Consider the following 56,779-nt stretch of genomic DNA (forward strand, 5'->3'; position numbering starts at 1 on the left):
GACACCCTCACCGTCGTGTACGGCACCTCGGCGGAGAACCAGACCCTGATCCCGCTCAAGGCCGATGCCAAGGCCGACAGCGTCGCGCCCAAGACGCTGAACGTCTCCGGCAAGCTGGTGCAGGACCAGACCACCGTCGAAATCACCGGCGGCACACTGACACCCAGCTACACCAAGGGTGAGCGCAACAAGATGGATCTGGCGCTGCACATCAAGCTGGTCGGCGGGTCCGGCATCTCGGAGGGCGGCCTGAACGTCTTCTACGACTACTTCAGCCTGAAGACCCCCGACGGGCAGAGCGTCGTCGCCGACATCCGCGGCCCGATCAACGAACTGCTCAACCGCAACGAAACCATCGACAACGCAGACAATTTCGTGGTGTTCGTGGTTCCCGCCCCGGCCACCGGCTCTTACGTGCTGAGCTACGACGCGTCGAAGGGCGAGAAGACCGCGCCCACCTATTCGTTCACTGTCAGCTGAGAATCACCGCGTCAGCCGAGAACCACTGCGCGCCCGGGTCTTTCATGACCCGGCCGTCACCCGGGCGCGCAGTCCGGCGGCGAACTCGCGCGCCGTTTCCAGGTCCGCGGCATCGGGTTTGCCCTTGTTGATTCCGCCGACCAGCAGCAGCGGCGCCCAGGTATCGAACGCCCGCACCGAGAAGCGGTCGACGACCTCGAACCCGCTGCGCCGGACCAGCCGTTCCAGCGGCCACAGCTGCGGCGGAAACCCACTGGTGGCGAAGACGAATGCCTTGCCGCGCCGCTGTTTCGGCAGCGCGCGCACGAATCCTCGCAGCCGCGGATGGAACCGCTGATGGAAGATCCCCGACCCGAATCCCACCAGGTCGTAGGAACCCAGCTCATCGACGTCGACCTGCTCGGGCTCCACCACCGTGGCCTCCAAAACCTCCCCCATGGCCTCGGCGACGCGCCGCGTATTGCCATGTGACACCGAAACACACACGATCAGGGCCTTCATCACAGCTCTCCTTCGCTTCAGAACGATGCGGACAAGCTCGGAGACACCGCCCGCGGCCCAACCGTGACACCTCCGCATGTGTCGGTGGTCACGCCGGTCGTCGGTAGCGCGGGCGGTGACCGCGCCGGTGTACTACGCGGTCGTGGCGGTCTGATCCGGATCTCGAGGTCGGGGTGGGCATCGGCTCCGATGATCGCGGCCGGAAAGACCATCACCGCACGGGCGGCAACCTGCGGACTGCGGCGGCGCGCGGGGCCGGCGCGGGAAATCCCGCTGGTCCAGGGGTTTCGGTTGCAGAATGTGCGGCATGCGGACATTTGCCCGGGTGTTGCACGCTGTCGTAGCAGGTGCGTTGGTCGTGGTGGTCGGCCATGGGGTGACCGCCGCCCCGGCGCAGAGCGCGCCCATCGGGCAATCGCCCGCGCCCCTTCACCGTTCGCCCGAGCCTATCGGCCAGTTGCCCGGGCCCTTCGGGCAGTTGCTGTGGGGGAATTCGGAGCCGCAGGGGGTGCGGGCTCCCGGGGCGGCGCTGGCGGACGGGGTTACCGGCACGATGCTGTGGTCTCGGGAGGCGAACACGCCGGTGCCGATCGCCAGCATCGCGAAGGTGATGACGGCATTGGTCGTGATCGCCGCCGGTGACCTCGACCGGCCGGTCACCGTACCGGCGGAGAGCATCGCCTATTGCGTTCGCAATGACGGCAGCACCGCGGGCCTGGCCGCCGGGGAGGTGCTCTCCACGCACGATCTCCTGTACGCGCTGCTGCTGCCGTCGGGCTGCGACGCCGCCTACACCCTCGCCGAAGCTTACGGTCCCGGTCAGGACGGCTTCCTGGCCAGGATGAACGACACCGCGCGTCAGATGGGGCTGGGGGCAACGTATTTCGCCGACCCCAGCGGCCTGCCGATCCCCGAGGACGGTTCCACCTACTCCACCCCGGCGGACCTGGTGACGCTCGGGCTGCGCGCGATGATGCTGCCGGTTTTCCGCGAAGTCGCCGGGTCCCGCAGCTATCACCTGCCCGCGGGCCCCGCCAACCGCGATCACGTCTGGCAGACCACCAACCTGCTGTTGAAGAACTACCCCGGCGCCATCGGCATCAAGACCGGATCCACCGATGCCGCCGGCGCCTGCCTGCTGTTCGAATCCGTCAGGGCGGGAATCCCGTTGATCGGCGTGGTCCTGCACAGCGGGCCCGGCAGCGGCGCTGCCGCCAAGGATGACGCGGAGCGCATGCTGAATTGGGCCTACGACCCGATCCTCGCGGCACTCCCGATCCGCTGACGCCGGGGACACTTGGGGCATGGAGATCACATCGGCCGTCGGCGCGGTACTCGGCGCCTTCGGCCTCTCGGGGGCGGCGGGGCTCAATGCCTGGTTGCCGTTGCTGGCGGTGGGGATTGCGGACCGGGTCGGCTGGATCGATCTGGGTAGTTCGTACGGGTGGCTGTCTTCGGTGCCCGCGCTGGCCGTGATCGGGGTGCTGTTCGTCCTCGACCTCATCGGGGACAAGATTCCGGCCCTGGATTCGGTTCTGCACGGCATCGGCACCCTGGTGGCCCCCGTCTCCGGCGCGATCCTGTTCACCGCCGAGTCCAGCCTGTCCTCGCACCTGCCACCCGCGGCCACCGCCGTGCTCGGCGCGATCACCGCGGGCAGCGTCCATGCCGGTCGTACGGTGGCCAGACCATTTGTCACCGGAACCACGGCGGGCGTGGGGAATCCGGTGGTCTCGACCGCCGAGGACGCTACTTCGCTGGTCCTCACGATTCTGGCGCTGGTCATACCAATTGTGGCCTTCATCGCGATCGTGATCTTGCTGATCATGCTGGGCTGGTTGGCATTCCGGGCCGCTCGCTGGTTGCGCGCCAGGCGAAGGCCGCAGCCGCAAGCACAGTGAGGCCCGTGGCGAGCGCGGTGGTGGCCAGGGCATGGGCGGCGGTCGGGGCGGTGGATCCGGTCAGGGTCAGGAAGGCCGTGCCGAAGGTGGCCACGCCGATGACGACGCCCAATTGGACGCAGGTGACCAGGATCCCGCTGGCGTCGGCGGCCAGAGCGAGGGGGATCCGGCCGGTGGCACGGGCCATCAGGGGGCTGAAGGCCAGGCCGTAGCCGACACCCATCAGCGCGAACACGATCAGTTCGACCGGGCCGACATCGCGGCCGTCGCGCAACAGCAGCCCCAGCCCGACCATGGTCGCGGCCGCGATCACCAGCCCCGCGGGAATCATCATGCGGTGCAGGCGCGCCGGAATGCGGCTCCAGTACAGGCTCACCAGCCCGAAGGTCAGGCCGTTGGGGAGGAACACCAGACCGGCGTGCAGGGCGCTGTAGCCGAGCGTGGACTGCAAGTGGATGGTGAGGACGAAGATCCAGCCGCCGAAGGTGCACATGATCAGGAACAGGGTGACGGCGCTGAGGATCACGCCCGGGGCCCGCAGCACGCGATCGGCGAACAGCGGTTCCCCGCCGAGACGATGCGCCCGCCGTTCCACCAGTGCGAAGCCCGCGAAGCCGAAGACGGCCGCACCCAGGGCGATTCGGGTCCACAGCGGCCAATCCTGCTCGTGGCCCAGCACCAGCGGCACGACCAGCGCCAGTACCGAGGCGGTGAGCACGGCCAGGCCGGGCAGGTCCAGTTTGCGATCCACGCGGGTGGTGACCGCCGGCAGCACGCGCGGCGCGACGGCCATCAGCGCCAGGCCGATGGGCACGTTCACGAGAAACACTCCTCGCCAGCCGGTTCCGGCGATATCGGCATTGAGGATCAGGCCGCCCGCGAGCTGCCCGGCGACGAAGCCGCTGGAGATGACGGCCGCATAGGCCGATAGCGCGCGGGCCCGGGTGGCACCCGCGAACTGACGTTGGATCAGGGTCATCACCTGCGGCACCATGGCCGCCGAACCGGCGCCCTGCAGGAACCGGAAAGCGATGAGCGAGCCGGAGTTCCAGGCCAGCCCGCAGGCCAGCGAGGCGAGGGTGAACACGGCCAATCCGGTCACGAACAGACCGCGCTGCCCGAACCGATCACCCAGCCGCGCACCGGTGACCAGCAGCACCGCGTAGGCGATGACGTATCCGGAGACGATGAGCTGCAGCCCGGATCCGCTGGCGTGCAACGAGGTTCGGATCGAGGGGATGGCGACATTGACGATGGACGCGTCCAGCACGGCCATGAACTGGCCGATCAGGATGACCGACAGGATGGCGAGCGGCCGTCGGGTGGATACCGGGGCGGGAGCCGCCACGGGTGGTGATTGGGTCAAGCTCTGTGTCATGAAATGAGCCTGCGGCCCGCCGGAAGCCCGTAACAGGAGCCTGCTTATACGGGTACTGGCAGCACCTGGATACCGGTGGCGATTACCGCCACGATGGAGTCATGGTGGCGGGAACCGGAAAAGCCAAGGTGCGTCGGGAGGAACTGTCGACGTTTCTGAAGTCGAGGCGGGCGCGGATCAGTCCCGAGGACGTCGGCCTGCCCGTGGGCACCCGCCGCCGCACGCCCGGACTGCGGCGCGAGGAGGTCGCGCAGCTGGCCGGGGTGGGTATCACCTGGTACACGTGGCTCGAGCAGGGGCGCGACATCAATTGCAGCGTCCAGGTATTGGACGCGATCGCCCGGGCGCTGCGTCTGGACGGCGCGGAACACGCGCACCTGTACCGCCTGGCCGATGTCCCCACCTTGCCCAACCCGGTCCTCGAGGAGCCGGTGCCCGAAGAGGTACAGATCATTCTCGATCACATGCACCCGCTCCCCGCCGCGCTGCTCGGCGGCAAATACGACCTGATCGCCTACAACGCCGCCTACATGGCGATGTACCCCATGTTCCTGACCGGCTCCCGCAACATCCTGCGCAAGGTTTTCCTCGCCGACGGATGCTGCACCCCCTACCCCGATCATTCCGAGCCGGAACACCTGGCCCGCATGGTCGGCTACCTGCGCGCCGCCTACGCCCGCAACCTCGGTGACCCCGAATGGGTGGCGTTCATCGACGAAATGGTCAGTCTGAGTCCGCGTTTCGCCGAACTCTGGGCCCGCAACGACGTCGCCGTCCCGGTCGGCCGCACCCGCGTCATCCGCAACCTCGCCATAGGCGACCTGGTCATGTACATGACCAGCATGTCCCTCCCCTCCATCGCCGGCGCCTGGATGCAGGTCTGGACTCCCGCCGATGCCGACGCCTGGAACAAACTCCACGCCCTCCTCGCCATGACCGACGAAGAACGCCGCATCCCCTGGGCCGATCACGTCGAACAAGCTCACGGCCGCCCCCTGCGCGAATGGGTTCCGGTGGCCACCATGTCGAGCTGAGCGCCTGGTCGAAGGTTCTCCTCGTCATTCCGGCGTGCTTGTGGCCGGAATCCACCTCGGGCAGCGAGATCCCGGCCACAAGCACGCCGGGATGACTGGTTGGACCTCCGTCGCCGCGCTCAGCGACGCCACGCCCACCGCGCGGTGTGGGCGGATGGCGAGCGGAGCAGGGGTCAGGTCGCCTAGTCTGCGCTGCATGACCGAGGGATCGGGGGCTGCATGACCGAGGGATCGGGAGATGTCGGCGCGGGGCGGGCGGCCGTCGGGCAGGCCACCGGGCGGGCGTCGGTGTGGGCGTGGGGGTTTTGGGATTGGGCGGCCGCGTCGTTCAATGCGGTGATTTTGACGTTCGTGTTCTCGGTGTATCTCACCGACAAGGTGGGGGAGCATCTGCCGGGTGGGATTTCGGCCAGTGCCTGGTTGGGGTGGGCGTTGGGGGCCGCCGGGTTGGTGGTGGCGGTGACCGCGCCGGTGGCGGGGCAGTGGTTCGATGCGACGGCGAAACGGAAGCTGTCGCTGGGGTTTTTGACGGCGTTCACGGTGCTGGTGATGGCCGCGATGTTCTTCGTGCACAAGGACTATCACTATCTGTGGCTGGGCCTGGTGCTGCTGGGGGTGGGGTCGGCGGCGTTCGAGCTTTCGCATGTGCCGTATTTCGCGATGTTGCGGCAGGTGTCGACGCCCGCGACAGTGGGGCGGATCTCCGGATTTGGATGGTCCATGGGGTATTTCGGCGGCATTGTGCTGCTGTTGATCTGCTACTTCGGGTTCATCGTCGGCAAGGGTGACAATCGCGGGCTGCTCGGGGTGCCGATCGAGGACGGGCTGAATATCCGGCTGGTCGCGGTGCTGGCGGCGGTGTGGTTCGCGGGCTTCGCGGTGCCGCTGTTCCTGTATGTGCCGGAAGTGCCTCGCACGCAGGCGGATCCGGGTGCGGCCGTGCCTGCCCGGGCATTTCTGAGTTCGTACCGGGTGCTCTGGCGCGATGTGCGTGAGCTGTGGCACGTGGACCGGCGCACCGTGGGATTCCTGTTAGCCAGCGCCATCTTCCGGGACGGTCTGGCCGGGGTGTTCACCTTCGGTGCGATCCTGGCCGTGCGCGTTTACGGCATCGCCGACTCCGACGTTCTGTTGTTCGGCATCGCCGCGAATGTGGTTGCGGCACTGGGCGCTCTGGTCGGCGGCCGGTTCGACGACCGCACCGGACCGAAGGCGGTGATCGTCACCGCGCTGACCGGGATGATCATCTGCGGCGCATTTCTCCTGGTGCTCTCAGGCCCGCTCATGTTCTGGATCTTCGGCCTGATGCTGACCGTATTCGTCGGTCCCGCACAGGCTTCGGCGCGTTCGTTCCTGGCGCGCGTGGCCCCGCCCGGCCGCGAGGGCCAGATGTTCGGCCTCTACGCCACCACGGGACGAGCCGTATCCTTCCTCGCTCCAACCCTTTTCGGCTTCTTCGTCTGGGCCTTCGACGCCGAGCGCGCCGGAATCGTCGGCCTGCTACTGGTTCTGGTCACCGGCCTGATGCTTCTGCTCCCGGTCCGCGGGGATGACCTGCGCGGCCGCTGAATTCGGCCTCGCCGAACTCAGGGCCGCCAAGCTCCCATGCCGAGGGCGATCAGCCGCACCTGCAGTACGGCCCGCTCGATGATCCGCGTACCCTCGCGCGGCTCGGACATCAGATAGTCGGCGATCCGGTCGGCCACCGTCGAGACGATGAGGTCCGCCGCCAGCTCCAGATCATCGGGCGACCACGCGTCCAGCGTCCGCACCCGCGACAGATCCACCACCAATTCCCGCTCGATCAACTGCATTTCGACGAAAATCGCGCCCCGCAGCGGCGCCGAGCCGCCGTGCCGTTCCCGGATCAGGAATCCCCACAGATCCCGTTTGCCGTCCACCTGCTCGAACACGAACCGCACAGTCTGGGCCAGCGTCGCGTTCGGTGTGCGCCGCATTTCCCGTAGCGCCAAGCGCAATTGACGCACGCCCTCCTCGACCAGGGTGGTGCCGAGCTCGTCGAGGGAGGCGAAATGCCGGTAGAACGCGGTGGGGACGATGCCGGCCGAACGCGCGATCTCCCGCAGTGACAGGGCCGCGAAGCCGCGGTCTGCGGCCAGGGCGAGGGTGCCGTCGAGCAGGGCCGCGCGGGTGCGTTCCTTGCGCTCGACTCGGGTAGCTGCCTGCTCGCTCATTTCGATGAGCATACATGCGTTCACATTCGTTCCATTCGAAAGATGTCGCGTGGGTCACACGAACCGCCGGTTGAACTGGAGGGGTCTTACCCGGCAGACTAGTTCAGTGTACAGATGTGCACCGAAATCCAGGAGGCTCGCATGGTCGGATTGATCGACCTGGTGCAAAGGACCATGACCACCCCGCATCCGCTGGACCGCTACCTGGAGCTGGTCCGCCCGACGCTGGCGCTGCGCGCCATGCGCGCGGAGATCACCCACGTCCGGCGGAGCGCGGTCGGCTCGGTCACCCTCACCCTCAAGCCCTCCCGGCAGTGGACCGGCCACGTCGCCGGGCAGTACGTGCAGATCGGTGTGGTGATCGACGGCGTCCGCCACAACCGCTGCTATTCGCCGGTCAATGCCGAAGGCCGCCGGGACCGGCACATCGAGCTCACCATCAAGGCCCACCCCGAGGGGCTGGTCTCGAACTACCTGCACGACAACGCGATTCCCGGCATGGTCGTGGACCTCGAGCCGGCCGGGGGCGTGTTCCACCTGCCCGAGCCGCGGCCCGAGCAGATCGTGCTGATCAGCGGCGGCAGCGGGATCACCCCGGTGCTGTCCATGCTGCGCACCCTGGCCAACGAGGGCTACCAGGGCCGCATCCTGTTCTTGCATTACAACCGTTCTCCGGAATGGGTCCCGCATCGCGAGGAACTCGAGGCGATCGCCATGCAGCACAACAATGTGCGCATCGAGTTCCGCTACCCGGAGACCCAGCGCGACGCGCATTTCAGCTACGACGAACTGGAGGCACTGGCGCCCTGGTTCGCCACGGCCCGCACCTACCTGTGCGGCCCGCCCGGACTGATGGCCGCGGTCCGGACCGTCTACGAGGCCGAGCAGCTGGCCGACCGGCTGCACAGCGAGGAGTTCACCCTCGCGACCACCGTCCTCGATCCCGCCGAGGCCGAGGGCAAGACCACCTTCTCCGACAGCGGCGTGGTCTCGGAGAACACCGGTGAATCCCTGCTCGAGCAGGCCGAATCCGCGGGCCTGAGCCCGGATTACGGCTGCCGCATGGGCATCTGCTTCACCTGCACGGCCGTCAAGCGCAGCGGCTGCACCCGCAATCTGCGCACCGGGGAGCTCGACAGCGACCCGGATCAGCCCATCCAGCTCTGCATCAGCGCCCCCGTCGGGGACGTCGACATCGCGATCTGACCGCCGACACAGCTGTCCGACGGTCGACACAGCTAACTGCACTAACTCTGATCACAGGAGCCAATCATGGCGATTCTCACCGAAACCCCCGAGGGCCCCGTGGTCCTCAGCGTCGAGCAGGTCGAGGAGATCGGCCGCGAACTCGATGCCCTGCGCGCCCGCATCACCGCGGATCTGGGCGACCGCGACCGCGATTACATCTACAGCGTCATCAAGGCCCAGCGCGGCTTCGAGATCGCCGGGCGCGGCATGCTCTACCTGGGCTTCCTGCCGCCGTTCTGGCTGGCCGGCGTGGCCGCGCTGAGCATCTCCAAGATCCTCGACAATATGGAGATCGGCCACAACGTCATGCACGGCCAGTGGGACTGGATGCGGGAGCCGACGCTGAATTCCCGTGTCTTCGAATGGGATACGGTCTGCCCGGGCGACCAGTGGCGGCACTCGCACAACTACATGCACCACACCTACACCAACATCCTCGACATGGACCGCGACATCGGTTACGGCATCCTGCGCGTGGACGAGGCGCAGAACTGGAACGTGCTGCGGCTGGGCAACCCGGTCTACGCCTTCATCCTCATGCTGGCCTTCGAATGGGGCGTGATGGGCCACGACCTCGAGGTCGAGAACATCCTCAAGGGCAAGAAGTCCTGGTCGGAGATCAAGACCCTGCTCAAGGGCCAGTGGCGCAAGGCCAGCCGCCAGGTGCTCAAGGACTACGTGGTGTTCCCGGCGCTGACCGGCCCGCTGTTCCTGTCCACCCTGGCCGCCAACTTCAGCGCCAATATCGTGCGCAACCTGTGGACCTTCTCCATCATCTTCTGCGGCCACTTCCCGACCGGCGTACAGACGTTCACCGAGGAGGAGTGCGCCGAGGAGACGCAGGGTGAGTGGTACGTGCGCCAGATGCTCGGCTCGGCGAACATCGACGGCAGCAAGCTGTTCCACATCATGTCCGGGAACCTCTCGCACCAGATCGAGCACCACCTGTTCCCGGACCTGCCCGCCAACCGCTACCCGGAGATCGCGCCCGAGGTGAAGGCGCTGTGCGAGAAGCACGGGCTGCCCTACAACACCGGTGGCTTCACGCGGCAGATCGGCTCGGTCTGGGCGAAGCTGTTCAAGCTCGCGCTGCCGCCGTTCCTGGTCAAGAATGGTCAGCAAGCCGGTGTTATCGTGATGCGCCGGGGGCAGCAGCCAAGTGAAGCGGGCGTGTGAATGATTTCTAAATTCGAGAGCAACAAGGATCTGATCCAGGAATTGACGGCGTCGGGAGCGCGACACGTCGGCAATATCGCATCGATCATCACCGGCACCGTCGCCGAGGTGACTCGGGAAATCGGTGATTGGATCACCGACGCCATCGAGATGCGTGAGGCCGCCGTCGCCGCCGAGCAGGACGCGGCTGCCCAGCGCGCCGCCGCCGAGAGCCTGGCCGACGATCTCGACGATGTCGACGAGGACCCGGAACCCGCACCCGCACAGCCTGATTCGGCGACGAAGCCGGTCGTCAGCGAGCGGGTCACGGGCGACGACTTCATCGACGCCGAGGTCATCGACCCGCGCTGATCACCAGGTCGGGAGTCGCCTGCGATGCTGCGCGACTTCCGTGATCAGATCCTTGTAGCCGTCGGCGAGTTCGGCGAGCCGGTACCACTGCAGGTGGGCCTCGGTGTCCACCCCGCGGCGGGGCCGGTCCTCGCTGATGCGGTGCGCGACCGCGCGTCGCCGCCCGCGCCCGTCGGCAGCTTTCGAAGGCCGCACCGCCCCATCGTCGTTCGAAACCGAATCGTCGCTGGAACTCAGAGCACGTTGCGCCGCAACCCATTTCGCGGCCATCCGGTCGATGACCGCGCCGAGGGTCTCGGTATGCAGCGAGGCCCCGGCGCGGTGCGGAATGTTCACCGCCACCCATTCGTCGATGCGCGCCACCAGCTCGGCCCGGCGATCATCGATGCGATCTAGGCGGTGGCTGCAGTCGGCGACATCGTCCGGGGTCGCCTCGGCGGCATGCGCGGCTTCCAGCGCCCGCTGCCGGTCTTCATGGCATCGCACCAGTTCGTGGGCGGATTCGAGGATGTCGCGATCGCGCCGATCGGAGCCGACCGGCTCCCGGAACGCCCGTAACAGGGTCGATGGCGAGGGGAGCTCTGCGCCGAATCCCGCTCCGCTGTAGTCGAATGCCATTTTTCCCACCCTCGGCCGGCGCATGTGTGGATGCGCCAGGGCCGAGGGGGTTTCGGGGAGGGGCTCCCCTCGGCTCCGGCGCAGCCCCGCACCCGGAACGCAACAGCCCACCACCAAAGACACGGTGAAGTAACCGGGAAAACCGCGACGATGCGATGAGAAGACTGTCCGATAATGCGGGACATATTCAGGAAAGCGCGATAGTCGAAGGGGCGCAACCATCCGGCGCGTGATCGGCGAAGCTGCCTGAAAATCGTTATACAGCATTACAAGACGGTCACATGGCCGCTGCGGTTGAACGCGGATCGACACCTGCGTGGGCGGTGTGCGAGACGGGTTCGAGGGCTGACCTCGACCGGGACGAGGCTTCCGACCCCGATGATCGGTTACCGAGGCTTATGAATAGCTATCCGTGCGGCGCGCCGAGGGCGCGACGCGCCATAGTCCGTTAGCCTCGGTATTCGTGCCCGCCTACGCGTCCTCGCCGGAACTGCGATTCGGTTTCATGTTCGCGCTGGAAGACCCCGAGCGAATTGCCGAAGTCGTCCGAAATCTCATAGTTCGCCGGACGGTGTCGGTATTCCGTCTCGCGCATCTGTCCGACGACAACGGACCGCCCGATCGGTTCGTCGTGAACTGGGCGGCGGTGCCGCAGATCTCCATCACGACCGCCGCGCCGGACGCCGACGAATTGCGTTCCAGCGGAACGATGCTGGTCAACGCGTTTCTGGGGGAGGACGGCGAAGTGAGTCTCTACTCCGCGGGCGCGACGCCGCCGCAGTAGGAACTGGACGGTCCTCTCTGCTGTGACAGGTAACACACCCCGTCTCAGTTACCCTTAAGCTACCGACAAGGTTCGCCTAAGTCTCTCTGGGCAGTGTGGGTCCGGTCGCCGAACGGAAATCCCGGGCGGTGGCGTCCAACAGAGAGAGGTTGAAACATGATCCCGGTTATCATCGACACTGGTTCCGCTGCGCTGAACGGCGTGCTCAACACCGGTAGCGCGGCCCTGGGTGGTCTCCTCAACACCCTGTGGACCGGTTCTTTCGGCCGCTAATTCGCATTAACGCGAAGGGTTTTCGGGCAATCGCCCCGAGTGCGTACGCACTCGGGGCGATTTTTGGCGGTAAGCCCGGACCGCCGGCACGGTTCGTTCGGACCGCCAGTGCAGGGTTATCAGACTGCTGGAGCAGGGGCTATCAGACTGCTAGAGCAGGGGTACGGCGGGCTTGCAGAATCTGCTCGAGCAGCGCCACCAGGACCAGTTTCACCGATTCCCGGTCGCGGGCATCGCAATCCATGAGATGGATGCCGGGGGAGAGGTCCAGCGCCTCGCGGACCTCGTCGAGCGCGAAGCGCGGCCCGCTCTCGAATCGATTGACCGCCACCACGAATGGCGTGCCGCGCTGTTCGAAGAAGTCCAGGACCGGATAGCAGTCCTCGACCCGGCCGGTGTCGACCAGGATGACCCCGCCCAGCGCGCCGTCGAGCAGGTCGTCCCAGAGGAATTCGAAGCGTGCCTGTCCCGGGGTGCCGAAGAGGTAGAGGACCAGGCTGCGGTCGAGGGTGATGCGGCCGAAGTCCAGGGCCACGGTGGTGGTGGTCTTGCCGGTGGCCAGGCCCGGATCATCCACTCCCATGGACACTTCGGTCATGGCCGCCTCGGTGGCCAGGGGCTCGATCTCGGAAATGGCGCCGATGAAGGTGGTCTTGCCGACCCCGAATCCGCCGCTGGTCACGATTTTCACCGAAGATGCCAGCGGCATCGGATCGTTGGAGAACGGCGCGGGATCACCGGGTGTATCAGAGGTTCCGAACAAGGTCCCGGATCCTTTCCAGAGCGGCGGTGGAGAGTTCGTCGGTGGTGCCGACCGAGGCGTGCCCGGCCGACACCAGATCGCTGACCAGGACCCGGGCCACTCCGACCGGTACCCGCAGGGCCGCACCGATTTCGGCGATGGAATGCGGGCGCTGGCAGAGCCGGACCACCCGTTCGAGTTCGAAGCGCAGCGGTGCGGTCAGGGCCGCGGGGGTGGCGCGCACCAGGGTCTCGATGCGCAGGCCGTCGACCACGGGGGTGGTGCGGCCGGAGGTCATCATGAAGGGCCGTACGACCTGCTCTTCGGCCTCGTCGAATCCTTGGTTCCGGGAAGCGTTTTCGGCGGCGGAGGCACCGGACCAGCCGCTGGGGCGGGTCAGCGCGATCATGCGCTCGTCCGGCAACCGGTGCGAATCGTTCATCGGCTCAAGGACTCTCGCAACTCGGTGATCAGTGCCGGGGTGAGCAGCGTGCCGGCGCGATCGGCCAGCACCGCCATCTGATAGCCGACCAGGCCGACATCGGCCTGGTTGTCGGCGATCACGCCGATGCAGCTGCCGTTGGTCATGGACGAGACCAGCAGGAAGCCGCGCCCCATCTCGATCATGATCAGCCGCAGGCCGTCGAAATCGTAACTGCGCGAGGCGCTTCGGCCCAGGCTGGTAAGCCCGGACACGATGGCGGCGAGCCGGTCGGCGGCGGTCCGGTCCAGGCCCGCCGACATGGCCATGAGCAGTCCGTCGGAGGACACCGCCACGGCGTCGCGCACGCCGTCGGTGGTGCGCACGAAGTCGGCCAGCAGCCAGTTGAAGGTGTGCGGATCGGTGTCGGTGTAGTGGGTCGTCACGCGGTGTTCTCCTATGCTCTCGGTCCGGGTCGTCGCGCTCCACCCTCGTGCTCCGAGTGGTGGCCGCCCGGCCCGCTCTGTTCGTCCTGTCCGCGTTGGTGCCCGGATCGGAATCCGGAAAGCATGCTGCGCACCTGGTCGGGTGAGCGGTCCGCGAGCGGCGGGGCGGCGGGGCGCTGGTTCGCCGGTGCCGCGCCGTCCGGGGCCGTGCCCGTTTGCTCGCGAGTCTTCCTGGTGCGCTTGACGAGACCGTTTCGCGTACGTTGCACCTCCGGGACGGCTGCCGAAACGTGGCTGCCGTTGACCGGTGAGGTCGCCGGAATCGGCGCGGGTTCGTCGGCGCGTTCCGGAATGGGCTGGATGGCAAAGGATCCGGTGGCGGGTCCGCCGAACAGGCGTTCGGCCGCGGTGGCGTGCGGTGCGGTGGCGGGCGGATCCGTCGCGTCGACCGGGCCGGGCAGCGGCACGAGCTTGATCGTGTTGGACTGCGCCGAGAATCCGTTGGTGTCCCCGTTGGTCCGGGGTGTGGTCGCCGGGGCGGAGTCCGCGTGGAAGGCCTCGGTCAGTGCCACGAAAGCCGCCGTGCCGGTGTCGAATACGGGATCCGGGGTGTGCAGTGAGCTGTGCCGTCCCGGCCGGGACTCCGGCATGGTTTCCACGACCGTCGGAAGCTGTGCTCCCGCAGCGTGTTTGGCATCCGTCGGCGCGGCGGGCCGCTCGGCCGCGGCATCGCCGAGCAGTTCGGCGGGCAGCAGCATGCGCGCCACCACGCCGCTGGTCGGCGACACCGTGAGCTCGACCTCGATATCGAGCCGCCGGGCCAGGCGGCCCACCACGTAGTGGCCGAGGAACCGGGTGGGCGCGACCAGGAAGTCGGCCTCGCCGCGCAGCCGGGCATTGGCGATGGCGAGCTGATCGGGCGGCATGCCGACCCCGTGGTCGACGACCGCGATCATGTACCGCGCGCCCAGACGGCGGCCGTAGATCTCGACCTCCAGATCGGGCGGGGAGAAGGACAGCCCGTTCTCGATGAGTTCGGCCAGCATGTGCGCGACCTCGCTGACATGCGCACCCGCGATGAGGATCTCGTCCACCCGCCGCAGCACCACTCGCCGGTAGTCGTCGACCTCGGAGAGTCCGGCCCGGATGACGTCGGTCAGCGGAATCGGCTTGGACCAGCGCCGCGGACTGGACTCGCCGACCAACACCAGCAGGCTCTCGGCATTGCGGCGCATGCGGGTGGCCAGGTGGTCGAGCTCGAAGAGTTTCGACAGCGCGTTGGGATCGAGTTCCTCGCGCTCGAAGTCGCTGATCAACCCGAGCTGGCGGCGCACCAGGTTCTGATTGCGCCGGGCCAGGTTGGCCATGGATTCGGTGCTGTTGCGGCGCAGCCGGGCCTGGGCGGAGGCGAGCTGGTAGGCGGTGGTCTGCACCCGGTCCAGCGCCCGGGCCACGGAAACGATTTCCGCGCCGGTGCTTTCGTCGGCGCGCACCGGCTCCGGCGGGTCGGGGTCCGCGCCGTCGGAGGTCTCCCAGGCCGCGATGAGCTGCGGCAGCCGCTCCTCGGCGACCTGGTCGGCCTCCTCGGCCAGTTCCGCGAGCGGGCGCACGATGGCCCGCATCGAGGCCACCACCAGCGCGATCTCGGCGGCGATGGCGAGCGCGGCGGCCAGCGCGTAGGCGGCCAGGATCAGGGCGGCCCGGTGGCGCAGCTCCGAAGCGCGCGAGGTGATCTCGCTACCGACGCTGCCCTGCACGCCGCGTTCGCCGTCGATGATGGAGGTCATCTGCCGCCACCAGTCGGGCGGGTTCACCGGTTCGGTGAGCGGTCCCTGCACCGAGGCGATGGCGACGGCCTCGGACTCGGCCGCGCGCACCGATTCGTCGGTGCGCATGGCGGTGTAGAGCAGTGAGCGCTGGGCGGGTGTGGCATCGCGTTCGAAGGCGGTGACGGCGGCCTGCTTGGCGGCGCGGATGTCGAGGAAGCGCACGTACTCGCCGGGCCCGAAGCCGCCGGCGGCGAAGACGCCGTTGAGGAATCCGCGTTCCTGCGCGGTGAACTCCTTGACATCGCCGAGCGCGTAGAGCGTCTGCAGGCCGCGCCACAGCTGACCGTCGTGGGTGCTGTCGAGGCCCGGCCGCGCCTGGTTGAGCGCGGCGATGGCGTTGGTGTAGAAGGTGAACGTGGCCGACCGGTCGGCGCGTCCGGCGTCCACCTCGGACCGCGTCGCGGTCACCCCCGAGAACTGTGTCAGCGCCGTGCGCGCCGTATCGGACCCCGGCCGCTGCTCGCCGAGTGCCTGATTCAGCGCCTGCAGCGCGCTGTCGGTGGCCAGCCGCTGATTGCCGACCGCCGATCGGGCCGCGTGGTCACCGCCGAGGAAGCCGTTGGTGAGGCCGCGCTCGCGCTGCATCTCGTGCACCAGATCCTGGACCGCCAGCGCCAGCCGCACCGATCGCGCGGTATCGCCGGTGGCCCGGTAGGAGTTCACCTCGCCGATCACGATGACGGTCAGCAGGGCCAGCACCAGTGCGATCGAGACCACCAGGATGCGGCGCAAGCGCGCCCGAATGGTGCGCGGCCGAAGCAATTCCCTTGGCGGCGTGAGCTTCACGTTACCTGGTGGCAACATTTTCGCCGGACGCACCTTCACTCCGTCTCCCGATGATCAGCTCTCGTGCCGACCCGGGCCGAGCACATGGAGAATAGTCAGCAACGTGTCACACCCGGCCGCGGCCCGCAATTCGAAACGTGTCTATGTGGTGTGCGGAACTCGCTGTCGCGCGCGCTATTACGAATCTGGTCACAATCTGTGAGAAGCAGATGTGGTACTCGCGTCCGCGGGGAAACAATGGGGTGAACATCGGCTCACCGCTGTTCCGGTGGCGGTCGCGAGGTGGCAGATACCTGTTCCGGCACCGTGGCCGCCCGGCACTCGAGAGGAGTGACGGCAATGATGCCAAATCCCGCTTATCCGGTGCGTGTGCGCGGCGACCTCGACCCGGGGCTGTCGCGCTGGATGTGGCTAGTGAAGTGGATACTAGCCATTCCACATTATTTCGTCCTGCTTTTCCTGAGCATCGCTTATCTGATCGTCTCGATCATCGCGTTCTTCGCCATCCTCTTTACCGAGGTGTATCCGCGCGCCCTGTTCGACTTCAATGTCGGTGTGCTGCGCTGGAGTTGGCGGGTTCGCTTCTACGCGCTCTCCCAACTGGGAACCGACCGCTACCCGCCGTTCAGCCTGGCGGCGGATCCGAATTATCCCGCCGATCTGGAAGTCGATTATCCCGAGCGGCTCAACCGCTGGCTGGTCCTGGTCAAATGGTGGCTGCTGGCGATTCCGCAGTTCCTGATTCTCGCGGCGTTCCTGGGCTGCGGCCGGAACATGGTGGGGCTCTTGCCGATTCTGGTGCTGATCGCCGCCATCGGCCTGCTCTTCACCGCCGCGTACCCGCCCGGCCTCTACGACCTCGCCATGGGCATCAACCGCTGGTCGCTGCGCGTGCGCGCCTACGTCTCGCTGATGACCGACGTCTACCCGCCGTTCCGACTCGATCAGGGCGCGAGGGAGCCCGAGGCCGCGGCCTCGTAGAGCCGCCGCACCACGTCCTCGATATCGGGTTCCTCGATGGACAGGTCGCGGACCTCCGCGCGCGCGGAGACAGCCGTGAGCAACTGTGCGGCAGTGGTGATCTCGGTATCGAAGGCCAGCCGCTGCCTCATTCCCGCGCCCTCGCTGTCGAGCAGCTTGGCGCCTGGCAGATCGGCCAGGTCCGCGGTGGGCTCGGCGAGGTCGACGGTCAGCACCCGCTGTGCGCCGACGGTCGCGCCGAGCCCGGTCAGCGAGCCGTCGTAGACCAGTCTGCCGTGGTCCACCACCAGGACTCGCTCGCACAGCCGCTCGATATCGCCCATATCGTGGGTGGTGAGCAGCAGGGTGGTGCCGCGCTGGGTGCGCTCGTAGCGCAGGAACTCGCGTAATCGCTGCTTGGACAGCACATCCAGGCCGATGGTCGGCTCGTCGAGGATCACCAGTTCCGGCGAATGCAGCAGGGCCGCCGCGACTTCCGCGCGCATGCGCTGCCCCAGCGAGAGCTGCCGCACCGGGGTGTCGAGGGTGCCCGCCATCTCCAGCTGGCCGATCAGCTCGTCGGTGCGGGCGCGCGCCGCGGCCGGTGCCAGCCGGTGGATGGCGGCCAGGATCGAGAACGATTCCCGCAGTGGCAGATCCCACCACAGCTGCGAGCGCTGCCCGAACACCACCCCGATCCGCCCGGCCAGTTCGCGCCGCTGCCGGACCGGGTCGAGCCCGCAGGTCCGCAATCGTCCGGCGGTGGGCACCAGGATGCCGGTGATCATCTTGATGGTGGTGGACTTGCCCGCCCCGTTCGCGCCGATGTATCCGACGGCCGCGCCGGGTTCGATGCGGAAGCTCATCCCGTCCACCGCGGTCAGCAGTTCGCGTCGCCGCCGCCAGCGGCCCTCCTTGCGGCTGAGCACGAAAGTTCTTGTCAGGCCTTCGATATCGATGATCGCTGCACTCACCCGCCGCCTCCTTGATAGTGCTTGGTGCCCAGCCGCCACAGGAACAATGCCGCCGCCCACACCCACAGTGCCGCGATCGGCGCGGCCCAGGCCAGCCAACTCGGCAGCAACGCCGGGCCGGGCTGCCCGAGCAGGGCGATGGCCGGGACATACGAGGTGAAGGCGACCGGAATCAGAAATCCGAAAACGAGTTTCATCGGTGTCGGGAACACCGAGGTCGGTTGCATGGACGCATAGGACCCGCCGTAGGTGAAGGCATTGGTGAGCTCCGCGCCGTCGATGAGGAAGAACTGCACCCCGGCCGCGCACACGAAAAGCCCGGAGAAGATGGCGATTCCGGAGGCCAGCGTCATGCCGAACAACAGCACGTGCCCGGGCGTCCACTCGATATTGTTGCGCGACAACCCGAATGCCAGCACGGTGGCCGCCACCGCGATGCGCGCGACCCGGCGTAACTGGATATCGCTGGTCATCAGCTGCAGCAGCAAGGGCTGCGGCCGCAGATAGAAGGCGTCGAGTCGGCCCATGCGGATATAGGTGGGCAGGGTGTCGGCGTGCCCGACGATCATGTCGGCAATCGCGAAACTTGTGTTGCTGAGCCCGAACAGCACCATCATGCCGTTCAGATCCAGTCCGCCCAGTCGCGGCACATTGTGGAAGATCACCCACATCTCGGCGAATTCCACCAGCCCGATCAGGAAGGCGCTCAGCAGATCCGTGGCGAAGGACACCGGATAGGCGCGTTGAGCACGCAGCCGCGACCCGAGGACGGCGCGGTAGGGCGTGAACCGTGAGGGGCGTGCCTCACCCACCCTGCACCTCCAGCTTGCGGCGTCCGGCCCGCAGCAGCAGCTGGCCGACACCGATCAGAACCAGTAACCAGAAGCATTGCACGACAACGATTTCCATGGCGGCGAACCCGGCGGTACGACCGGAGAGCACATCGATGGGCCATTGCAGCATGGAGGGGAACGGGGTGGCGTAGGCAATGGCGCGCAACCACCCCGGGAACAGCGACAGCGGTGCGAAGAGCCCGGCCAGGAAGGTGCCGCAGATCATGTGCAGCGCACGCAGCCCGCGGGTTTCGATGAGCCAGAAACCGGCCAGGCTCACCGCGAACATGGACAGGAACGACAGCGCCATGGCCAGCAGCAGACTGATGCCGCCGAGCACATAGGGTCCGGCCGTGGTCGGGAACGCCAGCCCGAAGGTGAGCACGCCGACCAGGATGCTGGGTACCCCGCGCGGGATCAGCGAGTAGACGGCACGGCCCAGATATTCGGCCAGATGGGCGAATTGGATGTCGATGGGCCGCAGGAAGTCGATGGCCACATCGCCGGTGCGGATGCGCTCCACGATATCGGGCAGGGTCCAGAAGGCGATCGCGCCGAGCAGTCCCTGCGACAGCCAGATGTAGGCGCCGATGGTGCCCTGGGTGTAGCCGCCGAACCCGCTGTTGGCCCGCACGGCCGCCATCAGCACCGCGGCCCGCACGAAGCCGAAGACCAGGTTGGTGATGAGACCGGCCAGCATGGCGAGCCGGTAGTGCGATTGTCTGCGAAACCCTGCCTTGACCAGCTGCCAGTAGACCCCCACGTCGCTGCGCACAAGAGGTTCACGTTACGGGAACGCCGGTGTCGGGGGCCGGGTTTGGGCAAAACGCAGCGGTGCGGAGGCAAATTTGTCGAAAATGGTCATGTTTCAGACTGGGTACTGGTAGAAACATCAGCGTTTCACTCTGTTGCGATGCGAGGACCCAGATGACCATGGCCGAGACGACCGTTTTCGAGGCGCTCGAATCGAATGTGCGTGGTTACTGCCGTTCCTGGCCGACCGTCTTCGACACCGCCCGCGGCGCCTGGCTCACCGATCAGAACGGCAAGGACTACCTGGACTTCTTCGCCGGCGCGGGCGCGCTCAACTACGGGCACAACAATCCGGTCCTCAAGCAGGCACTGCTCGACTACCTGATCGGCGACGGCATCACCCACGGCCTGGACATGTCCACGGTCGCCAAGGCCCGGCTGCTCGAGACCATCCGCGATCTGGTGCTGGCCCCGCGCGGACTCGACTACAAGGTCCAGTTCCCCGGCCCCACCGGAGCCAATGCCGTCGAGGCCGCGCTCAAGCTGGCGCGCAAGGTCACCGGCCGCACCACCGTCCTGAACTTCACCAATGCCTTCCACGGCATGAGCCTGGGCGCGCTGTCGGTCACCGGCAATGCCGCCAAGCGCGCGGGCGCGGGCGTGCCGCTGACGCACGCCGTCCCGATGCCCTACGACGGCTATCTCGAGGAGTCCGAGGATCTTTCGTGGATGCGCCGGGCCCTCGACGACAGCTCGTCCGGGCTGGACAAGCCCGCCGCCGTGATCGTGGAGACCGTGCAGGGCGAGGGCGGGGTCAATGTGGCCCGCCCCGAATGGTTGCGCCACCTCGCCGAGCTGTGCTCGGACCGCGGCATCCTGCTCATCGTCGACGACGTCCAGATGGGCTGCGGGCGCACCGGTCCGTTCTTCTCCTTCGAGATCGCGGGCATCACCCCCGATATCGTGACGCTCTCGAAATCCATTGGCGGCTACGGCCTCCCGATGGCGCTGGTGCTCATGCGCCGGGAGCTGGACCAGTGGGCGCCCGGCGAGCACAACGGCACCTTCCGCGGCAACAACGCCGCCTTCATCACCGCCGAGGTGGCGCTGCGCCACTACTGGTCCGATGATCGCCTGGCGACCGCGACCCTGGCCAAGGGCGCCCGCATCCACGACCACTTCGTCTCGCTCACCGAGGAGTACAGCGGAATCTCCACGCGCGGACGCGGATTGGTGCAGGGTCTGGTGTTCGCCGACGCCTCCCAGGCCACCAAGGTCTGCCGGGTCGCCTTCGAGCACGGGCTGCTCGTCGAAACCTCCGGCAGCTACGACGAAGTCGTGAAGCTGCTGCCGCCCCTGACCGTCACCGATGACGAGATCACCCACGGCCTGGGCATTCTCACCCGCGCCGTGGAGATCGTCCGCGACGGTCACTGAAAGCCGGCGCCTACAGGGCGCGCAAATCGTCGGTCTCCGCCCACACCGGGGCCGACCGGGTGCCGGGTTCCCAGCTGCGGAGGGAACCCGGCACCACCCTTTTCGCCGAAGTGCGCCCCTACTTGCCGAAGTGCGCCAGGAACCAGGTGTTCAGTTCCGCCGCGGTTTTCGGTGCGGTCCCGGGGTTTTCGTCCGGTAGCCCGTCGAGTTCGACCTGCATGTTCAGGTCGTCGTAGATCGCGACCAGAATCTGGTGCGGATGCTCGCCGGTGGAGTCGAGATAGCAGAAGTAGCGGCCGACCGGCTTGTCACCCTGTCGCCAGACGTCGTCGGCTCCGGCACCGCCGCCACAGGAACGACCCGAGAGCTGGCTCACTTCGCTCTGATAGATGAGTCTCACCATGTCCTTGGTGCGATAGGCGGCGAATGAGACCCCGGGCGCGCCGAGCGCCTCATCGCAGGAGACGACCGCCAGCGCTCCGGCCACGGGCGGATCGACGTGGCGGCAGTTGCGGGTGATGTAGGGGTCGCTCGTGTGTTTCAGCAGAGCGCGGTCCTCGGCGGTGAAATCGTCGGGGTCCCGGCCGCTTTCCTGCGACCGGAGGCGGCGGGCGTTGTACTTCGCGTCGTAGTCGCGTGTGGCCGTCAGGTCGGTGTTGTCCCAGATGTAGGCGGAAATGACCAGCCGCGCCTCATCGGTCACGACCAGGCCGGGCGCGGGCGTGCCCCGGCTGCGATCGAGGTAGCAGGCCTTGCGACCGACCTCCTTGCCCTTGTCGAGCAGCGGGCCGTCCTTGCCCGCCGGATCCGACGGGCAACTGGTCGCGCCGAAGACGCCCAGGTAGGTGGAGGCGTAGTAATCGTGCATGGCGTCGGCGGTGCGGAATCGGAAGAAGCGGGCCGCCGGCGCGGCGGCGGCCACGTTCGGATCGCAGAGAATGAAGGACGTCCCCTGCGAATCCATATCGGCGTGGATGCAATTGGCTCGGTGATATCCGGTCCCGGGGACCAGCGCGAGCACCTCTATATCGGCGGCCTGCAGCGTCAGGGCGTCCGGGATCGGAGTGCCCGGCGTGGTTCGTTGCCAGTATGCCCAGCCCGCGAAGGCCAGCGAGCCCGCGACCAGGACGAGCACGCCCAGCACCGCCGCGATCCGGCGCAGGCGGGAGCGTCGCCCGGGGTGGCCGGCGGTGCCGTTCGGGAGGCTCGCACCGGTGCCGCCGGTGCCCGGATCGGATCGGTCCGTCACCGTCTCCGTCGTATCCGCCGGTGCCCCGGTGGGATTCGTGACCGGCCGGGCGACGCCGGTGAGTCCGGTCGTCGAGCCGGTGAGCGCGGCCCGCGCGGCGGCGGCGAGTTCGCCCGCGCTGGCGTAGCGGTCGCTCGGTTCCTTGGCCATGCCGCGGGCCACGACGGCGTCGAAGGCGGCCGGGACAGTGGGGCGGACCAGGCTGGGGCGGGGGATCGGGTCGAACAGGTGGGCGCGCATGATCTGCGCGTCATTGCCCCCGGAGAACGGCTTTGTGCCGGTGAGGCATTCGAAGAGGACGCAGGCCAGGCCGTAGACATCGGCGGTGGGGCCGAGTTCCACGGCGGAGAAGCGTTCGGGGGCCATATAGCGGTAGGAGCCGACGGCCCCGCCGTCGCGGGTGAGGGATTCGTCGGTGGCGGACTGGGCGATACCGAAATCCACCAGGTAGACGAAGCCCTCGTGGGTGAGCAGGATGTTGTCCGGCTTCACATCCCGGTGCAGCAGGCCGTCGTGGTGGGCCGCGTCGAGCGCGGCGGCCACCTGTTCCACCACCGAGACCGCGTGCTCGGGTGAGCCGGGCCCGTGCCGGTGCAGCAGTGAGCGCAGGCTGTCGCCGTCCACCAGCCGCATATCGATGTACAGCCGGCCCTCGATCTCGCCGTAGTCGTGGATCGGGATGACGTGCGCCTCCCGAAGCCGAGCCGCCGCATGTGATTCGCGTTGGAAGCGCTGCCGGTACACGCTGTCCTCGGCGAGCCGTTCGGGCAGCACCTTGATGGCCACCGTGCGGTCCTTGACCGTGTCGTAGGCCTGATACACCTCGCCCATGCCCCCGCGTCCGATCAATCGGTCCAGGCGGTACGGCCCGAACCGGGATCCGACGGTGAGCGGGTGATTCGGACTGCTCATTACCCGTCCTCGGCTGCTCGCTGCGGCTCCATTGTGGCAGTCGAGGGATGAGGCAAGCCCAGAATCACGCGGATTACAACCGGTGACCAGGGCGATCTGGAAAGGCATGGTTCGAGATGGCGGGCGAAGGCCCTCGGCCGCCGATGTCCCCGTCCCCATTCGCCCCGAGGTGCTGTCGTGTCCTCAATTGCCGTGCAGGCCAGGCCCGTTGCGGCCCGCCTGCGCCTGCCGAGCGTAGCCGTGCTGGCGCGGTTCGTCGCGCCGGTATTGGTGGTCGTGATCTGGCAGATCGCGAGTTCGACCGGAGTGCTGCCGGAGCGGCTGCTCGCCTCCCCGCTGACCGTCGTGCAGACGGCGATCGATCTGATCAAGGACGGCACCCTGACCAAGGCGGTGTCGGTGTCATTGCAGCGCGCCGCACTGGGTTTCGTCATCGGCGCGGTGTTCGGGATCGGGCTGGCGCTGCTGGCCGGGCTGAGCCGGGCGGGGGAGTATCTGGTCGATCCGCTGCTGCAGATGCTGCGCACGCTGCCGTTCTACGGGCTGATCCCGCTGTTCATCCTGTGGTTCGGTATCGGGGAGCTGCCCAAGATCGTGCTGGTCGCCTTCGGCGTGGCGGTTCCGTTGTACCTCAACACCTTCGCGGGCATCCGCAGCGTGGACGGCAAGCTGGCCGAGCTGGCGCAGGTGCAGCGGCTGAGCCGCTTTCAGCTGATCCGCCACATCGTGCTGCCGGGCGCGCTGCCGCAGACGCTGGTCGGATTGCGCCAGTCGCTGGGTGTGGCCTGGCTGGCGCTCATTGTCGCCGAGCAGGTCAATGCCGATGCGGGCCTGGGCTTCATGATCAACGACGCCCGCGAGTTCCTGCGCACCGACGTGATCGTGGTGGGTCTGCTGGTCTACAGCCTGCTCGGCCTGCTCACCGACGCCCTGGTTCGTTCGATCGAGAGGAGAGCGCTGTCATGGCGACGCGGCTTCCTGGCACACTGACCGATTCGGTGATCGCGGCGACGCTGGCCGAGCTGACGGAGACCGCCGAGGTCACCGAGACCACCGAGGCTGTCGAGGTCACCGAGACCTCCCGGGCCGCCGAGGTCGCCGGAGCGCCCGGTGAAGCCCCGGTGGCGCGAATTCGCGGCCTGGTCAAGGACTTCAGCGAGCGCCGGGTCCTGCACGGCATCGATCTGGACATCAAGCCCGGCGAGTTCGTGGCCCTGCTCGGCCGCAGCGGCTCCGGTAAATCGACCCTGCTGCGCGCGCTGGCGGGCCTGGACAACCAGACCGACGGGGAGCTGACCGTCTCCGGTGAGGTGGCGGTCGCCTTCCAGGAGCCGCGCCTGGTGCCGTGGAAGCGGGTGCGCGACAACGTCACCCTGGGCCTGCGCCACCAGAATCCCAAGGCCGCAGCGGAAGCCGCGCTCGCCGAGGTCGGGCTGGCCGAGCGTGGCGGGGCCTGGCCGCTCACCCTCTCCGGCGGTGAGGCGCAGCGTGCCTCGCTGGCCCGCGCCCTGGTCCGCGAGCCGGACCTGCTGCTGCTCGACGAACCCTTCAGCGCGCTGGATGCCTTGACCCGCATCACGATTCACGGCCTGGTGCTGGACCTGTGGGCCAAGCACCGCCCCGGCGTGCTGCTGGTCACCCACGATGTGGACGAGGCGGTGCTGCTCGCCGACCGTGCCCTGGTCCTGGTGGACGGCCGCATCGGGCGCGAGATCGCCATCGACCTGCCGCGTCCGCGTCGCCGCGACCACCCCGAATTCCTGGCCCTGCGTACGGCTTTGCTGGCCGAACTGGGCGTCTCCCCGGAAGGAACCACCGAATGAAATCCAGACGTCTGTTCGCCGCCCTGGCGCTCACCACGGCCCTCGTCACCGCGGCGTGCTCGTCCGGCGGCGACGACAGCAAGGGTGTGAACGCGGACGGTTCGGTGGACCTGTCGCAGGTGACCCTGCACCTGGGCGACCAGAAGGGACAGGCGCTGCAGGCCCTGCTCGAGGTGTCCGGCGTGGCGAAAGACCTGCCGTACAAGGTGGATTGGGCCAGCTTCACGGCCGGGCCGCCCATGCTGGAGGCCATCAATGCCGGGTCGGTCGACTTCGGTGGCGTCGGCAATGCCCCGCCGGTGTTCGCGGCCGCGGCCAAGTCGCAGATCAAGATCGCGGCGGTCTATGACGCGGGCGCCAAGGGCCAGGCCATCATCGTGCCCAAGGATTCGGCCCTGAAGGATCCGAAGGACCTGCGCGGCAAGAAGATCGCGGTCACCAAGGGCAGCTCGGCGCACTATCACCTGCTGTCGGTGCTGACCAAGAACGGGCTGTCGTTCTCCGATATCGAGCCGCAGTACCTGCAGCCCGCCGACGCGCTGGCCGCGCTGTCCACCGGCCGGGTCGACGCGTGGGTGGTGTGGGATCCCTATTCGGCCCAGGCCGAATTGGCCGGCAACCGGGTCCTGGTCGACGGCACCGACTATGTGAAGCCCGACGCCTTCTACGTCGTCGGCACCAAGACCCTGCAGAACAAGGCCACCGCCGCCGCGGTGCGCGATCTGCTCACCCGCATTCAGCGGGCGCACGTCTGGATCACCGGCCACCACGAGGAATGGGCCAAGCGGTCCTCGGAGATCACCGGCGTGCCCTACGACGTCACCCTGCGGGCGGTCGAACGCGGCAATGTCGCGGACCATCCGCTCGATGACGCCACCATCGCCGCCGAACAGCAGGTGGCCGACGCCTTCTCCGACGCCAAGCTGATCCCCGGCAAGGTGAAGATCACCGACTTCGTCGACACCCGCTACAACGACCGCTTCACCTCCTAGGAGTCCCCCGAATGAGCTTGTCGTTCCATTGGTTCCTGCCCACGTCCGGTGACTCGCGCGGCCTGGTGGTCGGTGGCCACGGCACCCCCATGTCGGGTGACCGTCCGGCCTCGCTGCACTACCTGAACCAGATCTCGGCGGCCGCCGAGACCAATGGCTTCGAGGCCGTGCTCACCCCCACCGGTTCCTGGTGCGAGGACGCCTGGCTGACCACGGCCATGCTGGTGGAGACCACCGAGACGCTGAAATTCCTGGTGGCGCTGCGGCCGGGCCTGATGAGCCCGACCCTGGCCGCGCAGATGGCGGGCACCTTCCAGCGGCACTCCGCGGGACGGCTGCTCATCAATGTGGTGACCGGTGGCGAGCCGCGGGAGCAGGCCGCCTACGGCGACTTCGCCGACAAGGAGTCGCGCTACACCCGGACCGGTGAGTTCCTGCACGTGGTGCGGTCGCTGTGGGAGTCGCACGAGCCGATCACGTTCCAGGGCGAGCACATTCACGTCGAGAACGCGCTGCTGAGCAACCGGCCCGATCCCATCCCGCCGGTCTTCTTCGGTGGCTCCTCCGCTCCTGCGGGTCCGGTCGCGGCGAAGTACGCCGATACCTACCTCACCTGGGGTGAGCCGGTGCTGGCGGTCAGCCGCAAGCTCGACTGGATCCGCGGCCTGGCGGTCGACCACGGTCGCAAGCTCGACTACGGCCTGCGCATCCACGTCATCACCCGCGACACCTCCGAGGAGGCGTGGGCAGTCGCCGACAAGCTGCTGGCGGGCATCGACCCGGCCGATATCGAACGCGTCCAGGCGGCTCTCGCCCAGAGCGAATCCGAGGGCCAGCGCCGCATGTCCGAACTCCACAACGGCAATACCGACCGCCTCGAAATCGCCCCCAACCTGTGGGCAGGCGTCGGCCTGGTCCGCGGCGGCGCGGGCACCGCCCTGGTCGGCTCCCACGAGGAAGTGGCCGAACGCCTCATCGAATACTCGAAGGCCGGCATCTCCCACTTCGTCCTCTCCGGCTACCCCCACCTGGAGGAGGCGTACTGGTTCGGCGAGGGCGTCCTCCCCATCCTGGAGCGAAAGGGCCTGTGGCAGCACCCCACCCGCCGCTCCTCCCACCCCGCCACCACCCCCTTCGCCAGCGCCTCGAGCAGCTAACCCATCCACCCGCCGCCGTCATCCTGGCGCGTGCCCGCCGTCATCCCGGCGCGCTTCTTGGCCGGGATCCACTGTCCGCGGTGGATCCCGGCCAAAAACATGCCGGGATGACGGCGGGCGGGGGATAACGGCGGGCGGGATGAGTACCGCGGGTGAGTATTTCGGCGGAAGTCGGAGCGGCCCTGGTCTTCCTACGCTTTCGGAGTCATCCACCACGGGTGACTCCGGGAGGAGGAGACCATGTCCTACATCCACATCACTCGCACACCCGGTGTCGGGTTGAAGGAGTACCGCGTCGTTCACGAGGCGCTGGGGCCGGAGCCGATCGCCGGGAACCTGCTGCACATCGTCGGTGAACTCGACGGCGCCCTGCACATCGTCGACGTCTGGGAGTCGGCCGCGCTCGCCGACAAGTTCGCCGCCGAACGCCTGTTCCCGGTCTTCGAGCAGACCGGCCTGATGCCCGGCCCCGATGCCCGCGTCGAGGCCTTCGAGGGCGAGGTCACCGACCTGCGCGGTTAACGGTCGCGATCCCGGGCGGAGAGCCCGACGTGCGAGTAACGTGCGGCCCGGAGGTACCCGTGTCGACCGAGTTCATCGGCCGCGAGCGCGAGCTCGCCAACCTGCGCCGACACTGGGAGGAGTCGGTGCAGGGCCGACCACGGCTGATCATCTGCCGCGGTGAGGCAGGCATCGGCAAAACCCGCCTGGCCACCGAACTCACGACCTGGGTCCGAACGAGGGGTGGCCGCACCCTCTGGGCACGCGCCCTCGAAGCCCGAGACGCCCCGCCCTTCTGGCTCTGGCGCCAAGCCTTCGACGACCTGCCCCAGGCCGCGGAAGCCGAAGACCGCACCCAACTCTTCGACACTTTCGCCGCACGCCTCGGAGGCGACTCGACCGGAACACTTCTCGTCATCGACGACATCCACTGGGCCGATGAACCATCGCTGCTGGCGCTACGCCATATCGTGCGCGGGTGGCGAGAGCAGCGAATCATGGTGTGCGCCACCGCTCGGGACGAGGTTGCCGACAGCTCGGACGGATGGCGGGCAGTTGCGCCGGAACTATTGCGTGAACCTGTGACCCATGTCCTGGATCTGACCGGGCTCTCGCCGCGCGGATCGGCTGCCTGCCTGAGTGGTGCGGCCGAACGCGAAGTGCCCGAGCGTATTGCCGCCGAGGCCTATGCGATGAGCGGTGGAAACCCGTTCTATCTGAGGGAACTCGGTCGCGGGCTACGTGACCGTCGGGGCGGGTCCGGCGGGCTGGAAGAACTGCGCCTGCCCGCCACGCTGCGCGAGGTGGTGCGCGGTCGCTTGGCCACGCTGCCGCCGCGCGCTCAGGAACTGTTGCGGGCCGCGGCAATTCTGGATGACGAATTCTCCGTGGCGGTTGCCGCCCGGCTCATCGGCCGTCCGGTGCTGGACTGCCTCTCCGCCCTGGACGCGGCCGCCGCCTCCGGCCTGCTGGTCCTCGAATCACCGGGCGGCACAGTCCGATTCACGCACGCCCTGGTCCGCGCCGCCTTGCACGAGGGACTGCCCCTGCAGCAGCGCGTCCTGCTGCACGCCCGCGCCGCCCGCGCGATCGAAGACCTGTATCCCGACACCCTCGACCACCATGCCGCCGCCTTGGCCCGCCATTACGCCGAATCCGCCGTGGTCGGAGACCGCGCGCCCGCCGTCGACTGGGCGCGCCGCGCGGGCGACAATGCCTTGCGCGAGTTGGCCTTCGAGGAGGCCGCCCGCCTCTACGGCACCGCCCTCGAACACGCCACCGGCCTCTCGTCCGCTGACCGCGGCCGCCTCCTCGTCGCCCGCGCTACCGCCCACCTCCGCGCAGGCCACCTGGACCCCGCTCGCTCCGACTGCGTCGCCGCGCGCGCCCAAGCTCACCGCACCGGCGATACGACACTGCTCGCCGAGAGCGCGCTGGTCCTGGAGCCCATGGGAAATCTGCTGTGGGACCGCGATATTCACCAGTGGTGCAGCGAGGCCCTGGCGAACCGCGATGGTCAGGGACTGTCGGATGCTCTGCGGACGCGGCTGTTGGCGCGGGTGACCGAGGCGGGGGTGTACCTGGGGTATTGGGCGGAGGCCGACGAAACCTCGTCGGCGGCGGTGGAATTGGCGGATCGGTGTGGGGATTATGAGGCGCTGGTGGCGGCGTTGCGGGCGCGGCAGTTGGCTTGTACCGGGCCGGAGTATTTGGCGGAGCGGGCCGGGCTGGCGGGGCGGATGATCGAGATCGGGGTGCGGACGGGGCGGCCCGGTACCGAGTTGTGGGGGCGGTTGTGGGCGATCGATAGCTATTGGGAGAGAGGGGATATCGGGGGAGTCGAGACCGAGTTGGCGCGGTTGCGGTGGTGTGCGCGGCACACCGGGGGACCCATGGCGAACTGGCATGTGTTGATCACCGAGGCTGCGGTCGCGCAGGCGAGGGGTGAGTTGGACACGGCGCTGCGGGTCGCGGAGCAGGCCCGGGAGCTGGCCGAAACCCTGGGGCATCCGGCCGGTTTCGGTGCCTTCCGTTCGCTGCTCGGGAATGTGGGCCACCATCGCGGTCATGCGGACGAAGCTCTCGAGGTGCCGCCGGACGCGCATCGCGGCGAGGTGCGCAATCGCCTCTTCATGGCGCTGGGCCCGGCGCAGCCGCTGTCCGAATGTGGTCGATTGGACGAAGCCGGTGTCCTGTACCGCAGTCTGGGACCGCCGCGGCAGTGGGAGATTCCGCCCTTCTTCCGGCTCGTCGTCCTGGCCGTCGGCGGCTCGATCGCGATGGCCCTCGGGATCACCGCCGATCTCGAATGGTTCGTCGAACAGTTCCGGCCCTACCGTGACCGGCACGTCGTCAGTGGCGCGGGCAACGCGCACTACTTCGGTCCGGTGGCACTGTGGCTGGGCAAGTTCGCCGCCGTGCTCGACGATCCGGAGACCGCCGAACGTGAGTTGCGGGCCGCGCGGGAGGTCTGCCGCGCCAATGGCGCGAAGGGGTACGTCGTCGAGGCGGAGTGCGAGCTCGCCGAGCTGCTGCTCAACCACGGGGCGACCGAGGAGGCGCTGGCGCTCGCGAAAGGCGCTCTGCCGCACAGTGAATCGATCGGCATGCCGCCCTGGACCGAGCGGCTGCGCCGGGTTATTGCCGAGGCGTCGGCGCGGGCGGTGCTGTCCCCGCGCGAGCGCGAAGTGGCCGAGCTCGTCGCCAAGGGCCTGAGCAACCGCGAGATCGCCGCGGCGCTGGTGCTGTCCGAGCGCACCGCGCAGAACCATGTGCAGCACATCCTCACCAAGCTCGGCTTCACCAATCGCGCTCAGATCGTGGCCTGGGTGAGCCGGGGACACTGAATTCACCTGCCCGTCGAGCGAGCGTCGACCGCGTCTGCCACAGTCGAGGGCTATGAAGGGTCGTGTTCTGGGTCTGTGCGCGGCGGTGCTGAGCATCGGCCTCGTAGCGGGGTGCGGTGGCGGCGGGGAAACGAGCAAGCCTGCCGGTCCGACTGCGGTGCCGCTGGTTTCGACCGGTGATCTGCCCGCCGCGCAGACCGGCGAGGTGCACCTGTTCGGCATCAATGACCTGCACGGCAACCTGCAGCCGCCGGACGGGTCCAATGGCAAGGTGGGCACGTTCACCGCCGGGGGAGCGGCCTACCTGTCCGCGCACCTCGCGCGCCTGAAGGCGGCCTATCCCGACAGCGCGGTCCTGGCGGCGGGCGACAATATCGGTGCCAGCCCGCTCATCTCGGCGCTGTTCCACGACGAGCCGACCATCGACTTCATGAACTCCATCGGCGTGGTCGCCTCGTCCGTCGGCAATCACGAATTCGACCACGGCGTCACCGAATTGAAGCGCCTGCAGCAGGGCGGCTGCGCGGCCGACGGCTGCACCCCGGGCGAGAAGTTCACCGGCGCGAAGTTCCCCTACCTGGCCGCCAATGTCACCGACTCGAATGGCAACCTGCCGCCCGGCCTACGCCCGTGGACCATGCTGCAGCTCGGCGGCCACAAGATCGGCGTAGTCGGCACCGTCACCACCGACACCGAACACATCGTGCTACCCGAGGGCATCCGCGGCTTCCGCTTCGGCGACGAGGCCGACGCCATCAACAAGTACGTGCCCGAGATGAAGGCGGCGGGCGCGGAGACGGTGGTGGCGCTGCTGCATGACGGCGGCGCCCAGCAGGCGAAGGGCGCACCCCTCGACTACAACGGCTGCGCCGATATCTCCGCGAACGTGAAAGCGTTGGCGCACAAGACCGATGACGCGGTGTCGGTCATGATGACCGCGCACAGCCACCAGGCCTACAACTGCACCCTCGACGGCAAGGTCGTCACCCAGGCCGCCTCTTTCGGCCGCCTGGTCACCGATGTGACGCTGCGCTTCCACGACGGCAAGGTCGACGCCAAGGCCGTCAACCGGGTCGTCACCCGCGACATCACGCCTGCCCCCGCGACGGTCCAGCTGGTGGATTTCTTTGCCGGGCAGTCGAAACCGCTCGCGCAGCGGGTGATCGGCAGCTCCACCGCCCCGCTGCCCGCCGAGCCCGCCGGGGCCGGTGACTCCCCGCTGGGCGATGTCATCGCCGACTCCATGCTCGACGCCATGGCGAATGTGCAAGCGGTGGCGGCCTTCATGAATCCCGGCGGCGTGCGCGCGGGCCTGACCGGCGGCAATATCACCTACGAGCAGGCCTATACGGTGCAGCCCTTCGGTAATGCCGTGGTGGCCCTGGCGCTGACCGGGCAGCAGATCCTGGGCCTGCTCGAACAGCAATGGGACAACGTGAGCAAGCCCGCCGTGCTCTCGATAGCGGGCATCACCTACTCCTACTCGGACTCAGCGCCCAAGGGCCACAAGGTGATCAGCGACACCGTCCGCGTTGCCGGTCAACCTTTGAACCCCGCCGCGTCCTATCGCGTATCAACCAACAACTTCCTTGCGGCAGGCGGCGACGGTTTCACGATCTTCACCCAGAGCACCGAAACCGTGGTCGGCCCCAGTGATCTCGATGCCCTGGAGTCCTACCTGCGCTCCCATGCCGCCGTCACCCCACCCCAGAGCCGCGTCGAGAAGCGCTGAGGCTCAACGCCGAAACTCCTCGACCGGGGTGAATTCGGCATCCCGGTCACCGACCTCATTGCGATACCACTGCTCGCGCCGATACCTCTGCACCCGATCCGCGACCGCGTCCAGCCCGGGCACGGTGCGGCGCAGCGTTTCCGCCCCGAACACCACCGGCGCCTGCACCAGCGGATGCAGCACCCACGGGAACCGGCGCGGCATCCGATGCCGGGCGTAGGTGGCGGGCGGCAGCCAGAATCCGGTGTATCCGATCTGCACGCGATAGTTGATCTCGTCGCGAATTCGCTTGGCCCACGGGGTATCCGGCTTGGGCGCGAACGCGGGCAGATAGGACTCCACCAGCTCCTCGCCATCCGTGCCCGCCGTGTGTGCGCGTTTGACGAAGGCCGCGAACATCAGCCGCACGGCGGCCTGGAAATCGCGCGGATACCAGGCAGGCTGCACGCCCAGCAGATGGCCGACATATCGCCAGAAGTGCAGTGTCGCTTCGATTTCCGAGATCGTGGTCTGATGGCCGAGGCTCCACAGCGCCAGCCCCGGCACCACGCTGCCGCCCATCAGGGTGAGCGTGGCATCCCCGACGCTGATCGGCACGCCCCACGCGTCGTAATCCCATTCCGGCCGCTGCATGAGCTTGCGCCGGATGAACACGTGCATGATCCGCACCCGCATGGCGGTCTGTCGCCCCCGCGCCCCGGCATCCAGCCCGCCCGGCTCGGAGACGTCGATCCAGAACCGCACCGTCTCCAGCTGCCGCTTGTGCGCCTTGTCCCCGGCGTACCCGCCCGCGTACGACAGCGGCTTGGTGATCGAGCTCTCCGAGTACATCTCCAGGGTGCTGGTGGTGGCGAAGCTGAAAACCGAAGTCCCCCAACGCCGGAACACCTTCGCGCCCTGCGCCACCAGCTCGGTGTCCAGCCAGTCGGGCGCGGTCTCGAACTCCTCGAACAATGCCCGCAGGGTCGGCGGCGCGTCGGGGACGCTGTCCACGCCGTGGGTCAGCGCTCGATCCAGCATGGCCCGCCCGGCCTTGGGTCCGATCTCGCCCAGGTACACCTCGTCGACGAACGCCTCGGCGACCGGATCGGCCTGGTAGTAGGCGGTCGCGAAGGCCCGCACCAACTCCTCGTCGGGTTGCGGATCGAATCGGAACACTCCGCGCCACATCCGCCGCGCCCACTGCACCCGCGGATCGGCGAGCCGGTCCCAATACCGGAACTCGCTCGGAATCTTCCCGGCCGCAGCCGCTTCCAATGTCGCGGGAGCCTTGCCTGCCATGGGTGCAGCCTAAGTTTCCCGCCCGGTCCCGAGCAGAGATTTCCGGCCAACCCTCGAACGGCTCGGGCAAGCTGCGGGCCTTGCTTTTCCGGATGGAATTTTCCAGATGTTTTCTGATCGACGGTGGTGGCCGCGCCCGGCCTCGCCATAGGGTGCCGCTCATGAATCCCGCGACCGTCACCACCGTCGACGACCTCATGTCCCTGCTGGCTGACTGCGAAGACGCCTGGGACATGCCCGACCGCAGCGGCGATCCGGTCGACATCCTCGATCATGACCGCCAGTGCGCCGAGATCCTGCGCCGCGACTTTCCCGAGGATGAGGAACTGCAGGTCGCCGGGCTGGTCCACGACATCGGGCATGTGCTGTTTCCCGGCGACGACGCGGGCCACGGCGTGCACGGCGGCGATGCGGTGCGCGATCTGCTCGGCGACCGTGTCGCCCGTCTGGTCGAACTCCATGTGGTAGCCAAGCGGTACCTGGCGGCCACGGATTCGGTGCACGCGGCGGCACTCTCGCCCTCCAGCCAGCGCACGCTGGTCGCCCAGGGTGGTCCCATGACGGCCGAGGAGATCGCCGCCTTCGAATCGGATCCGGACTTCACCGCCGCCATCGCCCTGCGTCGCGCCGACGACGCGGGCAAGGTCGTCGGCCTCACCGTCCATCCCCTGGACGTCTGGCGGCCGATCATCGAACGCGTGGCCGCGACGCGCTGATTCCCCATTCTGATCGTGAACGCGCCGGAATGACCGGGTCGGAGGCACTTGCCGCCACGGCATAGACTCGCTCTATGCCATTGTCGCCACGGGTGCCCGACCTCGCCGCGCTCGATCTGCTGCTCTCGGTGATCGAGCTGGGCAGTCTCGGGCGCGCGGCCAAGGCGCACGGGATCAGTCAGCCGTCGGCGAGTTCGCGGATTCGGTACCTCGAGCAGCTGGTGGGGGTGCCGGTACTGGAGCGGACCACGCTCGGCTCGCGGCCGACGGCGGCGGGCGCGCTGATCGCCGAGTGGGCGCGCGATGTGGTCGACGCGGCCGAACGCCTCGACGCCGGGATCGACAGCCTGCGCGCGCAACGGGATTCGCGGCTGCGGGTCGCGGCCAGCCAGACCGTCGCCGAATATCTGTTCCCCAAATGGCTGATCGGATTGCGGGCCCGCATGCCGGAGACCTCCATCGCCCTGGAATCGGGCAATTCAGCGGAGGTTGCGAAGGCGGTGCTGGAGGGCCGGGCCGGCATCGGATTCGTCGAGAGCCCGAAGCTGCCGGGCGGCCTGGAAAGCCATGTGGTGGCCAATGATCGGCTGGTCGTGGTGGTCGCCGCCGGTCATCCCTGGGCCAAGCGGCGCGAGGTCGGCGCGGCCGAGCTGGCGCGCACGCCCCTCATCTACCGCGAGCCCGGATCGGGCACCCGCAACTCCTTCGAGCGGGCCATGAGCGCCGATATGCCCGGCTGGGAGCCGAATGTCGCGCTGGAACTGTCCTCCACCACGGCCATCAAGACCGCGGTCGCCGAGGGTGTCGCCCCGGCGGTGCTCAGCTCACTGGCGGTGGCGACCGAACTGGCCGAGGGCACCCTGGTCTCGCCGGGCGTGGTCGGCCTGAATCTGGACCGGCAGCTGCGTGCGGTCTGGCCTACCGGCCAAAAGCCGACCGGTCCCGCGCGTGACTTGTATGCCATTGCGCGCCGCCCGATTTGAGTCCGTTCTGGGAGTTTTGCGTGAAGTGTTGACAGAGTGACGCCTATCACCATAATCTTCCGGCGCGGGCACTGCGGATTTCGCGAGGACGGACTCTGCCTGCATATTTCTGTCGTCAATACAATGGCTTCGCTGAATTCGCAGCCCGAAGACACAAGTGCGCCAACGCCTCCCGTGAGTGTTATCAAAGGGTTATGGTCACCGCATGGTGCGAACCGCCGCCGCAGCCGCAGACCCGGATGAACCTGACATTCCGGCCACTGCATCGCGGCCAAAGCTAGAGGTTGTTCAAGAATCGCCTGACCCCGAAGCGCCACAGCAGCACTCCTTCGGCGCACACGTCCTGAGCGCGGCCGATATCGAGCGACTCCCGTCCTCGGCCCGGCACCGCATCGCGGCCTTCATCCACCTGCAGGTGGCCACCCTGGAGGAGTGGCCCGAACCGGTCCTGCCCCCAATTCCCGAGCTCGACGAGATCTGAACCCGCTCGGAGCCCTTTGCGCCTCCGGCCAGTTGAATATTTCGTGCTTCCGGCCAGATGCCCCTTTGTGCTTCCGGCCAGATAGCACCGCCGGATCCTGGGATTTTGCCGGATGGCTCCGGTAGTCCGGCCTGACATGGTCAAAGACCATGAACACCTTGCGGCCGTCCAGCCCGAAGCATCCCCGAACCCGTGCCGCGACCCTGCTGGCCGTCCTGGTGGCCCTCGGTGCCCACGCCCCCGGACTTGCCGCGGCCGAACCGGATTCGAGCACCTGGTACGTCCGCGCGGGCGCTCCCGCGGGCGGAACCGGTAGCGCGGAAGCGCCTTTCGACTCTCTCGCCCGTGCCGAGGCGGTCTCCCGTGACGGCGACACCATTCTCGTGCAGCCCTCCACCGCGACGCTGGACGGCGGCATCGCGCTCAAACCCGGCCAGAAGCTGGTGGGCGACGGCCCCGCGGTCATCGGGGCCGATGCCGCCGCGCTGCCCCGGATCACCAACACGACCGGTGCCCACGACGGTGACGCCGTACGCCTGGCCGCGCGCACCGAGGTTCGCAATCTGGTCATCACCGGCGCCCGTCGTGGCGGCATCTACGGCACCGACGCGATCGGCACGGTGATCGCGGGCAATGACGTCACCGGCACGAATCAGCAGTGCGCCGACGGTTTCATGATCGGCCCCTTCGGTCTGCCGCCCACCCTCCCGCTGGGCGCGTCGATTCCGGCGCTGCCGGAGTTCATCACCCTCAACAATGGCTGGGCGGCCATCATGACCGACTTCCGCGCCGCGGCGGGCACGGTCCGCATCGAGGGCAATACCGTCCACGACACCGCCTGCGGCGACGGCATCGATATCCGCGCGCTCGGCGCCAGCGATATCGATGCCGCGGTGAGCCGGAATACGCTGCGCGACATCAATCTCGGCCTGGCCAAGCTGTCGGTGCTCACCATCGGCGTGCAGGCCGGCGACAACGCCCGGCTGACCGGCCGGATCGACGGCAACTCCGAGACCGATATCGCCACGGCCGCAACGGGTCTGACCAATGTCATGGCCGACAGCGAGGGCGTCTTCATCAACCCCTTCGGGCAGGCGCACCTGGATGTCACCGTGGACGCCAACCAATTCCACAATGGCTACGGCAATTTCTCCGCCAATGGCCTGGAGTACGCGACCACCAGCGGTACGCCCGACAGCCGGGTCACGGTGACCAACAGCGTCTTCGACAATGTCACCGGCGACCTGATCGAGAACTACAACCTCAGCACCGGTGGCGCGCATCAGTCGCTGACGTTGAAGAACGTGTACGCACATCATTCCACCTTCCCGGGCGCGGCGCTGAATTCCGTTGTTCCCGCGAATCTCGGAACCTGTGTGGTGACAACCAATTTCGGCCGCGCCGCGCACACGGACCTGACCATCGCCGACTCGGATTTCGGTGATTGCAGCGCCGACGGCATCGGCCTGATCGCCTACACCCCGGCCGGAAGCGAGCCCAGCACCGCCGCGCTCACCTTCGATATCCGCGACACGGTTCTCGGCGGAGCCGCGGCCAATGGCATCAGCATCCGGAATATCGGCGACACCGCCGTGCTGCACGGCTCCATTGTGCGCACCTCGATCGCGGCGGCCCGGGAATCGCTGCTGCGGGCGAGCAGCAGTGGAGGCCGAATCGGCAGTGCCGCAATTGATCTGAGCGATATCACCCTGGATGGCAAGGCGGCCGATCGGCAGGCCGTGCAGAAGGAACTGATGTCCAATTTGTCGTGATGTGGCCAATTGTTAACCATTGGTCCATTTCTTGAATACCTAGATTAACGGCGAAAGTCCTTGCCGGGCAACGTGTCAGGAAAATGTGCGTCCAGTCACTTATGGCAAATATGCATTGCCACTTGTCTGATAACAGACTTAAGGTTTGCTTGTCAGTAACTGAACCTGCGACGTGTCCTGATTCCGCAGGCCTACTCAATCGAGGTAAATCAAGTGCTCAAGCGTGGACTCGTCGCGGCTTCCGCATTGGTGGCCGCAATCACGACCATCACCGCAGGAGCGGCAAATGCCCAGCCCGCCACCGGTGATGTGGGTGCCGTCCACTGGACCGCATCCGCCACCGACCGATCGGGCACCATCACCACCGATGTCGGTTCCATGGATGTCGAAAACGGCGTCTTCAAAATCAAAGGCGCCGATGGCACGGTGGTTGCCGGAACCGAACTGACCTTCCGCGTCGACGATTTCGTCTTCCCCATCGCGGCGGAAATCCGTGGCCTCACCGCCACCCTGACCCCGCAATTCGATCTGCAGCACGCGGTCTATCAGCCGGTCGCCATGCCTTTCGAAGACACTGCCCCCTGGAAGACCCCGTACGACCGTGAGCAGGCGGCCTGGAACCGCATGAAGGACACCATCTCCATCGGCGCCACCATCGGCACCCTGGTCGGCGGCATCGGCGGCGCCGCCGTCGGCTGCGCCCTGGGCGGCATCGCCGTCGGCTCCGGCGCCACCCTCGCCACCGGCATCATCGGCGGCCTCTTCTTCTTCCTCCCCGGCGCGGTCGTCGGCTGCCTCGCGGGAGCCGCCGCCATGGGCGCCCTGGGCGCCGTCGGCGGCATGATCCTGGTCACCGCCCCTGTGGCCATCGCCGCCGCGGTCCAATACTTCACCACCATCAACGAGCCCTTCACCCCGGCGCCGGCTCCGGCGAAGTAGCCGACGCGGGCTCCGGCCCCGGTCGCGCCGATGAGGGCGCGACCGGGGCCTCCGCTGGTTCTTTCATTCCTCGTGGATCGGATCCGGGAGGGTCCAGCGCTGATCGCGCCGAGGGCGTAGGTAGAGGGCGTAGTAGGCGTAGCCCGCGGCCATGGTCGCTGCGGCGAAGGCGATCTGCTGCCAGTCGTTTCGGCCGAGGCTGTAGGCCGAGTAGAGCATGACGGCGATGACGATCAGCGGGGGTAGTGGCCACAGGGGCATCCGGTAGCCGCCGGGGATGCCGTTGGCTGCCAATCGGATTCGCAGTGCGGCCAGGGCTACGAACAGGTACACCAGGACCAGGCCCGCGCCGGTGGCGACTATGAGCCAGTGCAGCGGCAGCATTGCGGCCGCCAGTGCTGCGAAGGCGCCGACCGTCAGTGTCGCGACCACCGGGGTGTGCAGGCGCGGATGGACCGCGCCCAGTGCGCGATCGATCGGGTCCGGCCAGCTGCGGTCGCGGGCCGAGGCGAACAGCAGCCGCGCGATCTGGAGGATGATCGCGATCACCGCGTTCACGATGGCGATCGCGATGCCAACGCTCACAGCGGTATTCACCGCCGACCCGCCGCGCGCGGTCAGGAAGTAGTTCATCGGGGCATCGCTGTGCAGCAGCTCAGTCAGTGAGGGTGCGCCCAGCACGACCGCCGCCAGCGGCAGGATCTCGATGGCGACCGTCGCGGCCAGGCAGATCATGATCACCCGGCCGATGGTCCGGGTGGCATTGCGCGTCTCCTCGGCGTAGTACACCGCCGCGCCATAACCGTTGTAGGCGAACAGCGCCACGGGAATCAGCGTGGCCAAGGACCCGATTCCCACTCCCGCCAATCCATCTCCGGCTGCCGTCTGTGCGTGGACGAAGGTGCCCGGCCCGCGCTCGGTATGGGCCAGCCCGAGCACGACCAGCGCCGCGATGGCCGAAACCTCCACGCACAGAAAGACTCCCGTGACCCAGGCGTTCGCCTTGATATTGCACAGCGCGATCACCGTCGTCACCGCGATGACTCCCACCCCGACCCACTTGCCACCCAGACTCGGTATCGCCACGCTGAGGTAATCGCCCGCGCCGAGCGCGATCACCGCGATGATCAGGACCCCGTTCACCAGCGTCAGCACGAAGATGGCGAAACCGCTGGAGCGCCCCAACAGCCTTGCCGCCCAGGTGTATTCACCGCCCGCGATCGGATAGGCCGCGGCCAGCTCCGCATAGCAGAGCCCCACGAACACCGACGCCACCGCCGCGAGCGCGAGGGTGAGCACCGACGCGCCCCCGGCCGCCAGCAGTATCGCCGGAACGATGATGAAAACGCTGGAAGCCGGCGTCACCGCCGACAGCGTGATGAGGATGTTCTCCATCATCCCGAGCGCCCGCGACAGCTGCTGCGGGTAATGCCCGCGAGCGCCTGCGCCAGAGCTTGCGGTGGAGTTCGTGTCAGGCAATTCGCCGGTGGTCGGTGTGCCAGGGTGCGCGGGTATCGCGGTGGGTTCCGCGAGCTGTGCACTGGGCATCTCCGCGGTCGGTGCGTCGAGGTTTTCTGCCGGTGCTGAGTTGACGGACATCGGGGAGGGGTCTGCGGGTGACGCGGTGGCGTTCACGGGCAGGGGAGTCGGGGTGTCGTCGGGCAGGGGAGTGGGGTGCGCGGGTGTCGCCATGACCGTGCCTTTCTTTGACTTAGCATCAAAGAATGGGGGAACTCGGCAGGACAAGAGGCACGAAGAGACGTAACAATGACTTAACTGTCTGTCGACGGAAGGACACCGGTGGCGCGGAAGAAGGATCAGGAGCGGGCGCGGCGCGCGATTATCGACGCCGCGCTCGCGGCGGTCGCGGATCCGGGGGCCGATCGGCTGCGCATCCGCGAGATCGCCGGCACCGCGGGTGTCTCGCCGGGCACCGTGCACTACTACTTCGAGGATCTGGCCAATCTGCTGCACGAGGTGCATCGCTTCGCCAGCGACCGCTTCTTCGGCGACCGGCTGGCTATGGTCACCGAGATTCCGGACGCCAGAACCAAGATCGGCGCGCTGATCTGGGCCGGGCTACCCGAATCGCCGGATGACACGCTGGTCACCGCGCTGTACCGGCTGGCCTCGTACCACGCCGTCTCCGCCCAGCACGGCGATCTCATCACCGCCCTGTTCAACCAGCAGGTGGCGGTGTACGCCAGCGCGCTGGAAGTCGGAATCGCCCAGGGGCACTTCATGATCGACGAGCCGATCCTGAGCGTCGCCCGGAATCTGGTGGCGCTGGAGGACGCCTACGGCCTGCACATCGTCAGCCGCAACCGGTCCATGACCAAAGTGACCGCCGCCCAACTGATCTGCTCTTTCGCCCGCACCGCCACCCGCTGCCCCGACATCACCGTGCCCGCCGAGGAGGCCCATCGATGACCGACCCCCAGCTGTACTCACCCGACGGCCGTCCCCGCGCCCGCTTCCTGGGCATCGCGCCGCCGGGTGAGCCCGGACCCTGGAACGCCATCACCGACGTGCCCGGTGTCGAGGTCGGCTATCGCACAGTCATTTCCGGTGACGGGCCGCTGAAAGTCGGCGAAGGCCCGGCCCGTACCGGCGTCACCGCCATCCTGCCGCGCGGCCGCGCCGGGGTCGGGCGGCCCTGCGCGGCGGGCTGGTACTCGCTCAACGGCAATGGCGAGATGACCGGCACGGCGTGGATCGACGAGGTCGGCCAACTGTCAATGCCCATAACGATTTCCAACACCCACGCCATCGGCCCCTGCCACACCGGCGCCGTCGAATGGATCGCCCGCGCCCACCCCCGCCTGGCCCGCGAATGGCTGCTCCCGGTCTGCGCCGAAACCTGGGACGGCTACCTCAACGACATCAACGGCGGCCACATCACCCCCGCCATGGTCGCCGCGACCCTCGACTCCGCCCGCACCTGGCCCCTCCTCGAGGGTTCGGTGGGCGGCGGCACCGGCATGAACTGCTACGGCTTCAAGGGTGGCTCGGGCACCGCCTCCCGCCGGGTCCCCTTCGGCCCGGACACCTACACGGTCGGCGTCTTCGTCCAGGCCAATTTCGGTGCCCGCCACGAACTCACGATCGCGGGCCGCCGCGTCGGCGCGGAACTGGATACCGCCAACCCGCAGGAGACCGCCCCCTGGCCCGGCGACACCGTCGCTCCCGGCGGCGCGGGATCGGTGATCGTCATCGTCGCGACCGATGCGCCCGTGGACGCTCTCCAGTGCAAGGCCATGGCCCGCCGCGTCCCCTTCGGCCTGGCCCGCACCGGCACCACCGGCAGCCTGTTCTCCGGCGACCTGTTCCTGGCCTTCTCCACGGCCTCGGATCGCCCGTCCGACACCGGCTTTCCGCGCGGCGAGCCGATGCCGGAGGAGCTGGTCACCACCACGCGGCTGCCCTGGAATCGCATGGATGCTCTCTACGCCGCCGTCGTCGAGGCCGTCGAGGAATCGGTCCTCAACGCCCTCATCGTCAATGCCGACATGACCGGCCGCGACGGCCACCACTCCCCGGCCCTCCCACACGACCGCCTCCGGAAACTGTTGTCGGGCAAATAATCGGTTCGAGGTGCACCGCCTCTCCCGCGGGGCACTATCGAGGCATGTCCGAAGTGAACAAGCACAACCTCGTCTATTTCGAGAACCCGTCGATGCGCGGCCTCTACGCCGCCATCGACGAATGGCAGCGCACCAACAACCACCGCTTCCTGTCCCTCACCATCCACCCCGACGCCGGCAACTTCTGCTGCATCGCCCTGACCAATCCGGCCGAGGTGGTCATCACCAGCGTCGACGGCCACAATCACGCCGCGGTCAACCGCTTCGGCAACCTGTCCGTCACCTCGGACTAGGCCGAATGCGATGCTTCCGCACTGATTGTCGGCGAGGTGCTATCCGAGCTCCCCGCGCTTCTCCTGCCACGTACTGATCTGCCGCGGCCGCCACGCCCCACGCACCAAGGGGTTGTGGCCGTGCCGCCCGCTGCGCAGCTCCTTCCGGAACTCCCGGAAGTACTCGAACCGGATCATCAGCAGACCGAAGACGAAGAGCGCCGTCGCCACGATCGCGCCGATGATCGCCCACCCGCGATAACCGGATGCGGCGGCCGTCAGCGTCATCCCGAGCACCGCGATCCCCAGCAGGCACGACACCAGCGCTGGACCTTCGCCCGGATCTTCGATCGCATCCCCCGGATGCGGATGCCAATGTTCCCCGTTCGGCTTGATCGCCGTCACTTTCACCATGTCTACCTCCCTTGAACTGCGGAGATTTGTAGCCCTTAGTCCAGAATGCGCCGATCGGCGAAGCTATGTGTGGGTAATTTCGGAGATTTGCGGGTCAGTGGCCGATTCTTTTTTCGAGGCCGTGTCGATTCGGCGGATCACCATTCGACCTTGACGTGAGAGGGTCGGACAGCGACCCCCGACAAGGAGGATGACCCATGAAGCACATGATGATCTGGCGCGCCACCGACGAGGGCAAGGCGTCCATGGCCGACACCGACTTCGGGAAGATGCTCGAGATCATGGGCCGCTACAACGACGAGCTGATCCGGGCCGGAGTGCTGCTCGCCGCCGAGGGCCTCGAGGACGCGGAGGAGGGTGTCGTCGTGGACTACTCGACCGAACCGCCCCTGGTCACCGACGGTCCGTACGGCGAGACCAAGGAACTGTTCGGCGGGTTCTACATCCTGAACGTGGCCTCCAAGGAGGAGGCGATCGAATGGGCCAAGCGCGCGCCGAACTTCGGCCCCGGCTTCAAGACCGAGATCCGCCGCGTCACCACCATCGACGAATTCCCGCAGGACAACGAGTGGATTCAGCGGGAACGCGCCTGGCGCGAGAAGACAGGCCAGCTCTGAGACCTGCTCGACGACAGGCTCTGAGGCTTGGTCGACGGGAGGCTCTGAGGCTTGGTCGACGGGAGGCTCTGAGACCTGGTCGACGGGAGGTACTGAGGCTTGGTCGACGGGAGGCTCTGAGGCTTGGCCGACGGGAGGCTTCGTGCGATGACCGACAGCACCGGTCGTGAGGCGGTCGCCGCGGTGTGGCGCATCGAATCCGCGCGCATCGTGGGCGCTTTGGCCCGCTACACCGGCGACTTCCCGCTCGCCGAAGACCTCGCCCAGGAGGCGCTGGCCGAAGCGCTGGTGACCTGGCCCCGGGAGGGCGTGCCGCGCAATCCGGCGGGCTGGCTGCTCACCGTCGGCCGCCGCCGGGCCATCGACGCCTTCCGCCGCCGGGCCGCCCGTGACGACCGCTATTCCGCCCTCGCCCGTGAATTGGGCGAGGGCGGAGCGGCTACCGGTGGCCTGCCGTCGGAAACGGCTGGTGCGGAACCACTCTGGGATCCGGACCAGATCGACGACGATGTCCTCGCGCTGATGTTCATCTCCTGCCACCCGGTGCTCTCCCGCGAGGCGCGCGTGGCTTTGACCCTGCGCGTGGTCGGAGGTCTGACCAGCGACGAGATAGCCAAAGCCTTCCTGGTGCCCACCGCCACCGTGCAGGCCCGCATCACCCGCGCCAAGAAAACCCTTGCGGCAGCGAACATCCCATTCGCCGTGCCTACGGCCGATGAGCGAACGGCCCGCCTCACCTCGGTCCTCAATGTGATCTACGTGATCTTCACCGAGGCCTCCACGGCAACCTCCGGAGATTCCCTCATCCGCCTGGACCTGGCCGCCGAAGCCCAGCGCCTGGCCCGGGTACTAACCCGCCTCGTGCCCACCGAGCCCGAGGCGCACGGCCTGCTGGCCCTGCTCGAACTGACCGCCGCCCGCTTCCCGGCCCGCACCGACGCACACGGCCAGCCGATCCTGCTCGAGCACCAGAACCGAAACCGCTGGGACCGCTCCGCCATTCGCCGCGGCCGAGCCGCCCTAGACCAAGCCGCCCGCGCGGGCCGCGGCCTCGGCGCCTACGGCCTCCAAGCCGCGATCGCCGAATGCCACGCCGTCGCCGACTCGGTAGATTCCACCGACTGGCCCCGCATAGTCCTCCTCTACGAGGCCCTCTCCCGCCTCTCACCCTCCCCGATCATCGACCTCAACCGCGCGGTTGCCCTCTCCATGTCCGAAGGCCCAGCCGCCGCCCTGGCCCTCGTCGACGAACTCAAATCCGCAGCCGCCCTGGCCAATTCCCACCTGTTCCCGAGCGTCCGAGGCGAACTGCTCACCCGCCTCGGCCGCCGGCAGGAGGCCCGCACCGAATTCGAACGCGCCTTATCCCTCTGCGCCAACGGCCCGGAACGCACCCTCCTCGAGAGCAAGCTCGCCGCCCTGGACTGATGGACTATCCCTGCCAGACCCCACTGGTGAGGAAGCTGTCCCACTGATCGGCGGAGAACACCAATGCGGGTCCGCTCGGATCCTTCGAGTCCCTGACGCCCACCGCTCCGGTCGAAAGATGGGCGATCTCAACACAATCCGCGTTGGGCTGGCTTCGTGTGCTCTTGAACCATCTGGCATCGGACAGGTCTACAGTCACGCCGCGCACTCCTTCGCGATCTGCTGCACCAACTGCTTGGTGTCATCCTCGGACAACGCTACTCGCTGAATATCGTTGATCGCCTGACGATGTCGGTCGATCATGTCGGTCCGTTCGAGATACAGGGCTCCTTCGAACCCTTCCACGTACACCACGGGCGGCTCGATGAGGTGGTTTGCGAGGGGTGGAAATTCCAGCAGAGTGAACGACTGGACGATCAGTCCGAGGTGGCTGCCGGAACTGAGGGGCACCACCCGGATCGAGACGCTGGGTCGTGTGGTGGCCACATCGAGGATGTGGTCCAGCTGCTCGACCATGACGGCAGGGCCGCCGGGTGTCTGCCGGATCACAGCTTCGGACAGCAGGATATTCACTCGAAAGTTCTTGTCCGCCAGTCGTACTTGTCGGTGGGCGGCCAGTTCGATGCGTCGATCGATATCGACGGACGGACGAATGGTTGGGATAGGCGATCCGGCTGACCGCCCGGCGATATCCGGTGGTTTGCAACAGTCCTGGCAGCAAAACCGTCTGATGGGTGGTCAAACGATTGGCGACGGCCTCCAAGCTCAAATAATGGTCGAAATGAGGTGCGTACTGGTCTGTATATGCCTGCCACCAACCCTTGGTCGTACCGGCCAGTTTGGCCGCTTGTGCCTGGTCTCTGACCTCCTGCCACAGACCGAGCACCTCCTCACGTTCCCCGCCGCTGTCGGGTACCTCGTAGAGATCGAGCAGATCCCGAATCTGGCCCGTGGAGAGCTTCACCTTCTGCCCGTCTTCTATTCGCCCAATGCTTTGCGGCGATAGATCGATGTGCAGCCCGGCGGTCAATTGGCTCTTACTTGCTTGTTCTCGGTAATTACGAAGCCTACGGCCGAGGGCCCGTCTGGGGAGCGATGATCCGACCATTTCGTTTGCCTCGCTATCTGGGTGTATCCATTCTGGAATGCCAACTAATTTCGCTGCAAAGCTCGGCGGACATTCCCAATTCTATTGCCGCAGGTGTCTACTGAACTCACGAACTCGAAAAGCCGAAGGGGGCAACGAATGTCATCTCTGCCGTCGAAGGATCTGCTCCTGGACGCGTGTGCGGGCAGCATCAGCGAGGCGCATCCGCTACTGCGGGCCGCCTACGAGCTGGCCAGTCTTCATGAGGCGCGGTACGTGGCGGATCTGTGTGGCCTGTTCGAAATCGACTGTGCTCGTGTCCGATTGATCCGCGAGATCGACCGCTGGACCGCGCAGGTGCTGCCTCGCCCCTTCGCCGCCGCGACCCTGCATACGGAGACGCTCGGCATGGTGGTGGACCGGTTGGCTCAATTCTCCGTCGATGCCCGGAGCAGCCTGGGCGGTGCGGACGCCGAATGCCTCCGCCATCACACCTGGACGCGGCTGGCCGAACTGTCCCTCGCCTACGCCGACCTCTCGCACGATCTCGCCGCGCGCACCCGCCGCATCCCCGAATCCGTCACGCCCCGCCCGGAAGCGCCCGAAAGAGGCTCCCGATGACCGGGAGCGGGCCGAGCGAATCGCTGTGAAATCCTGGCCTTTTTCTTCGGTGATTGAACTGGCCGACCCCGCCGTCGAAACTGGATTCTCGACGTTTGCTGGAGGCGAAGCTGATGGGTTGGCGAAGAACGCTCGGACTGCTCAGTGTCCTGATCATGTCCGTCAGTACCCTGTTCGCGCTGTCCGTCAATCCGCGCGCGTCGGCCACCGGTCCGCATAGCGAGGAATTCACCAACCCCATCCTCGTGCCCGGCGCCGACCCCAGCATGGCCTACTATCAGGGCCGCTTCCACCTGGTTCAGGGCGACGTCTACAACAACGACAACATCGTCATCCGGTCGTCGGACACCCTGGGCGGCCTGGCCGACAGCAAGCCGGTCGTCGTCTGGGAACACCCGTCCTGCCCCGGCCCCGCCTGCACCCGGGTCTGGGCACCCGAACTCCAGCACATCGGTGACCGCTGGTGGATCTACTTCGCCGCCCAATCCGACGACCGCAACGAATCCCACCGCATGTACGCCCTCCGCTCCACGGGCGACGACCCCACCGGCCCCTACGAATACCAAGGCCCACTGGACCTCCCCGGCGGCTGGGCCATCGACGGCACCTACCTCCAATACGCCAACGCCGCCTACTTCTTCTGGTCCTGCCTGCGCGACCCCGATGACACACGGGTACAAGACATTTGCGTCGTCAAGATGTCGGATCCCATGACGCCCACCGGCGATCGCGTCAGCATCGCAACCCCCGCCGCCGCCTGGGAAACCATCCCCAACGACGCCGACCTCCTGATCAACGAGGCCCCACAACCCCTGATCGCCCCCAACGGCAGCCTCTTCCTGACCTTCTCGGCCAACGCCAGCTTCGACGACACCTACCGCCTTGGCCTCCTAGAACTCTCCCGCGGCGCGAACCCCCTGGACCCGAAGGGCTGGACCAAGTCCGGCGGCCCCGTCCTACCGGGCTCCACCGGCGCAATAGCCCCGGGCCACAACGGTTTCCTCACCATCGACGGCCACCCCTGGATCGCCTACCACGCCCGCCTGGAACCCAACACCGGCTGGGCAGGCCGCAGCATCCGAGTCCAACCCATGAACTTCACCCCCAAGGGCCGCCCCCAATTCGGCATGGCCCTCGGCCCCGACGCCCCCATCATGATCGACGCCCAGCCCCCGAATCCCGCTGCCGCACCGGGCTGATGGCCGTCAGGTGGTCACTGGCCCGGTCGCGGTACGTCGCCGCGCCACGCGCCGGTCTCGTGGGGCTGGTTCTCGATGACGGCGGATGCGAAAAAGGCCGTGCCGCATCCCATTTGGGCGCGATCCAATACGGCCGCACGGCGGAGAAGATCAACCCCGCGACGATCGACTTGTGGCTGTCGCTACGGCGATAACCGGTTTCTCGGCAGTTAACCGCGCGGAACAGGTCGGATCGGCCGTGGAAATACCGGTGCGTCAACGTCCCGGAACCGGGTATGCGAACTTTGTCCGAGGGCTACCTGTAGCCCGAGTGCAGGCGCTTCGTGCGGCTCGCGGCTGAGCACGGCATCAACGGCGATGGTTCCCGCAACGGTGCGGGATTCGGGCAAGCCGCGAGCACCGAAACCGGCTCGACGGTGCGCAATCCTGGAGAGGGAGTCCGACCATGCCCGATGCGTCCAGCCGCGCGCTCGACGAGGCGGCGCGTCCTTGTCGCGGCTCGGTCACTGACCGCCGGTGGCGCCGCCCATAGACGACTGGTCCCGCCCGAGCAATCGGGCGGGGCCCCAGTTCGAAGTTCCGCGGGCCGGACCGTTCACGCTCCCCGCGGCTCGCTGATGGCGTCGCGGACCCGGTCGAGCATGGCCGCGAACGGCCCGACCAGCAGATTGGCCTTCGCCGATTCCACGCCCTGATGCGGGCGGGTCGGAGCCAGTGCCTCGGCGATCTCGACCGCGCGCCGCATGGCCCGCAGCTGACGGGGCTCCAATTCCTCACGCAGCAGCGAGAATTCGTCCTGCTCCTCGTGCTCGGCGTGCTCGATGACGTCCTCGCGCAACTGCGCCAGCCCCTTCTCGAACTCGGTGGAGTCGATATCGAGCGATTCGAGCTCGGCCAATTGCTGCTTGGCCTGGTTCTCCTCCGCGAGCCGGGCATCGATCACCGTTGCCCCGTCCTCGATTTCGCCGCGGGCGCGCGGGTGAATGATCTCCTCCTCGGCCGTCTCGTGCACCGCCAGCAGCCGCCGCAACTGCCGGAACTTTGCCTCCCGCTCCGCCGGATCGGAGGCGTCCAAGGTCTCGGTGAACAGCGTTTTGATCTGCTCGTGCTGGCGCAGCAGCAATTCGATGGCGTCGCCGATGCCCTCGGGTTCGCTGCTCGGCTGCGCCCGGCCCGGATCGTTGTCGTGGCTGTGCGCGCCCGCCTGCCGCGGATCGGCCGAATTCTTCTCCCCGAAGCTGCCGCTGCTGGCCTTGCCGCCCTTGCCGGCCTGCTCGACAGTGTCCGGGCGATTGCCGAATTGTCCTGGATTGCCGGTGTTTGCCATGGGATGTTCCTCCTGTAGGCGAACAAGTCGCCGGCATGCGGGCCGGGTTCGCTCGCCGTACCCCGATTCGGCTGGTTCACGCACGATCGAGAGTGTTTGCGGGCGCAGCGACCGAGCGTTGTCGCCCGTGGGAGAGGCGGCCGCCGCAGCTGATTCGAGAGGATGAGGTGATGTCCGAAACCGACGATCTCGCACAACGTCTGGCCGAAGCGGTCGGCCGGACGGGCCTTACGGTTGCGGCGCAGTTTATGCCGTGATCGGGGCGCCGGTGGGTCAGTCCGAGCGGGGGAGGTCCAGCGGGGGGAGGGGGCGGTGGCAGATTTCGTGGGCTTCTTCGGGGGAGAGGCCGAACATGCGGAGTAGGTCTTCGGCTACCTGGTCGGCGGATTCGGCGTCGTCGCGCTCGGGGTGGTCGTGTAGTAGGCGGCCGAGGCAGAGGGCCGCGCCGGCGACGATGGTCATCGACAGGTCCGGGTCTTGGATGGTGAAGCGCCCGGCTTTGGCCGCGGCCTCGATGTCGCGGCGGGCGCGGGGGGCGAGCCCGCGGTCCGAGTTCGCCAGGCTGAGGCCGTTGTTGAGCAGGACCTTGCTGAGGGTGGGGTGCAAGCGGTGCAGGCGGCCGGTGAGGCGGAAGCTCTGCGCGAAGACCTGAGCCGGGTCTTCGACGTCCTCGCACAGCAGGTCGAGCAGGGCGCCGTGGCGGTCGAGCGCTTCCTCGACGGCGGCCTGGAACAGTTCCTCGCGGCTCTGGAAGTGGTTGTAGAACGAGCCCATTCCGACGTCGGCGGCCTGGGTGATCTCCAGGATCGGCACGTTGATCTTGCCGTCGGCCAGCAACGATTGCGCCGCGCCGACCAGTGCGGCGCGCGTGCGGGCCTTGCGGCGTTCCAGGCGATTGGGTCCCGACCCGTTGCTCGCGGTCATCGATACACCTCTCCTGCTGTCCAGACTCAACATCGTAGCCGCTCGACTCAATATTGACGGAATCGTCAGATAACCCTTGACTGACTCCCCACTCGTAAGTGACGATATCGTCAGTACTTGGAAGGGAGTGGTCGATGAGCGGCCATCACGATGTACACAGCGGTCTGCACAGCGAGCAGGGGGCGCACGCGGGCGAGCATCCGGGCCGAGCGCGCAATCCCGTGATCAAGGTGCTGGACCTGGCATGGCTGGAGTTCGAAAAGCCCGACCTGGACGGGGCGGAGGCTTTCGCCCACGCCTTCGGATTCGCGACCGCCGCGCGCACGGCCGACGAGTTGCAGCTGCGCGGGACCGATCCGGGCGCGCCCTGCGTGCTCATCCGGCGGGGCGAGCGCTCGCGCTTCGTCGGTCCGGCCTTTCGTGCCGCCGACTCCGCCGATCTGCTGCGGCTGGCCGACGCGACCGGTGCGCGAGCCGTGCCATTGCCGGAATCGCTGGGCGGACTGACCGTCGACCTGGCCGATCCGAGCCGGCTGCGGGTGCGAGTGGTCGCCGAGACCCACGAACTGGAGGCTTTGCCGACGCAGCAGCCGCATGTCTTCAACTTCGGGCACGAGGTGGCCCGGGCGAATGCCACGCAGCGACCGCTCCGCGCACCCGCACGCGTGCGCAGGCTCGGACACGTGGTGATCCAGTCGACGAGATATCGCGAGACCCTCGACTGGTATCTGCAGAATCTGGGTCTGATCGTCAGCGACTTCCTCTACTACCCGGGCCAGCGGGAGCGCGGCCCGGTCATGAGTTTCATTCGCTGCGACCGGGGTTCGGTGCCGGCCGACCATCACACGCTCGCGCTGACGCTCGGGCCGTCGAACCGCTATGTGCACTCGGCGTATCAGGTCGCGGACCTGGATGCGCTCGCGGCCGGTGGAGAGTACCTGCGCGAGCAGGGTTATCGCCGATCGTGGGGGATCGGCCGCCATATCCAGGGCAGTCAGATCTTCGACTACTGGCGTGATCCCGACGGGTTCATGGTCGAGCACTTCAGCGACGGCGACATGTTCGATTGCACCCTCGAGCCGGGCTGGGCGCCGATGAGCGCTTCCGGGCTGGCGCAGTGGGGCCCGCCCGTGACCAAGGACTTCCTCGGCATCAAGCCCGGAGCCGAATCGCTGCGCGAACTGCGTTCGATCGTCGAGGCGCTGCGTGAGGACAACGAATTCGATATCCGCCGCCTGCGCGGCCTGATGAAAGTGGCCAATTCATGAGCACATCCATCCTCCGCACCGCCGACGCCTGGTGGGTGCAGACGCCGGCCGGTGCCGCCCGCATCGATACCACCGCGACGACCACGCGGGAACTGCTCGCCGATCGTGAGGCGATCGCCACGGCCGCGTCCGGCACGGAAACCGTGGCGGTGGAAAGCCTTTCGCTGATCTCCCCGGTGACCGCGCCGTGTCGCGTGGTGGCGCAGATGACGAATTTCGCCTCCCACGTGAAGGACTCGGGGATGGACCCCGAGACGGTGCCGCTCACGTTCTTCCGCAAGACATCCGGATCGATCAGCGGACCTCATGACGACGTCATCCGGCCCGCGCATGTGCAGCTGCTCGACTACGAGGTCGAGATCGGCCTTGTGTTCGGCCGCGAAATGCCGGTCGGCTCCGACGTCTCGGCGGAGAACCTTTCGGATTACGTCGCGGGCCTGGTGGTCACGAACGATGTCTCGGCGCGCGATGTGCAGCTGCCGAAAACCCAGTTCTACGAGGCGAAGTCGTATCCGACCTTCACCCCCGTCGGCCCGGCGCTGGTGCTGCTGGACGCCGATGAGCTGAAGCGGTTCGGGGATCTGCGGCTGCGACTGTGGGTCAACGGTCAAGTGCGCCAGGACATGACGGTCGCGGACATGATCTACCGGCCGGTGGAGACGCTGCGCGCGCTGACCCGCTTCCAGCGCATGGACGCGGGGGATCTGCTGCTCACCGGCACCCCGATCGGCACCGCGCTCAGCGCCCCGCCCAAGCCGGTGCAGTTCATCGCCTCGCTGCTGCCGCCGAAGGTCAAGTGGAAGATGTTCTTCCAGGGCCAGGCCAAGAATCCGAAGTATCTGAAGGACGGGGACGTGGTCGAGGCCGCGATCGACACCGATGACGGCGCCCTCGACCTGGGCCGCCAGCGCACGGTCGTGAGGTACGCCCGGTGACCGACAACTCGACCCTCGAGACCTCGGCCGAGGACCTGCTCTGGCCCCGGAACACCGCTCCGGAGGACCTGGCCGCCATCGAAGCGGTGCCACTCGAGGCGCGCGGCCTGCCCGAATCGACCTACGCCCTGCTGGTTCGCGCGGCGACGCGGTGGCCGGAGCGCACCGCGATCACCGTGCTGCCGGATGCGGCGCGATGGCGAGAGCCGTTGCAGCGCACCTATTCTGAGCTGCTCGCCGACGTGCACAGGTACGCGAACCTGCTGCACGAGCTGGGTGTGCGCCGCACCGACGCGGTCGCGTTGATCGCGCCCAACTGCGCGGAGCTGATCCCGGCCACTCTCGCCGCACAGTTGGCGGGCATCGCCGCGCCGATCAACGGCGGCCTGTCGCACGAGCACGTCGCCGAACTGCTGCGCCGCTCGGGCGCCCGGGTCCTGATCGCCGCCGGTCCGGAACTCGAGCCCGACACCTGGACCGCCGCAAGCGAACTCGCGGCGCAAGGTCTGCTGGATGCCCTGCTGGTGTTGCGTCCGACGGCCGCCTCGGAACCGCCGCCGATTCTGCCCGGCATCGACGGCGTCCGGATCGGTTACCTCGATACCCTTGCCGCCGAGCAGGATTCGAGCCGGTTTCACGGAGAGCCGCCGAAGGCATCAGATCTGGCGGCGCTGTTCCACACCGGCGGCACGACGGGGGTGCCGAAGCTGGCGGCGCACCGCCATTCCGGTGAGGTTTCCAACGCCTGGATGATCGCCGCCAACTCGCTGCTCGACGAGGGATCGGTGGTCTTCGCCGCGCTGCCGCTGTTCCACGTCAACGCACTGGTCGTCACCCTCCTCGCGCCGCTGTTCCGCGGTCAGCCGGTGGTCTGGGCCGGTCCGCTGGGATACCGAGACTTCACGCTCTACGCGGAGTTCTGGAATATCGTGGCGCACTACCGGATTGCCACGATGAGCGCCGTACCGACGGTGTACGCGGTACTGGCCCAATGCCCGATCGAGACCGACATCACCAGCCTGCGCTACGCGATGGTCGGCGCGTCCCCGCTGCCGCTCGCGGTCCGCGAGAACTTCCAGTTGCACACCGGGGTCACGCTGGTGGAGGGCTACGGCCTCACCGAGGCGACATGCGCCTCCGCGCGCAGCTTCCCGGATGCGCCCCGGCCCGGCGCGGTCGGGCAGCGCATGCCCTATCAGCAAGTCGCGGTCGTCCGCACGACTGAAGACGGCGTATGGGAGACACTCCCCGCCGGTGAGACCGGAGTCCTGGTCATCAGCGGCCCAACGGTTTTCGCCGGATACGTCACCGGCCGCGACGAACACGGTCACCGCCTCGACGGACTGGGCACCGTGGTCGACGGCTGGCTGAGCACCGGCGACCTGGCCCACATCGACGATGAGGGATTCATCCATCTGCACGGTCGCGCAAAGGATCTCATCATTCGCGGCGGCCACAACATCGATCCCGCGACCATCGAGGACGCCCTGCTGAGCCACCCGCAGGTGAGCGCGGCCGGAGCGGTCGGGCGACCGGATGTGCACTCCGGCGAGGTCCCCGTCGCCTACGTCGCGCTCACCGCGGGCACCGAGGTCACCGAGGACGAACTGGTGGCGTGGGCCGCCGAGCGGGTGCACGAGCGCGCCGCCGCACCCAAGACGGTCACCATCCTCGACGCGCTGCCCGTCACCGATGTCGGAAAGCCCTACAAGCTGGGCCTGCGCGCCGATGCCACGCGCCGCGAACTCCTCGACGCGTTCGCCGAGACCACCGGTGTGGCCGATATCGCCACCGCGGTCGAGGACGGCGCGATCGTCACCACCGTCGTGCTGAACCCCGATGCCGACCGACCCGCGGCCGAGGCGATCCTGAGCCGCTATGCGATCGACGCGAGAATCGAGGTGCGGCAATGAAAACCGTGTCGAAGGTGCTCGGTGGCGTGCTGGCGGCGGAGTTCCTCGCGCTGGGGGCGGCCAAGGTCGCGGCGGTCGCGCCGATGCGCGAACGCGCGGCGCATCTCGGGTACTCCACCACCGCCTACCGCGGCATCGGCGCGGTCGAGATCGTCGCGGCCAGTGGGTTACTGCTCGGACTGCGCCGCCCCGCGCTCGGCCGGGCGGCCGGGACCGGACTGGTGCTGTTGATGGCCGGTGCGGTCGTCAGCCACCTCCGAAACGGCGACGGCGCAACCGATCTCGTGCCCGCCGCTCTTACCGCCGTGTCCGCCGCGGCCTATGTCACCACGGTGGTGGGTGAGCCCTCATGAACGCCGCCCCGATTCCGGTGGTGATCGTCGGGGCGGGTCCGTCCGGGCTCACCGCGGCCACGCTGCTCGCCCAATACGGCATCGAATCGCTGGTCCTCGAGCGGTGGGAGGGCGTCTACCCGCAGCCGCGCGCGGTCCATCTCGACGGTGAGATCCGGCGGATCGTGGAACGGCTCGGCATCGGAGCGGGATTCGACGCGATCGCCCGGCCCGCCCTGGGGTTGCGGCTGGTGGATCCGCGGCATCGGGTGCTGGCGCAATTCGACCGCGATCCGGCCGGGGGCCGCAACGGATTCCCCGAAGCCAACCTGTTCGACCAGCCGGAGCTGGAGGCGCTGTTGCGGGCCAATCTGGCACTGCATCCGGCCGTTTCGCTGCGTGGCGGTGTGGAAGTCACCGGGCTGACAGTCGAGAAAGACTGTGTCCGAGTAGATTTCGAAGACCGTGCGACCAGCACGTCCGAGTCGGTGCGCGCCCACTACGTGCTGGGTTGTGACGGCGCGAACAGCTTGGTGCGCACCGCGATCGGCGCGCGCATGCGGGACCTGCGATTCGAGCAGCGCTGGCTGGTCGTCGACCTCGCGACCACGATCGATCCCGGGCACTGGGGCGGCGTGCATCAGGTGTGCGACCCGCGTCGAGCCGCGACATACATGCGCATCGGCACGACCCGCCACCGGTGGGAATTCCGTTTGCGCCCAGGCGAATCCGCCGACGACTACCGCGATCTCGACCGCCTGTGGCCGCTGCTGGACCCGTGGCTGGCCGACGCCGACCGCGGGGGCCTGGAGCTGGTCCGGGTGGCGGAGTACACCTTCCGCGCACAACTGGCCGATCGATGGCGGTCCGGGCGGGTGTTTCTGCTCGGCGACGCCGCCCACCTCACCCCGCCGTTCATCGGGCAGGGCATGGGCGCGGGCGTGCGCGATGCCGCCAACCTCAGCTGGAAGCTGGCGGGGGCGTTGCGCGGCGAGCTGCCGGAGTCGGTGCTCGGCACCTACGAGACCGAGCGGAAACCGCACGCGCACATGATGATCCGGCTGGCCAAGCTCATGGGCTTGACCATGACCGAGGGCGGCGAACTGGGCAATCGGGTGCGCGGCCTGCTCGCTCCGCGCCTGCACCGGCTACCCGGGCTGACCGAGACGATCATCAGCGGCGAGTCCCCGCCGCTGCACCGCTCCGCGCTGGTGGCCGCACCGCCGCTGCGGCGAGGTCTGGCCGGACGGCTGGTCCCGAACGAACGGCTCGCCGACGGGCGCCGAGTCGACGACCACATTGCCGGGCGCTACGCCGTCATCACGACATCCGACCCGTCGCCGGTGGAGGCGGCGACCGTCGAACAGTGCGGCGGTGTGGTGTTGCGTGCAATGCCGGGCACCGCGCTGCACCGCTGGCTGCGCGGCGGGGGCACCGACGCCGTGCTCGTCCGCCCCGACGGCACTGTGCAGACCTGCGGGAAGACGCTGTCGGATCTGTATTCGTCACTGCCGAGTTTCGCGCCGAGTGCACGCCCGGCGCGGACCGGCCCGCCAACCCCGAAAGCCGCTGATTGATGCGAATGCCACTCATGACGATGCCGTCAGAGCCGGTGTTAAGGTAGCGAAATTATGCGTGATCGCTACCGCTAGACCCCTTGTCGACGTCTGGGTAGGAGGAATCGCATGTCTCGCTATCTGTTCGCTCTGGGCCAGTTCGTGGCCCGTCGCCGCTGGTGGATGGTGGCGGTCTGGGTCGTCCTGCTGATCGGCGCGATCACCTTCGCCGCGAGCACCGGCGGCAAGACCAACGACAACTTCACCGTCCCCGGCACCGAGTCACAGGATGCGGTGTCGCTGCTGCAGGACCGGCTGCCCGCCTTCAGTGGCGCGCAGATGCAGGTTGTGTTCGGCGCGCCGGGCATGGTCAAGGTGACCGATCAGCGGGTCACCGCCGAGATCGAGCAGGTGATGACCGGCCTGAAGGGGCTGCCGCAGGTCGCGGCCGTGGTCGATCCGTTCCAGTCGCAGGCCGTGTCACCGGATCAGCGGGTGGCGCTGGGCAGCGTGCAGTTCGCGGTATCGGCCGGAGAGGTCGAGCAGAGCACCCTCGATGCGGTGACCCGGGTCGCGGATCAGGCAAGGGACCAGGGGCTGCAGGTGGAGTTCGCCGGTGGCGTCTATCCGGGGTTCTCCGCCGAAATCCCGCACACCCCTGAGATTCTCGGCATCATCGCGGCCTTCGTCATCCTGCTGGTCACCTTCGGCGCGGTCGTCGCCGCGGGTCTGCCGATCGTCACCGCGTTGGTCGGGGTGGGCATCGGGCTCACCGGCATCCTCGGCATCGCCGCCTTC

At 67.7% G+C, this 56,779-nt stretch carries 54 protein-coding genes and 3 pseudogenes (1 of these 57 cut by a window edge); 36 read left to right on the plus strand and 21 right to left on the minus strand.

Going from position 1 to position 56,779, the window contains the following annotated elements; all coding sequences use genetic code 11:
• Positions 1–480: hypothetical protein (locus ON43_RS09375; RefSeq protein ID WP_040805862.1), on the plus strand; the 480-nt coding region annotated here is incomplete at its 5' end.
• 42 nt (positions 481–522) lie between these two features.
• On the opposite strand, the gene ON43_RS09380 is transcribed toward ON43_RS09375, so the two are convergent.
• Positions 523–981, minus strand: coding sequence for a flavodoxin family protein (locus ON43_RS09380; RefSeq protein ID WP_040805863.1), 459 nt, complete (start codon positions 979–981; stop codon positions 523–525).
• 307 nt (positions 982–1,288) lie between these two features.
• Here ON43_RS09380 and ON43_RS09385 point away from each other — a divergent pair, with 307 nt between their 5' ends.
• Both ON43_RS09385 and ON43_RS09390 read left to right on the plus strand, forming a co-directional pair.
• Positions 1,289–2,266 (plus strand): D-alanyl-D-alanine carboxypeptidase family protein, encoded by a 978-nt coding sequence (locus tag ON43_RS09385; RefSeq protein ID WP_040805865.1) that lies wholly within the window; start codon positions 1,289–1,291, stop codon positions 2,264–2,266.
• Positions 2,267–2,285: 19 nt separating this feature from the next.
• Complete coding sequence (locus ON43_RS09390; RefSeq protein ID WP_040805867.1) at positions 2,286–2,882, plus strand: DUF4126 domain-containing protein; 597 nt, start codon at positions 2,286–2,288, stop codon at positions 2,880–2,882.
• Here the strand turns inward: ON43_RS09390 and ON43_RS09395 are convergent.
• Entirely contained in the window at positions 2,806–4,260 is a 1,455-nt protein-coding gene (locus ON43_RS09395) for an MFS transporter (RefSeq protein WP_083913267.1), read from the minus strand. The two genes, ON43_RS09390 and ON43_RS09395, sit on opposite strands and share 77 nt — an antisense overlap.
• Before the next feature lie 101 nt (positions 4,261–4,361).
• Here ON43_RS09395 and ON43_RS09400 point away from each other — a divergent pair, with 101 nt between their 5' ends.
• Complete coding sequence (locus tag ON43_RS09400) at positions 4,362–5,294, plus strand: helix-turn-helix transcriptional regulator (RefSeq protein ID WP_051178203.1); 933 nt, start codon at positions 4,362–4,364, stop codon at positions 5,292–5,294.
• A 219-nt stretch (positions 5,295–5,513) separates the two neighbouring features.
• On the plus strand, positions 5,514–6,863 hold the full coding sequence (locus ON43_RS09405) for an MFS transporter (protein WP_040805869.1): 1,350 nt from the start codon (positions 5,514–5,516) through the stop codon (positions 6,861–6,863).
• Positions 6,864–6,880: 17 nt separating this feature from the next.
• Here ON43_RS09405 and ON43_RS09410 read toward each other — a convergent pair whose 3' ends face one another.
• Positions 6,881–7,489 carry a TetR family transcriptional regulator gene (locus tag ON43_RS09410; protein WP_083913279.1) on the minus strand — a complete coding sequence of 203 codons (609 nt, stop codon included), beginning with the start codon at positions 7,487–7,489 and terminating at the stop codon, positions 6,881–6,883.
• A gap of 141 nt (positions 7,490–7,630) precedes the next feature.
• Between ON43_RS09410 and ON43_RS09415 the strand changes: the two genes are divergently transcribed.
• The 3 genes and pseudogenes from ON43_RS09415 to ON43_RS47025 all read left to right on the plus strand — a co-directional run.
• On the plus strand, positions 7,631–8,695 hold the full coding sequence (locus ON43_RS09415; RefSeq protein WP_051178204.1) for a ferredoxin reductase: 1,065 nt from the start codon (positions 7,631–7,633) through the stop codon (positions 8,693–8,695).
• A gap of 66 nt (positions 8,696–8,761) precedes the next feature.
• Entirely contained in the window at positions 8,762–9,913 is a 1,152-nt protein-coding gene (locus tag ON43_RS09420; RefSeq protein ID WP_051178205.1) for a fatty acid desaturase family protein, read from the plus strand.
• Positions 9,914–10,168: pseudogene (locus tag ON43_RS47025) on the plus strand (hypothetical protein); the annotation flags it as partial.
• Between the two features lie 96 nt (positions 10,169–10,264).
• Here ON43_RS47025 and ON43_RS09430 read toward each other — a convergent pair.
• A complete protein-coding gene (locus ON43_RS09430; protein WP_040805873.1) occupies positions 10,265–10,882 on the minus strand; it encodes a DUF4254 domain-containing protein in 618 nt (205 codons plus the stop codon).
• 463 nt (positions 10,883–11,345) lie between these two features.
• Here ON43_RS09430 and ON43_RS09435 point away from each other — a divergent pair, with 463 nt between their 5' ends.
• Complete coding sequence (locus ON43_RS09435) at positions 11,346–11,666, plus strand: hypothetical protein (RefSeq protein ID WP_040805875.1); 321 nt, start codon at positions 11,346–11,348, stop codon at positions 11,664–11,666.
• Between the two features lie 415 nt (positions 11,667–12,081).
• Here the strand turns inward: ON43_RS09435 and ON43_RS09440 are convergent, their stop codons facing one another.
• The 4 genes from ON43_RS09440 to ON43_RS09455 are packed head-to-tail and all read right to left on the minus strand — an operon-like array spanning position 12,082 to position 16,181.
• Positions 12,082–12,648 carry a GTP-binding protein gene (locus ON43_RS09440; protein ID WP_040805877.1) on the minus strand — a complete coding sequence of 189 codons (567 nt, stop codon included), beginning with the start codon at positions 12,646–12,648 and terminating at the stop codon, positions 12,082–12,084.
• Between the two features lie 37 nt (positions 12,649–12,685).
• On the minus strand, positions 12,686–13,123 hold the full coding sequence (locus tag ON43_RS09445; protein ID WP_040805878.1) for a DUF742 domain-containing protein: 438 nt from the start codon (positions 13,121–13,123) through the stop codon (positions 12,686–12,688).
• Positions 13,120–13,548 (minus strand): roadblock/LC7 domain-containing protein, encoded by a 429-nt coding sequence (locus ON43_RS09450; protein ID WP_040805880.1) that lies wholly within the window; start codon positions 13,546–13,548, stop codon positions 13,120–13,122. The genes ON43_RS09445 and ON43_RS09450 overlap by 4 nt, the downstream gene beginning before the upstream one ends.
• An 11-nt stretch (positions 13,549–13,559) precedes the next feature.
• Positions 13,560–16,181 carry a sensor histidine kinase gene (locus tag ON43_RS09455; protein WP_083913268.1) on the minus strand — a complete coding sequence of 874 codons (2,622 nt, stop codon included), beginning with the start codon at positions 16,179–16,181 and terminating at the stop codon, positions 13,560–13,562.
• A 324-nt stretch (positions 16,182–16,505) separates the two neighbouring features.
• On the opposite strand from ON43_RS09455, the gene ON43_RS09460 reads away from it, so the two are divergent.
• Positions 16,506–17,144: a DUF4389 domain-containing protein gene (locus ON43_RS09460; protein ID WP_373283420.1), complete on the plus strand. Its 639-nt coding sequence runs from the start codon at positions 16,506–16,508 to the stop codon at positions 17,142–17,144.
• Here ON43_RS09460 and ON43_RS09465 read toward each other — a convergent pair.
• From ON43_RS09465 to ON43_RS09475, 3 genes are all read right to left on the minus strand, one after another.
• Positions 17,108–17,989, minus strand: coding sequence for an ABC transporter ATP-binding protein (locus ON43_RS09465; protein WP_373283424.1), 882 nt, complete (start codon positions 17,987–17,989; stop codon positions 17,108–17,110). The genes ON43_RS09460 and ON43_RS09465 overlap by 37 nt on opposite strands.
• Before the next feature lie 104 nt (positions 17,990–18,093).
• Positions 18,094–18,909, minus strand: coding sequence for an ABC transporter permease (locus tag ON43_RS09470; RefSeq protein ID WP_040805884.1), 816 nt, complete (start codon positions 18,907–18,909; stop codon positions 18,094–18,096).
• Positions 18,902–19,705: an ABC transporter permease gene (locus ON43_RS09475; protein ID WP_040805886.1), complete on the minus strand. Its 804-nt coding sequence runs from the start codon at positions 19,703–19,705 to the stop codon at positions 18,902–18,904. The genes ON43_RS09470 and ON43_RS09475 overlap by 8 nt, the downstream gene beginning before the upstream one ends.
• A gap of 152 nt (positions 19,706–19,857) precedes the next feature.
• On the opposite strand from ON43_RS09475, the gene ectB reads away from it, so the two are divergent.
• Positions 19,858–21,120, plus strand: coding sequence for a diaminobutyrate--2-oxoglutarate transaminase (gene ectB / locus ON43_RS09480; RefSeq protein WP_040805887.1), 1,263 nt, complete (start codon positions 19,858–19,860; stop codon positions 21,118–21,120).
• A 118-nt stretch (positions 21,121–21,238) separates the two neighbouring features.
• On the opposite strand, the gene ON43_RS46110 is transcribed toward ectB, so the two are convergent.
• Positions 21,239–23,281: a serine/threonine-protein kinase gene (locus ON43_RS46110; RefSeq protein WP_051178207.1), complete on the minus strand. Its 2,043-nt coding sequence runs from the start codon at positions 23,279–23,281 to the stop codon at positions 21,239–21,241.
• Between the two features lie 186 nt (positions 23,282–23,467).
• Between ON43_RS46110 and ON43_RS09490 the strand changes: the two genes are divergently transcribed.
• From ON43_RS09490 to ON43_RS09520, 7 genes are all read left to right on the plus strand, one after another.
• A complete protein-coding gene (locus ON43_RS09490) occupies positions 23,468–24,271 on the plus strand; it encodes an ABC transporter permease (RefSeq protein WP_218003230.1) in 804 nt (267 codons plus the stop codon).
• Complete coding sequence (locus tag ON43_RS09495; RefSeq protein WP_083913270.1) at positions 24,244–25,104, plus strand: ABC transporter ATP-binding protein; 861 nt, start codon at positions 24,244–24,246, stop codon at positions 25,102–25,104. The genes ON43_RS09490 and ON43_RS09495 overlap by 28 nt, the downstream gene beginning before the upstream one ends.
• On the plus strand, positions 25,101–26,096 hold the full coding sequence (locus ON43_RS09500; RefSeq protein ID WP_040805888.1) for an ABC transporter substrate-binding protein: 996 nt from the start codon (positions 25,101–25,103) through the stop codon (positions 26,094–26,096). Before ON43_RS09495 ends, ON43_RS09500 begins: the two co-directional genes overlap by 4 nt.
• Before the next feature lie 11 nt (positions 26,097–26,107).
• Entirely contained in the window at positions 26,108–27,253 is a 1,146-nt protein-coding gene (locus tag ON43_RS09505; protein ID WP_040805890.1) for an LLM class flavin-dependent oxidoreductase, read from the plus strand.
• 240 nt (positions 27,254–27,493) lie between these two features.
• Positions 27,494–27,775: a hypothetical protein gene (locus ON43_RS09510; RefSeq protein WP_040805891.1), complete on the plus strand. Its 282-nt coding sequence runs from the start codon at positions 27,494–27,496 to the stop codon at positions 27,773–27,775.
• Between the two features lie 59 nt (positions 27,776–27,834).
• Positions 27,835–30,600, plus strand: coding sequence for an ATP-binding protein (locus ON43_RS09515; RefSeq protein ID WP_040805893.1), 2,766 nt, complete (start codon positions 27,835–27,837; stop codon positions 30,598–30,600).
• A 52-nt stretch (positions 30,601–30,652) separates the two neighbouring features.
• On the plus strand, positions 30,653–32,332 hold the full coding sequence (locus ON43_RS09520; RefSeq protein ID WP_051178208.1) for a bifunctional metallophosphatase/5'-nucleotidase: 1,680 nt from the start codon (positions 30,653–30,655) through the stop codon (positions 32,330–32,332).
• A gap of 3 nt (positions 32,333–32,335) precedes the next feature.
• Here ON43_RS09520 and ON43_RS09525 read toward each other — a convergent pair whose 3' ends face one another.
• Positions 32,336–33,613 carry an oxygenase MpaB family protein gene (locus ON43_RS09525; RefSeq protein WP_040805895.1) on the minus strand — a complete coding sequence of 426 codons (1,278 nt, stop codon included), beginning with the start codon at positions 33,611–33,613 and terminating at the stop codon, positions 32,336–32,338.
• Between the two features lie 161 nt (positions 33,614–33,774).
• Between ON43_RS09525 and ON43_RS09530 the strand changes: the two genes are divergently transcribed.
• From ON43_RS09530 to ON43_RS09550, 5 genes are all read left to right on the plus strand, one after another.
• Positions 33,775–34,329 carry an HD domain-containing protein gene (locus ON43_RS09530; RefSeq protein WP_040805989.1) on the plus strand — a complete coding sequence of 185 codons (555 nt, stop codon included), beginning with the start codon at positions 33,775–33,777 and terminating at the stop codon, positions 34,327–34,329.
• Between the two features lie 74 nt (positions 34,330–34,403).
• Positions 34,404–35,312 carry a LysR family transcriptional regulator gene (locus tag ON43_RS09535; protein WP_040805897.1) on the plus strand — a complete coding sequence of 303 codons (909 nt, stop codon included), beginning with the start codon at positions 34,404–34,406 and terminating at the stop codon, positions 35,310–35,312.
• A gap of 205 nt (positions 35,313–35,517) precedes the next feature.
• On the plus strand, positions 35,518–35,793 hold the full coding sequence (locus ON43_RS09540; protein ID WP_040805899.1) for a hypothetical protein: 276 nt from the start codon (positions 35,518–35,520) through the stop codon (positions 35,791–35,793).
• 149 nt (positions 35,794–35,942) lie between these two features.
• The gene (locus ON43_RS09545; protein ID WP_040805900.1) at positions 35,943–37,565 is read left to right on the plus strand and encodes a right-handed parallel beta-helix repeat-containing protein; all 1,623 of its coding nucleotides are present in this window, start codon (positions 35,943–35,945) and stop codon (positions 37,563–37,565) included.
• Positions 37,566–37,778: 213 nt separating this feature from the next.
• Positions 37,779–38,504, plus strand: a complete 726-nt coding sequence (locus tag ON43_RS09550; RefSeq protein ID WP_040805901.1) for a DUF8020 domain-containing protein — start codon at positions 37,779–37,781, stop codon at positions 38,502–38,504.
• A 63-nt stretch (positions 38,505–38,567) separates the two neighbouring features.
• On the opposite strand, the gene ON43_RS09555 is transcribed toward ON43_RS09550, so the two are convergent.
• Entirely contained in the window at positions 38,568–40,196 is a 1,629-nt protein-coding gene (locus tag ON43_RS09555; protein WP_245568525.1) for an APC family permease, read from the minus strand.
• A 108-nt stretch (positions 40,197–40,304) separates the two neighbouring features.
• On the opposite strand from ON43_RS09555, the gene ON43_RS09560 reads away from it, so the two are divergent.
• From ON43_RS09560 to ON43_RS09570, 3 genes are read left to right on the plus strand one after another with little or no spacing between them, the layout of a single operon-like run.
• Positions 40,305–40,934, plus strand: a complete 630-nt coding sequence (locus ON43_RS09560; protein WP_040805903.1) for a TetR/AcrR family transcriptional regulator — start codon at positions 40,305–40,307, stop codon at positions 40,932–40,934.
• The gene (locus tag ON43_RS09565; RefSeq protein ID WP_040805905.1) at positions 40,931–42,088 is read left to right on the plus strand and encodes a DmpA family aminopeptidase; all 1,158 of its coding nucleotides are present in this window, start codon (positions 40,931–40,933) and stop codon (positions 42,086–42,088) included. Before ON43_RS09560 ends, ON43_RS09565 begins: the two co-directional genes overlap by 4 nt.
• Before the next feature lie 44 nt (positions 42,089–42,132).
• The gene (locus ON43_RS09570) at positions 42,133–42,381 is read left to right on the plus strand and encodes a hypothetical protein (RefSeq protein ID WP_040805907.1); all 249 of its coding nucleotides are present in this window, start codon (positions 42,133–42,135) and stop codon (positions 42,379–42,381) included.
• A gap of 39 nt (positions 42,382–42,420) precedes the next feature.
• On the opposite strand, the gene ON43_RS09575 is transcribed toward ON43_RS09570, so the two are convergent.
• Entirely contained in the window at positions 42,421–42,774 is a 354-nt protein-coding gene (locus ON43_RS09575) for a hypothetical protein (protein WP_051178209.1), read from the minus strand.
• Positions 42,775–42,971: 197 nt separating this feature from the next.
• Here ON43_RS09575 and ON43_RS09580 point away from each other — a divergent pair, with 197 nt between their 5' ends.
• On the plus strand, positions 42,972–43,391 hold the full coding sequence (locus ON43_RS09580) for a YciI family protein (RefSeq protein WP_040805909.1): 420 nt from the start codon (positions 42,972–42,974) through the stop codon (positions 43,389–43,391).
• A gap of 147 nt (positions 43,392–43,538) precedes the next feature.
• A complete protein-coding gene (locus tag ON43_RS09585; protein ID WP_040805911.1) occupies positions 43,539–44,819 on the plus strand; it encodes an RNA polymerase sigma factor in 1,281 nt (426 codons plus the stop codon).
• A 4-nt stretch (positions 44,820–44,823) separates the two neighbouring features.
• On the opposite strand, the gene ON43_RS43590 is transcribed toward ON43_RS09585, so the two are convergent.
• The 3 genes and pseudogenes from ON43_RS43590 to ON43_RS47140 form a co-directional block, all read right to left on the minus strand.
• Positions 44,824–45,027, minus strand: a complete 204-nt coding sequence (locus ON43_RS43590) for a DUF397 domain-containing protein (protein ID WP_306304960.1) — start codon at positions 45,025–45,027, stop codon at positions 44,824–44,826.
• The gene (locus ON43_RS46115; protein WP_040805913.1) at positions 45,015–45,392 is read right to left on the minus strand and encodes a DUF5753 domain-containing protein; all 378 of its coding nucleotides are present in this window, start codon (positions 45,390–45,392) and stop codon (positions 45,015–45,017) included. The genes ON43_RS43590 and ON43_RS46115 overlap by 13 nt, the downstream gene beginning before the upstream one ends.
• Before the next feature lie 97 nt (positions 45,393–45,489).
• Positions 45,490–45,927, minus strand: a pseudogene (locus tag ON43_RS47140) (helix-turn-helix domain-containing protein); the annotation flags it as partial.
• Between the two features lie 138 nt (positions 45,928–46,065).
• Here ON43_RS47140 and ON43_RS09600 point away from each other — a divergent pair.
• Together ON43_RS09600 and ON43_RS42330 are read left to right on the plus strand one after the other, a co-directional pair.
• Entirely contained in the window at positions 46,066–46,527 is a 462-nt protein-coding gene (locus tag ON43_RS09600) for a DUF4254 domain-containing protein (RefSeq protein ID WP_051178210.1), read from the plus strand.
• A gap of 155 nt (positions 46,528–46,682) precedes the next feature.
• On the plus strand, positions 46,683–47,726 hold the full coding sequence (locus ON43_RS42330; protein WP_157513971.1) for a glycoside hydrolase family 43 protein: 1,044 nt from the start codon (positions 46,683–46,685) through the stop codon (positions 47,724–47,726).
• 76 nt (positions 47,727–47,802) lie between these two features.
• Here the strand turns inward: ON43_RS42330 and ON43_RS44720 are convergent.
• From ON43_RS44720 to ON43_RS09620, 3 genes and pseudogenes are all read right to left on the minus strand, one after another.
• Positions 47,803–47,907: pseudogene (locus tag ON43_RS44720) on the minus strand (aminotransferase class I/II-fold pyridoxal phosphate-dependent enzyme); the annotation flags it as partial.
• 414 nt (positions 47,908–48,321) lie between these two features.
• Positions 48,322–48,867: a hemerythrin domain-containing protein gene (locus ON43_RS09615; protein WP_040805996.1), complete on the minus strand. Its 546-nt coding sequence runs from the start codon at positions 48,865–48,867 to the stop codon at positions 48,322–48,324.
• Between the two features lie 459 nt (positions 48,868–49,326).
• Complete coding sequence (locus ON43_RS09620; RefSeq protein WP_040805918.1) at positions 49,327–49,977, minus strand: TetR/AcrR family transcriptional regulator; 651 nt, start codon at positions 49,975–49,977, stop codon at positions 49,327–49,329.
• A 134-nt stretch (positions 49,978–50,111) separates the two neighbouring features.
• Between ON43_RS09620 and ON43_RS09625 the strand changes: the two genes are divergently transcribed.
• The 6 genes from ON43_RS09625 to ON43_RS09650 form a co-directional block, all read left to right on the plus strand.
• A complete protein-coding gene (locus ON43_RS09625) occupies positions 50,112–51,245 on the plus strand; it encodes a VOC family protein (protein ID WP_040805919.1) in 1,134 nt (377 codons plus the stop codon).
• Positions 51,242–52,180 (plus strand): fumarylacetoacetate hydrolase family protein, encoded by a 939-nt coding sequence (locus ON43_RS09630; protein WP_040805920.1) that lies wholly within the window; start codon positions 51,242–51,244, stop codon positions 52,178–52,180. Before ON43_RS09625 ends, ON43_RS09630 begins: the two co-directional genes overlap by 4 nt.
• A complete protein-coding gene (locus tag ON43_RS09635) occupies positions 52,177–54,093 on the plus strand; it encodes an acyl-CoA synthetase (RefSeq protein WP_051178212.1) in 1,917 nt (638 codons plus the stop codon). Before ON43_RS09630 ends, ON43_RS09635 begins: the two co-directional genes overlap by 4 nt.
• Positions 54,090–54,446, plus strand: coding sequence for a DoxX family protein (locus tag ON43_RS09640; RefSeq protein ID WP_040805922.1), 357 nt, complete (start codon positions 54,090–54,092; stop codon positions 54,444–54,446). Before ON43_RS09635 ends, ON43_RS09640 begins: the two co-directional genes overlap by 4 nt.
• Positions 54,443–56,002 carry a bifunctional 3-(3-hydroxy-phenyl)propionate/3-hydroxycinnamic acid hydroxylase MhpA gene (gene mhpA / locus ON43_RS09645; RefSeq protein ID WP_040805924.1) on the plus strand — a complete coding sequence of 520 codons (1,560 nt, stop codon included), beginning with the start codon at positions 54,443–54,445 and terminating at the stop codon, positions 56,000–56,002. The genes ON43_RS09640 and mhpA overlap by 4 nt, the downstream gene beginning before the upstream one ends.
• A 108-nt stretch (positions 56,003–56,110) precedes the next feature.
• A protein-coding gene (locus ON43_RS09650) for an MMPL family transporter (RefSeq protein WP_040805926.1) crosses the window boundary here: on the plus strand, positions 56,111–56,779 show its start. The gene runs 1,551 nt beyond the window's last position; the window shows 669 of its 2,220 coding nt (coding positions 1–669); it begins with the start codon at positions 56,111–56,113; its stop codon lies beyond the right edge, outside the window.

Origin of the sequence: Nocardia concava NBRC 100430 (genome assembly GCF_000308815.1) — a bacterium.
Lineage (GTDB): Bacteria > Actinomycetota > Actinomycetes > Mycobacteriales > Mycobacteriaceae > Nocardia > Nocardia concava.

Coding starts and splice junctions, on each gene's coding strand:
- ON43_RS09380 (WP_040805863.1), bottom strand. CDS start 981: ATGAAGGCCCTGATCGTGTGTGTTTCGGTGTCACATGGCAATACGCGG.
- ON43_RS09460 (WP_373283420.1), top strand. CDS start 16,506: ATGCCAAATCCCGCTTATCCGGTGCGTGTGCGCGGCGACCTCGACCCG.
- ON43_RS09620 (WP_040805918.1), bottom strand. CDS start 49,977: ATGACCGCGAGCAACGGGTCGGGACCCAATCGCCTGGAACGCCGCAAG.
- ON43_RS42330 (WP_157513971.1), top strand. CDS start 46,683: ATGTCCGTCAGTACCCTGTTCGCGCTGTCCGTCAATCCGCGCGCGTCG.
- ON43_RS09640 (WP_040805922.1), top strand. CDS start 54,090: ATGAAAACCGTGTCGAAGGTGCTCGGTGGCGTGCTGGCGGCGGAGTTC.
- ON43_RS09410 (WP_083913279.1), bottom strand. CDS start 7,489: ATGAGCGAGCAGGCAGCTACCCGAGTCGAGCGCAAGGAACGCACCCGC.
- ON43_RS09395 (WP_083913267.1), bottom strand. CDS start 4,260: ATGACACAGAGCTTGACCCAATCACCACCCGTGGCGGCTCCCGCCCCG.
- ON43_RS09445 (WP_040805878.1), bottom strand. CDS start 13,123: ATGAACGATTCGCACCGGTTGCCGGACGAGCGCATGATCGCGCTGACC.
- ON43_RS09510 (WP_040805891.1), top strand. CDS start 27,494: ATGTCCTACATCCACATCACTCGCACACCCGGTGTCGGGTTGAAGGAG.
- ON43_RS09555 (WP_245568525.1), bottom strand. CDS start 40,196: ATGGCGACACCCGCGCACCCCACTCCCCTGCCCGACGACACCCCGACT.
- ON43_RS09415 (WP_051178204.1), top strand. CDS start 7,631: ATGGTCGGATTGATCGACCTGGTGCAAAGGACCATGACCACCCCGCAT.
- ON43_RS09495 (WP_083913270.1), top strand. CDS start 24,244: ATGGCGACGCGGCTTCCTGGCACACTGACCGATTCGGTGATCGCGGCG.
- ON43_RS09385 (WP_040805865.1), top strand. CDS start 1,289: ATGCGGACATTTGCCCGGGTGTTGCACGCTGTCGTAGCAGGTGCGTTG.
- ON43_RS09390 (WP_040805867.1), top strand. CDS start 2,286: ATGGAGATCACATCGGCCGTCGGCGCGGTACTCGGCGCCTTCGGCCTC.
- mhpA (WP_040805924.1), top strand. CDS start 54,443: ATGAACGCCGCCCCGATTCCGGTGGTGATCGTCGGGGCGGGTCCGTCC.
- ON43_RS09630 (WP_040805920.1), top strand. CDS start 51,242: ATGAGCACATCCATCCTCCGCACCGCCGACGCCTGGTGGGTGCAGACG.
- ON43_RS09520 (WP_051178208.1), top strand. CDS start 30,653: ATGAAGGGTCGTGTTCTGGGTCTGTGCGCGGCGGTGCTGAGCATCGGC.
- ON43_RS09585 (WP_040805911.1), top strand. CDS start 43,539: ATGACCGACAGCACCGGTCGTGAGGCGGTCGCCGCGGTGTGGCGCATC.
- ON43_RS09405 (WP_040805869.1), top strand. CDS start 5,514: ATGACCGAGGGATCGGGAGATGTCGGCGCGGGGCGGGCGGCCGTCGGG.
- ON43_RS09545 (WP_040805900.1), top strand. CDS start 35,943: ATGAACACCTTGCGGCCGTCCAGCCCGAAGCATCCCCGAACCCGTGCC.
- ON43_RS09420 (WP_051178205.1), top strand. CDS start 8,762: ATGGCGATTCTCACCGAAACCCCCGAGGGCCCCGTGGTCCTCAGCGTC.
- ON43_RS09525 (WP_040805895.1), bottom strand. CDS start 33,613: ATGGCAGGCAAGGCTCCCGCGACATTGGAAGCGGCTGCGGCCGGGAAG.
- ON43_RS09505 (WP_040805890.1), top strand. CDS start 26,108: ATGAGCTTGTCGTTCCATTGGTTCCTGCCCACGTCCGGTGACTCGCGC.
- ON43_RS09580 (WP_040805909.1), top strand. CDS start 42,972: ATGAAGCACATGATGATCTGGCGCGCCACCGACGAGGGCAAGGCGTCC.
- ectB (WP_040805887.1), top strand. CDS start 19,858: ATGACCATGGCCGAGACGACCGTTTTCGAGGCGCTCGAATCGAATGTG.
- ON43_RS46110 (WP_051178207.1), bottom strand. CDS start 23,281: ATGAGCAGTCCGAATCACCCGCTCACCGTCGGATCCCGGTTCGGGCCG.
- ON43_RS09530 (WP_040805989.1), top strand. CDS start 33,775: ATGAATCCCGCGACCGTCACCACCGTCGACGACCTCATGTCCCTGCTG.
- ON43_RS09465 (WP_373283424.1), bottom strand. CDS start 17,989: ATGAGCTTCCGCATCGAACCCGGCGCGGCCGTCGGATACATCGGCGCG.
- ON43_RS09540 (WP_040805899.1), top strand. CDS start 35,518: ATGGTGCGAACCGCCGCCGCAGCCGCAGACCCGGATGAACCTGACATT.
- ON43_RS09575 (WP_051178209.1), bottom strand. CDS start 42,774: ATGGTGAAAGTGACGGCGATCAAGCCGAACGGGGAACATTGGCATCCG.
- ON43_RS09570 (WP_040805907.1), top strand. CDS start 42,133: ATGTCCGAAGTGAACAAGCACAACCTCGTCTATTTCGAGAACCCGTCG.
- ON43_RS09565 (WP_040805905.1), top strand. CDS start 40,931: ATGACCGACCCCCAGCTGTACTCACCCGACGGCCGTCCCCGCGCCCGC.
- ON43_RS09600 (WP_051178210.1), top strand. CDS start 46,066: ATGTCATCTCTGCCGTCGAAGGATCTGCTCCTGGACGCGTGTGCGGGC.
- ON43_RS09400 (WP_051178203.1), top strand. CDS start 4,362: ATGGTGGCGGGAACCGGAAAAGCCAAGGTGCGTCGGGAGGAACTGTCG.
- ON43_RS09535 (WP_040805897.1), top strand. CDS start 34,404: ATGCCATTGTCGCCACGGGTGCCCGACCTCGCCGCGCTCGATCTGCTG.
- ON43_RS09430 (WP_040805873.1), bottom strand. CDS start 10,882: ATGGCATTCGACTACAGCGGAGCGGGATTCGGCGCAGAGCTCCCCTCG.
- ON43_RS09625 (WP_040805919.1), top strand. CDS start 50,112: ATGAGCGGCCATCACGATGTACACAGCGGTCTGCACAGCGAGCAGGGG.
- ON43_RS09455 (WP_083913268.1), bottom strand. CDS start 16,181: ATGTTGCCACCAGGTAACGTGAAGCTCACGCCGCCAAGGGAATTGCTT.
- ON43_RS09440 (WP_040805877.1), bottom strand. CDS start 12,648: ATGCCGCTGGCATCTTCGGTGAAAATCGTGACCAGCGGCGGATTCGGG.
- ON43_RS09500 (WP_040805888.1), top strand. CDS start 25,101: ATGAAATCCAGACGTCTGTTCGCCGCCCTGGCGCTCACCACGGCCCTC.